Raw genomic sequence first — 57671 nt, 5'->3', positions numbered from 1 at the left:
TGCGACAACGGCCGCAAGCAATATTAAACGGAACAGACACTAAATCTCCTTTTTGAATAAATTCGACATCACTACCAACTTCTATCACTTCCCCTGTAATTTCATGACCAAGTACTAAACCACTCGGTGCAGTTGTCCGGCCCCTTACCATATGTTGATCACTACCACAAATATTAGTGGTTACCACTTTCACAATGACACCATGATTACACTTTCTGCCGACATTTAGAGGATTAACCCCAGGTCCATCTCGTAAAACCAGTTCCGGGTAACGAATATCCTGCACTTCTACATGTCCTTTTCCAACATAAACGACGCCACGATTTCCTGCCATTCAACCACTCCCTAATCATGAGTAAATGGTGCCTTCTTAGTAAGCGTTTTTATTCTAGCTATATTATACTATACAACGATTTGAATTCAAATAATTCAGTTTATTTATGTGCTGCGGATTTGGAGCGTGAGTCATAATTAGAACTTGTGAGATGTCCTTTGAGTCAACGTGTGATTGTATTGTTTGATTAGAAAGAGCGATATTCTTTAGGGGATAGCCCAACGACTTTTTTAAATGAGCGTGAGAAATAATTCGGATCTTTATACCCGACTTGATCACTAATTAGTTGTATAGAGTAGTCCGTTTCTTTTAATTGTTTTTTCGCAGCTTGAATGCGAATAGTGCTTAAGATTTTTTTGAAAGGTTTTTGTTTAGCGGAAAGTAAGCTACTTAAATAGTTTGGACTAATATCTAAATAGCTGGCTATGTCATCGAGTTTAAGGTTTTTATTTTGGTAATGATTTTCCAAATAGAAGATGGATCGCTCAATATAGTCAAATTCCCCATTTTGTTTGTGGGAATGTGCGTTTTGGGTCACTTTGATGCAAAATAATATCAATTCTTGGATAATGGTATAGAGAATAGGGCTATTTAAAATGATGCTAAACATTGTATGATATTCTCGTTCTATTTCATCTATTTTGGACAGTTTATAATTTTTTATAAAGCGTCTTATTTGAGCTAAAATGCTAGTCAATTTAATTCGAACAATTTCTGGTTCAGGATAAGTGTTCGAAGTTATTGTAAAAGATTGGTGCAGAAAATCCTTCAAACGATTAATATCTCCCTTTTCCAAACTAGTAATCCACATTCGTTGTTCGGCAGAAGTTAAAAAAGGATCAAAGGTAACAAATGTAGGCGTATCACTCGTTAGAAATACTTGTTTAAAGCCTTTATAAAATTTAAGTTGAAGCGCGTTTTTCGTTTGGTCATACACATGTTTAAGGTTGTCAACGGTTAAATAACAATCATGGATTGCGATATTAATAGAGAAATCAAATGCTTCCTCTCCCCATTGCAACATTTTATGTGCTTCATTTCTTATAGATTCCACATCGCTTGAATCGATTGGATAAGCAAGACAAACAACCATATGACTAAGCGGAAATAGTTCAGTTGAAAAAGGTAGTTTTAATTGATGTAACCATTGGTATAAAACCTTTATTTTATTTTTATCTTCAGGTTCTATCAGTAAAAAATAAGGTTTAACATTGTCTCCTAATTCTGCATCCATAAATAAAGAATGGTAAACTTCTTGGTTTCTATGTTCTGGGTGTATTTGCTGGAGGTGTTGTTTTTCTTGATGAGAAGCTTTCATCAATGCAGTTTGTAATAATTTAAGGTTAAAAGGTTTGACTAATAACGAGCTTGAATTTAGTTCTATGGCTTGTTGAGCTCGTTCAAATAGTGGCTCAGCAGTAATACTTATTAAACGTTTGCAATAGCGTTTAACATGAATAGAAAAGGATGATATATTTCTTTTCGTCAACATATCCAATTCAATGATTACCACGTCAGGTTGTTTGTCTTTTATCATTCTATTTGCTCGTTGAATGCTCGGCGCATAATAGATTTCGTTGAATCGCATTTGATTAGCCTTAATAAACCATTCAATGCCAGCTTTTTCTGTCTCATCTCGATCAATAATTAACATGTTCACCTATGTCCCAACCCTTCTTAACAATTTTATGACCTTATGGCGATAGTAAATAAATGCTATACATTAGAATAGAACAAAAGTTAAATGATTAAATAAATACTGTACTTTGTAAAATATTCTCTACCTTTAATTTATCAGAAAAAATATAATAATTACAATAATATAAAATTTCACACAAAAAAATGGGTGTAGGGAGGTTGATTATGAATAGTGTTAAGCAGCAATTGGAAAGTGAGCAAACGGGTCATTCTTTTGCGATGCTGAAATTTATTATTTTTAGTGGTTTAGGGATTATTTCATTTTTTGTCCCGATAACCATAAATGGAGAATCCTCTATATTACTCGATCACATTGTTTCCGTCATCAAAGGGATGAATCCACTCATTATTAATACGTATATCCTTTTGATTCTTTTCACGGGGGCGCTGTATCCGTTTATTAAAAAAACATGGAATGATAGTGCTGTACAAATTACGCTTTCATTTTTTAAAATAGCGGGTTTTTTGTTTGGATTCATGCTCATTTTTAAAACTGGTCCTGATTGGCTGTTCTATCCTGATTTAGGTCCTTTCCTTTTGGAGAAATTAATCATCCCAGTAGGTATACTAATTCCAATTGGCGCTATGTTTTTAGCATTATTAGTTAGTTATGGTTTTCTTGAATTTGTAGGTGTATTTATGCAATCTGTTATGAGGCCTTTATTTAGAACACCTGGACGTTCGGCAATTGATGCTGTTGCTTCGTTTGTAGGGAGTTATTCTATAGGTTTATTGGTGACTAATAGAGTATTTAACCAAGGAAAATATACGTATAGGGAAGCAACTATTATTGCGACTGGTTTTTCTACTGTATCCGTTACTTTTATGATTGTTATTGCAAATACGTTAAATTTAATGGAATATTGGAACTTGTATTTTTGGACCTCACTTATTGTTACGTTTTTTGTAACCGCTATCACTGTGAGGATTTGGCCTTTGAATAATATAGAGAACACATATTGCACAGGAGAAGGCGATCCAGAAGTTGTAATAAGGAATAATAAGTTGCATCATGCATGGAAAGAAGGGATGAAAGCAGCAGATGAATCCGCGCCTTTCTTTACAAATATTTTTTCTCATTTTCGAGAAGGACTCATCATGACTATGAATACACTTCCTTCTATTATGTCAGTGGGATTATTAGGTTTAGTGCTTGCATATTATACACCTTTATTTGATTGGATGGCTTATCTTTTTCTTCCGGTGACATGGTTGTTACAAGCGCCAGAAGCATTACTGACTGCCAAGGCGGCTGCTATATCTATTTCAGAGATTTTTCTTCCGTCTTTAATTGTAACAGAGGCTGATTTAGTTACTCGGTTTATTGTAGCGGTGCTATCGGTTTCTTCTATCATATTCTTTTCTGCTGTTGTACCTGTCATTTTGTCAACTGACATTCCTATATCAATATTCAAAATGGTGATTATTTGGTTTGAGAGAGTTTTCATTACCTTACTCATCATCATTCCAATTTCAATTTTACTATTTTAAGGGGGGAACAAGGATGAAACCTTTGGAAGGTGTTAGAGTTTTAGATTTCACACGCGTATTAGCTGGACCATTTAGTACAAAGATATTAGCTGATTTTGGAGCAGAAGTTATTAAAATAGAAAAAAGTGGTTTAGGTGATGATACTAGATCTTTCGGTCCATTTCAGAATGGATTAAGTGGCTATTTTGTATTTTTGAACAGCGGAAAAAAGAGCGTTGAATTAAATTTAAAGGATGAGAAATCCATTCAGCTTATTAAACAATTGGTAAAAGATGTGGATGTGGTAGTAGAGAATTTTAGACCAGGAGTAATGAAAAAGTTTGGGTTAGATTACATGACTTTAAAGAAAGAAAAAGAAGATTTAATTTATGCATCTATTTCCGGATTCGGCCAATCTGGCGTTTGGCATCAGAAACCGGCATATGATTTAATTGCTCAAGCTATTGGGGGAATAATGAGTATTAATGGGTATGAAGATACACCTCCAACTAGAGTAGGTTCTTCCTTAGGTGATACAAGTGCAGGTTTGTATTTAACAATTGGTATATTAACAGCTTTATTTCATCGCTCAAGAACCGGGGAAGGTCAACAAATTGATGTTGCGATGGCTGATACGATTTATTCCTTATTAGAAAGCAATATTATGCGCTATACAGTAGACGGTGAAACGCCTCATCGTATTGGGAATAGGCACCCAATAAGTGCTCCTCTTGACACGTATAAAGCAAAGAATGGTTATTTAGCTATAGCGATTGCTAATGATGCCTTATTTAATAAATTCGCTCAAGTTATGAATAGAGAGGATTTAATAGAAGATAGCCGTTTTTATACCGACTTTGAAAGGGCGTTCAATCAAAAGGCATTAAAGCTTGAAATTGAAAACTGGCTAAAAAATTATTCGAAAGAACAGGCTGCCTTGATATTAGACAATGAAGGTATTCCGTGTGCTGAAATTTATAATATCAAAGAAATCTCAGAAAGTAATTATATTAAAGAACGGAATATGCTAGTACAAGTTGACCAGCAACAATATGGAGAGTTTACGATACCCGGAAACCCTATTAAGCTATCATCCTTAAAAGATAAAAATAATAACGTAACACGAGCTCCAGCTTTAGGTGAGCATACAGAAGAGCTAATGGATCAATACATGAACCAAATGGTAGAAGGAGGAAGAGAGAGTTGAACTTTGATTACACAGATGAGCAAGAAAGCATTCGTAAGATGGTAAAGAATTATGCAAAAGAAGTCTTAGCTCCACGTGCAAAGCAATTAGATGAAAACAATGAATTCCCTACCGAACATGTTCAATCGATGGGGGAATTAGGGTTATTAGGAATTGCTTATCCGGAAAGTGTTGGCGGAGTAGGAGCGGATTCCGTTACCGAAGCCATAGCCGTTGAAGAAATTACTTATGGTTGTGCGGCTACAGGCTCTATTTTGACCGCTCATTATTTAGGAATCGATGGATTATTTCTTGGTGGATCGGAAGAACAAAAACAAAAGTATTTAGTTCCTGGTTGTAATGGTGAGAAGCTATTTGCATTTGGTTTAACGGAGCCAGTAGGCGGGACAGATGTTGGTTCAATGAAGACAACAGCAGTCAGAGATGGAGATTATTATGTATTAAATGGGATGAAACATTTTATTACAAATGGTAGGTATGCAGATACCATTGTAGTTTATGCCAAAACAAATACGTCTCAAGGGAATAAAGGTATAAGTGCTTTCATAGTCGAGAATGGAACAGATGGGCTTTCTTTCGGTGCTGGTGACGATAAAATGGGAATTAGAGGAGCAAGAACGGATGAAGTTATTTTTGAAGACTGCTACGTTCCTGTTGAAAATCGTATCGGTGAAGAAGGAGATGGCTTTAAATTAGCCATGCAAGTTGTGGATAGAGGAAGGATTGGTATCGCTGCAATGGCAGTTGGATTATCTCAAGCCGCTTTAGACGCAGCTGTTCAGTATGCTAATGAGAGGTCTACATTTGGGAAACCAATAGCACAATATCAAGGATTACAATGGATGTTAGCTGAGATGAAGGCTGAATTAGAAGTATCACGTATCTATACGTACTATGCCGCTTTTTTAAAAGACAAAGGTAAAAGAATTTCTCAAGAAGCGGCGATAGCAAAGCTTATGACATCTGAAGCTAGTCAACGTATTGTGCATAAAGCTGTTCAAATACATGGTGGATTCGGATATATGAAAGAGTTTCCTGTTGAAAGGTTTTATCGTGATCAACGTATTTTGGAAATTTTTGAAGGAACGTCCCAAATTCAGAAAATCGTTATTGCAAGTCATTTATTGAACTAGATGTTCGGAATTTTGTGATGCTTAAAATAAAAGGAGGAGTTTGAAAATGAAAACAAATCAACGTATTAAAGCGCCAACAGGTACAACATTGACATGCAAAGGTTGGCAACAAGAAGCAGCGATGAGAATGCTAATGAACAATTTAGATCCCCAAGTAGCGGAGAATCCAGATGAACTTATTGTGTACGGCGGTATAGGAAAAGCAGCACGCAACTGGGAATCTTATCATAAAATCATTGAAACGTTAAAAAATCTAGAAAATGACGAAACGTTAATCGTCCAATCAGGTAAGCCGGTAGCAGTTTTTAGAACGCATGAGCAGGCGCCAAGAGTATTGATTGCTAATTCCAATATTGTTCCTGCTTGGGCGAACTGGGATCACTTTTACGAGTTAGAAAGAGAAGGGTTGATGATGTATGGTCAAATGACGGCGGGCAGCTGGATTTACATCGGGGCTCAAGGGATTTTACAAGGGACGTATTTAAGTTTTGTGGAAGCTGGTAAAAAGGTGTTTGGTACACCAGATTTAGCGGGAAGATTTATTTTAACAGGCGGTATGGGTGGAATGAGTGGCGCTCAACCGTTAGCTGGCAAAATGGCTGGAGCAGTAACGCTTGTCGTGGAAGTAGACCGAAATCGAATTCAGAGGAAGATAAAAGAAGGATATTGCGATTTCATGTGCGAAAGCTTAGAGGAAGCACTTGCGTTAGTTCAAAAGTATGTGGATAAACGAGAAGCTGTTTCTATTGGTCTTGTGGGGAATTGTGCAGATGTGTATCCAGCAATCTATGACAAGGGAATAATTCCAGACCTCGTAACGGATCAAACGAGCGCTCATGATCCTGTTAATGGGTACGTGCCGCATGGTATGCCTTTCGAACAAGCGCTACAGCTGAGAAAGCAGGATCCGAAAGTGTATGAACAAAAAGCGAAAGCATCTATGGCGGAGCATGTGCAAGCGATGTTGAATTTCCAGGCGCAAGGTGCGGAAGTGTTTGACTATGGAAACAACATTCGCGCTTATGCGAAGGAAATGGGCGTAAGCAATGCTTTTGATTTCCCAGGCTTTGTCCCTGCTTATATTCGGCCGTTATTCTGTGAAGGAAAAGGACCGTTCCGTTGGGCTGCATTATCTGGTGATCCAGAAGACATTTATAAGACAGATGAATTAGTGAAGCGTATGTTTGCAGAGGATGAATCTTTATTGAACTGGATTGATATGGCGCAGGAACATGTGAAGTGGCAAGGACTTCCTTCTCGCATTTGCTGGCTAGGTTATGGGGATCGACATCGCTTTGCGTTACAAGTAAACAAAATGGTCGCATCAGGAGAAATAAAAGCGCCGATTGTATTTGGACGAGATCATTTAGATTCTGGCTCTGTTGCGTCACCAAACCGTGAAACAGAAGGGATGAAAGATGGAAGTGATGCGGTTTCTGATTGGCCTATTTTAAATGCTTTAGTGAATGTCGCTGGTGGAGCGAGTTGGGTTAGTGTTCACCATGGTGGTGGTGTTGGTATGGGGTATTCTCAGCATGCAGGTCAAGTTATTGTGGCAGACGGAACGGAACAAGCGGCAGAGAAAATCAACAGAGTGCTTATAACGGACCCTGGCATGGGTGTAGCTCGTCACGTAGATGCTGGCTATGACAAAGCTATCGAAGCAGCTAAAAAGCATGATATCCATATTCCGATGATTGACTAAACAAAAACCAATAATCGAAAAAATAACCAAACATCCACGGTATTCAATGAACTCGTGGATGTTTGAACGAAAGGGAGTAGATGAAATATGGTACAACGTATGTTTATTTCCAATGCAGCACAGTTAGTTACGATGGCTGGACATACAGCGCCAGCTACAAAAGAAGCCATGTCTATATTGAACGTGATTGAAAACGGTGCTGTTTGGATAGAGGATGGTATCATTGTGGAAGTAGGTACAGACGAAGGGCTTAGAGAAACTTACAAAGATCAAATAGAACATGCGACGGTTATCGATGCCACTGGCAAAACGGTTACACCTGGACTTATTGATCCTCATACCCATTTAGTGCATGCTGGTACGAGAGAGAACGAATATGCGATGCGCTTGCAAGGGCGTACGTATATGGACATTATGGAGGCTGGAGGAGGTATTCACGCGACCACACGCGCTACTCAGCAAGCGACGCACGAAGCATTATATGACCAATCGCTACAACGTTTACATACGTTTTTACTTCACGGTGTTACGACTGTCGAAGCGAAAAGTGGCTATGGATTAACGCTGGAACATGAGCTAAAACAGTTAGAGGTCGCAAAGCAATTACAAGAAGACCATCCGATTGATATCGTATCGACATTTATGGGAGCTCACGCTGTTCCGTTTGAGGATAAAGATAATCCTGAAGCTTTCGTCGATCGAGTTATACATGAAATGCTTCCTGAAGTTGCCGAGAAGAAACTAGCAACGTTTAATGATGTTTTTTGTGAACGTGGCGTTTTTACACCGGAGCAATCGAAGCGTATTTTAGAAGCAGGTAAACAATACGGACTTACGCCGAAAATTCATGCCGATGAAATTGAACCTTATGCAGGAGCAGAGTTAGCGGCAGAGGTAGGAGCGATATCGGCGGATCATTTGTTGAAAGCTTCTGATAAAGGAATACAGGCAATGTCCGAAGCGGGAGTAATGGGTGTATTACTACCTGGAACAGCCTTCTTCTTAATGGCAGAGTATGCACAAGCTAGAAAAATGATTGATGCTGGCGTGGCGATTGCGTTATCGACGGATGCTAATCCAGGATCATCACCAACGATTTCATTACCATTTATTATGAATTTAGGGTGTTTGAACATGAAGATGACCCCTGAAGAAGTGTTAACTGCTACAACGCTCAATGCTGCTTATGCTATTGGAGTTGCTGATAAGGTAGGTAGTTTAGAGCCAGGGAAGCAAGGAGATATAACTATCTTTGATGTGCCGAACTACCTTACATTGTCATATCAATATGGAATGAATCACGTAGATACTGTTGTGAAGGCAGGACAGCAAGTAGTGATAGGTGGCCAATTGCAATGACGACTTACCCTTATCCGATGCTGGAGCGTCCTAGTATGATTTGGACGAAACAAACAGAGAAAACGACTGATTTGAAAGTGCATGAATGGATTGAAACGATAGGAGAAGGCACACCTAATTGGTCTTTATATGATGCTACTATTTTAGGTGTTCCTCTTTCTAAGTCGTCAATTAGTACGTCTGCAGCGAGCGATAATCCTAATGCGATGCGTCTAGCTTGGAAATCGTTTGGTACGTATAATTTAGATGAAGAAATTGATTTAGCACGACTACAAATACTAGACTTAGGCGATGTGAAGCAGCACGTTACAGATATTGCTTATTCACATGACAGAATTAAAGAAGCCATGACAGCCATGCAACAGCATCATTCCCGTGCAATTCCGATTACTTTAGGTGGAGATCATTCCATCACGGCGATGCTTGTTAAAGGATGGAAAGATGCACATCCGGAAGAAACGATAGGAATATTACAGTTTGATACTCACTTTGACTTGCGGGATTTACAACAATTTGGTCCGGCAAATGGTACACCGATTCGAAATGTTATCGAAAGTGGTACGGTTGCTGGGCATCATGTTCATAATATTGGTTTACATGGGTACTTTAACAGCAAATCGTTGAAGGATTATGCCGATGAAGTGGGGGTACATTATACAACGATGAAGCAAGCGAGAAGACAAGGAATGCAATCTGTTGTCGAACATGCTTTATCCCAATTACAAGACCAAGTAGATACGATTTACTTGACGGTGGATATGGATGTATTGGATATCGTTCATGGGCCTGGGACACCAGCTGCTTCACCTGGAGGGATGTATGCAGAAGAGTTGTTTGAAGCTGTACAAATTGCTGGTGAACACCCGAAAGTAAAAGCGATGGATATTGTTTGTCTTGATCCACGTAAAGACGTAGGGGATATTACAGTAAAGCATGCTGTACATGTGATGTTATCGTTCCTAACAGGGTATTACAAACGCATGTACCATTCTTCTTTATAAGAAAAAAGGGCACAATTGTATTGCGATACATTGTGCCTTTTCGTTATGCTTAAAGATAATAAAAGGAATATAAAAGAGGAAGTAGGAGTCGTATAGTTAGAAAGGGGGAATAGGATGGTTAATGACTGGAGAAGGGTGATAGAATGTTTGAATCAAGTAGTGGTTGAGTCAAATCCAAATAATGAACCAGTTACCATTTACGGTGCTGTGGAAGGGTTGCGCTGTATCGGTGTTGGGACAGATGCTGCGGTATTTCAATCTCCATATGCGCTTGATTATGCCTTTAAGGTATATGCAACAGATAGACAAGAGAAAGCATCCATCGAAGCATCTATTTATGCACAACTAGGAGCATCACGCTACTTTCCGAAATGCTATGCTGACTATGAGACTTTTCTTGTTTTAAGTTATGAACACGGAATGACGTTATTTGATTGTATATTACAAGGTGTTTCTATTCCGAAGCAAGTGATGGAAGATGTCGAACATGCACGTGCTCACGTACGAGAGCAAGGGTTAAATCCCCGCGATATTCATTTGAAAAACATTTTGCTGCAAGATGGTAGGGCAAAAATTATTGATGTGTCTGAATATGGTTTGTCAGGAAATGATTATCGATGGGAACATATAAAAAAAGCATACGACGAACATTACCATTTGATTGCTGGAAGACCTGTGCCATTTTGGATAATGGAAACGGTGCGAAAGTGGTACAACAATCGTAATAAACGTTTTTCTTCATTTGAAGACTTTATAGAAAGTGTACTGAAGTTCACATCGTATAAAAAGGATAAAGAGGAGTAAAAGAATAATAAATTTTCGTAAATTAGAGGATGTATAATAATAAAATGTTTAAAGTTAGAGTTTATTTTACATATAGTATTTTCTTTATTTTATTTTTTGGAACTATTATTGCTTTGATTTCTGAATTTATAGTATTTAGAATTATTAAGGTAATTGGGGTATGACATTATTCTTTTATTACCTGCTTGGTTTTATATTTATTGTTTTCGTTGGTGGTGATGTGGATTTATTTTTAAGTGATTTTTCGGTATTTATATCATTGTACAGTTTGTTAGTGGTTGTAGCTGTAATAGTGATTTTTGTTTATTGGTTGATTAACATTGCTATATTTAGAAATCGAATGGTAAAAAAATAAAAAACGTTGAAAACTCTATGGGGATCAAATGGTAATGAATAGTCCAATCTTTATTTTGTGCTTGAAGATTGTTCTGTGAACATCACTGTATGGAAGCATAGATTCATGTCATCGTGCTTGGTATATGACAAATGCAGGTGGAACAGGTACAATATACATAACTGAATGATCATTCATTATTGGAGGTCTTATATGATTAATACAAAAGATACAATCCACCAATTAACCGTTCCAACCCCGTTTGGAGTAGGAGATGTACATGTATATGTATTAAAAGGTGACGTGTTAACGCTTATAGATGCTGGTATTAAGACGGAAGAGGCATGGCAAGCGCTTGAATGTGGATTAAAAGGAATTGGTTACAAAACAGGTGATATTGAGCAAGTTGTTTTAACCCACCACCACCCTGATCACATCGGGCTTGTCGATCGTTTTTTGAATATTCAAGGTGTTTATGGTCATGAAGATAATCGTCCTTGGTTACAACATGATGTAGTCTTTTTAGAGCAACTTCGTTCGTTTTTTCATGGTTTATATGCATCCTTTGGTGTTAGCGAAGATTTCCGTGCTTTTTTTAAACATTTACGTGATCCCTTTAAGTATGTAGCAAAGGGAACGTTAACAGCGGCACTACAAGAAGGGGATTCGTTACCGGGGCATATGGATTGGAAGGTTTTAGAAACCCCTGGTCATGCGGAGAGTCATTTATCTTTCTTTAGAGAACAGGATGGGACGATGTTGTCAGGTGATCATTTGCTTTATTACATTTCTTCTAATCCTTTGTTAGAACCACCACGAAATGCAGATGATGCCCGTCCTCAACCGTTAGTAACCTATCGTAAAACAATGGAAAAGTGCTTGCGCTATCCAATCCACAAAGTACTACCTGGGCATGGACCGGTGTTTTCAGATGCTCACAACCTCATCAAGACTAGATTAGAAAAGCAAGAGCAGCGCGCAGAAAAAGTGTATCAGATGCTAGAAGAGAAGCCACTTAGTCCTTTTGAAGTGTGCCAACGTTTATTTCCGAAACATATTGAAAAAGAATTTGGTCTTACGATATCAGAAACTGTCGGGCAATTAGACTATTTACAATCCATAGACAAAGTTGAAATAGAAATACGTCAAGGTGTTCTTTATTATTCCACAAAGTAGTTAGGTGATGAAGGTTTGCAAAAAAGGATAGCAGGAAAGAAAGTAGTTATAACAGGTGCATCCAGTGGGATAGGAGCGCGTATCGCTTGGCACGTTGCCGAGGCAGGCGGCGTCCCTATTTTACTTGCTCGAAGACGAGAGAAATTAGCAGAAATCGCAAATGCCCTTACGGGAGAAAGTTACGTATATGCTTGTGATATAGCGGATGTACAAGCCATTCAAGAGACATTTCGCATCATTATACAGGAGCATGGTACGATTGACGCTCTTATTAATAATGCTGGCTTTGGTATGTTTGAAACGGTATACGACATGGACATGAAACATTTTCGAGCAATGTTTGATGTAAATGTACTCGGCTTGATCCAATGTGTAAAGGAAGTCCTGCCGAGCATGATGGAGCGAAGAGAAGGACATATCGTTCACATCGCTAGTCAAGCTGGAAAAATGGCAACTCCGAAAAGCGCGGGCTACGCATCTACGAAACACGCAGTGCTTGGCTTTACGAATGCCTTACGGATGGAATTGAAGCCTCACCATGTACACGTCACTGCTGTAAACCTCGGCCCAGTGCGGACGAATTTTTTTGACACGGCTGATCCTCAAGGTACATATCAGCAATCTGTTGAACGATATATGCTTGACCCAGATAAGGTGGCCGAGCGTGTCGTAAAGCATTTATTCACTTCTAAGCGCGAAATAAACATGCCAGGTTGGATGGAGTTAGGTGCGAAAGTGTATCAACTCATGCCAGGTGTAATGGAGAAAGTATTAGGGAAACAATTTGCTCGAAAGTAAGGAATAGTACCCTTTCCACTGTGAGAGGGTACTTTTTGTATACATAAATGGAAACAATCCCCTCTTGATAAATGGGGGAATAAGGAACATAATAAATAAAGAACACTTGTTCGTTTTTGTGGAGGTGGAAGAAATAGTGGCGAATCCGGTAATTGATTATCGCTCCTTTCCTAATCGAAATATATTATGTGTCGATATGAAAAGTTTTTATGCAAGTTGTGCAGCAATCGTGAAGGGGCTAGATCCGCTTACAAGCCACATTGCTGTTGTCGCGGATTTAAATAGGCCTGGAAGCGTCGTGCTAGCAGCATCACCGGCCATGAAAAAAGATTTTGGGGTGCGCACAGGAAGTAGATTATTTGAAATACCAGAAGACCCTCGTATTCATCTCGTGTCGGCGCAAATGAACATGTACTTGCAAGTTTCTGTCGAGCTTACGAGGCTTTTTCATCGCTACGTGCCGAAAGAGGCGATTCATACGTATAGTGTCGATGAAAGCTTTCTAGATGTTACAGGAACAGAGAAACTATGGGGAAGTGCTGAAGCGGTTGCTCATCATATCCAGCAAGAAATGTTAGAGACGTTTCACCTTCCTTGTGCAATTGGAATTGGTCCGAATATGCTTTTAGCTAAGCTGTGTCTTGATTTAGAGGCTAAGAAGAAAGGAATCGCAACGTGGACGTATGCGGATGTGCCTACTAAGTTATGGCCTGTTGCTCCATTAAGGGAAATGTGGGGGATCGGTTCACAACTTGAGAAGCGTTTGAATCGATTAGGTATTACTAATGTGGGACAGCTTGCCCAGTTTTCGTTAAAGCAACTAGAGAAATTGTTTGGTGTTATGGGTAATCAACTGTATTACCATGCTAACGGCGTAGATTTATCCGAATTAGGTGCGCCGATTATGCAAGGGCAAATTAGCTTTGGTAAGAGCCAAATTTTAATGCGAGATTACCACAATCCAGAAGAAGTGCGTTATGTCGTATTAGAAATGTGTGAAGAGGTGGCCAAACGAGCACGCTCGCACAAAAAGGCAGGTCGTACGATTCATTTCGGCTTAAGTTACAGTAAAGGAGAAGGGGGCGGTGGCTTCTATCGTTCGAAATCGGTTGAAGTGCCGACGAATATTACAACGGAAATATATGATGTATGTATGCAGTTGATGGATACGTTTTATCGTCAGCAAACCGTGCGCAAAGTGACGATAGCGTTATCAAATATAACAGAGGACGAAGGGATGCAGCTCAGTTTATTTGAACCAAATCGTGATAAAAAGCGCGAACTTGGCTACGTTATGGACCATATTCGGCATAAATATGGAAGTGATGCACTATTACGAGCCGTTTCTTATACAGAAGCAGGGACAGCTCTTCATCGCAGTAAACTAGTTGGTGGACATTATGCGGAATAAATGTGGTAAAATGATTTCATTATGACGATGACTAGGAGAGAGAACATGGATAAGATACTAGACCATATCGGTGTGGCAGTACGCGATTTACAAGGAAGTATTGACTTTTATGAGCGAGTATTAGGGGCAACACTGGTGGATCGCTATCGTAGTGAGGCAGAAGGGGTGGAAAGCGAAATTGCAATTATGGATATACAAGGAGCACGGACAGAATTGCTCGCACCAACGAATAATACAACTTCACCCATCGCAAGATTCTTGAAACAAAAAGGGAAAGGGGTACATCATGTTGCGTATCAAGTGGACGATTTAGATGAAGCATTGGCGCAGTTAGAGCGACAAGGTGTTCGCACGTTACCTCACACACTCCGTACAAATAAACACGGCAGAAGATTAATTTATTTAAACCCGGCCGATACAGAAGGAACGATTATAGAATATTGCGATTATCCCAATTCGATTGGAAGGGAGTAACGAACATGAAATTGCACATTACCAATGAAGCGAAGCAACAATTACAAGCGATACAACCAGAAAATCTTCCATTACTAAGATTATATTATGATACAGATGGTTGTGGTTGTGGAGTAAACGGGATAAATACAATCCACTTTACGAATCATCATACAGCTTCAGATGAAGAAGTGGAGAATGATACGTACCAAGTTTTCATAGATAGTGAACAGAAGGTGTTTTTTGAACCGAGCATGACATTAGCTTGGAATGGGAAGTTATTTCAATTAAAGAGCAATCAAGGAATGTTAAATGCATCGATATCCTCGAGTGCAATAAAAAAAGGAGGAGAAATGGTTGAATAAAGGAAAGGAACGAGAGAACGGAACGCTAAAGGACTGGTTGCAGGATGACGTAGTAAAGCAACTACAAGCGAAGAAGTCTGCTCTAAAGCAGCAAGAAAAAGAACGCGAAGAAGCACAAGAGCGACGCCAGGCTGAAAAAAGAAAGCGAAGAGAAGCGAATAAGAGCTTTGAAGAGCTATTAAATGATAGCGATTTGGATTGGAAGTCGTTTAAAAAGTGAATGTGCGAGGATGAGGAAGAAATTGCTATAGTTTTACTCGCTCCTTTTTGGGAAATATGATACAATGAAAATGCATTTAAACTAAATAAAAGCGACCACAGTGGCAGCTGCGGTCGCCCTTTGAGTCCGTGTTCTCTTCATAAAGAGGATCGGCCCATCATACAAGCGATAGACCTCTCCTTAAGCGTTAACAAGTGTAAGGGAGGTCTATTTTTTGTTGGTGAACTCTGAAATTAATTTCACAACTAAACCGAGCAAACCAACCAAAAAGCTTCCAAACGAAAATAAAATCACAAACATTTGGTAAGCGTCCAGAGGCATCACCCCCTTTCATAGGGGATTAGCCGACCACCCTTTACGACTTATGAACACGTCTCACTATGTAGTATACCAGAAAATGGACTGCTTCGCTTTAAAGAAATAGTACGTATCCTCATATTATGAACGGTGCTGTTGATAAACAATCGGACGTGTTTCTTGCTGGAGCTGCGTATGCATGGTACTAGAAATTTGCGCTGCATCTAATAGAGCTAGATTGCTTTTTAATTGTTCTACAGAGCTTGCGCCAAAAATGGCTGATGCAACGGCAGGGTGCTCGAGTACATATTGCAGTGCAATCGCTTGTAAGGAATGGTGTGTTGATACGTGTTTTTGTAAATTCTCTATCATGTGTACGATTTCTTCATAAGTGTAGGAAAGGTATCCATTAGCTGCTTTATTTTTTGCTTGTTGCAAGCCATTTTCACTTAGCATGCCTTTCGCTAACGGTCCGCGAGCTAGTACACTAATGTGGTGTTGATGTAATAAGTCTAGTATTTCTTCTTCAGGACGGCGGTCGAATAAGCTATATTGCATCATGACGCTAACGATATTTGATTTATTTACGTATTCTCGTATAACATTTGGACGAATAGAAGAGATGCCGTAGTAACGGATTACTCCTTCTTGCACAAGTTCTTCAAACGCTTCAATAGTTTCTTCAATCGGATCGTCTATCGTTCCACCGTGCAACTGATATAAATCAATGTAATCGGTTTGGAGGCGACGTAAGCTCTCTTTCACCCCAGCTTTAATATGTGCCTTTGAAGGGTCCCAAAACCACTCCTCTTTCTCGCGATTAACATGATTGCCTACTTTTGTGCCTAACACAACTCGATCTCGTTTCCCTTTCAACGCTTTACCAACGATCTCCTCATTTAAGCCAAATTGATATAAGTCAGCTGTATCGATATAATTAATCCCTGCATCTAAAGCGCGATCAATAATTTCTGTCGCTTGTTGTTCATTGGTGCCTAATGTCATACAACCTAGTCCTATTTCAGAAATAAATAAGTCGGATGTACCTAATCGACGTTTATTCAACTGCTTCATCCTTTCCTTTTGAGATACTTACTATTGTAAAGCTCATGTAGCAAACTCTCAAATATTAGTGTCCTTGTGATACAATGAACGTCAGAACAATTAAGAAGGAGCTGGAATCAAGTGGATAAATTTGCAGAGAAAACGTTACATACCGAACGCATTTTTCAAGGGAAAGTGATTTCTTTACAAGTAGATGATGTACAATTACCAGATGGAAATACGTCAAAGCGGGAAATTGTGAAGCATCCTGGCGCAGTAGCTATCATTCCAATCACTGAAGATGGCAAAATGGTGTTAGTAGAGCAGTACCGTAAAGCGCTTGAGCGGAGTCTTATTGAAATTCCTGCTGGTAAATTAGAAAGTGGAGAAGAGCCTAGAACAACTGCTTTTCGAGAATTGGAAGAAGAAACAGGATATACGACGAATGACTTACAATACATTACATCGTTTGCAACGTCACCTGGTTTTGCTGATGAAGTAATCCATTTATATGTAGCTAAAAACATTACAGTAGTAGAAAACAAACGTGCAGGTGATGACGATGAATTTGTTGAGTTAGTAGAGGTAACACTTGCTGAGGCAGAGCAATTAGAGCAGGATAACCGAATTTGGGATGCGAAAACAGCTTATGCCATCATGTATGCAAGGTGGAAAGGAATTGTGAAATAACATGCAGACATATTATATCGACCTACATATTCATATTGGGCGCACGATGTACGGGGCACCAGTGAAGATTACTGCCTCTGATCGATTGACGTTAACGAACATTATGGAAGAAGCTTCTGAGCGGAAAGGGCTCGATATAATAGGGATTATTGATTGTCAAGTACCAGAAGTACAAGCAGAAATCCACCATTTAATTGAAAGAGAAGAAGCGGTAGAACTTATGCAAGGTGGGATTCGATATAAAAATACGACGCTGCTACTAGGTGCTGAAATCGAACTATATGATGATTGCTGTCAAGGTCCCCTGCATGTGCTTTGCTATTTACCAACTTTAGCAAAGATGGAACAATTTACGGTGTGGCTTTCTCGTCATGTCACGAACATAACGTTAAGCACGCAACGTTTTTACGGAGAGGCTACCTTATTGCAACACAAAGTACATACACTAGGTGGCCTCTTTGTTCCTGCCCATATCTTCACGCCGTTCAAAAGTTTATACGGAAAAGGGGTGAAGCAGTCCTTATCAGAAGTACTTGATCCAGCACGAATAGATGCTGTGGAACTTGGCCTTAGTGCAGACACCGTTATGGCAAATGAACTGGAAGAGTTGCAAAGTTATACATTTTTATCGAATTCTGATGCCCATTCTTTACCGAAAATAGCGCGGGAATATCAACAAATGGCGTTACAAGCCCCAACTTTTCAAGAGGTAAAGTGGGCATTACGTCAACAATATAATCGAAAAGTGGTAGCGAATTACGGGATGAACCCGCTGCTCGGCAAATACTATCAAACGACATGTCGCCATTGTTTACAACCTATGTACGCGACAGAAGTGTGTTCCTATTGTATGTCTAGTGATTCGGTGAAGGGAGTAGCCCAGCGAATAGAAGAGCTCACGAACCATACCCACTTATCGCAATCTCATCACCCGCCTTACATTTATCAAGTGCCTTTAGAATTTATACCGAAGATAGGACCAAAAACGTTGAATGCTTTAATCCAGCATGTTGGTACGGAAATGGACGTTCTTCATCATGCTAGTCAAGCTACACTAGAGGAAGTAGTTTCGACAACCATTGCTCAATGTATTATAGCTAATAGAAATGGCAAATTAAGTATTGAAGCAGGAGGCGGAGGACGCTATGGTCGTTTGAATATGTAGCAAATTTCTTTCACTGTGCAAAGTTCTATTTACGATATATCCTTCATAGATTTGTATTACTAGAAAGAAGAATAGAAATGGAGGATATATATGTATGGAAAAGGGTATGCGCTATCACAGCATGTAAAAGAAAATGCTAGTATATATGTGTTCGTCAGCTTATTATTTTTCATTGGCATTATGTTTGGTGCGATCATCGTCAATAGTATGAACTTTATCCAAAAAGAAGATTTATTTTTTTATTTAGATCAATTTTTTCAACAAATGCTCGATGATTCGGCTGCAAGTTCCAAAAGTTTGCTTAGAAGTAGTTTCTTTTACCATTTGAAATATTTATTGTTTATTTTCTTATTAGGGCTATCGATTATTGGTATGCCTGTTATATGGGTATTGATTTTTATGAAAGGGGTTATGGTCGGCTTTTCCGTTGGGTTTCTTGTTAATCAAATGGGATGGTACGGATTGTTAGCTGCAGCAGCTTCCATCGCACCACAAAATCTCATTATTATTCCAGTTTACATTGTAGCGGGTAGTCTAGGCATGATATTCTCATTTGGTTTAATTCAAAAGCTTATTGCAAAGAGAAGTAGGCAGCCTTTACTGCCTCCATTTATTCAATATAGCGTTTTATTTCTCTTTTTGCTTGCAGTTGTAAGTGTTGCAGCCATTTTAGAATCGTATGTATCACCAATTGCATTAAAAGCAGTAATTCAACTGGCTTACAATTAAATAATTATTATAAAATAATAAAAGGATAGATTGTAATAATTTTAATTTGACACTGGTTCCGGCTCTGCTTATAATAAAGAGTGGATATACGAGGGAGGGACCATATATGGAACAACGGATAGAGAAGATAAAGAAACAGCTCCATTCCCAGAGCTATAAGTTAACACCGCAGCGTGAAGCGACGTTACGTGTGTTACTTGAAAATGAAGAGGACCATCTAAGTGCAGAAGACGTTTACCTCCTCGTAAAAGAAAAAGCTCCGGAGATTGGTCTAGCAACTGTTTATCGTACATTGGAATTATTATCAGAATTAAAAGTAGTGGATAAAATCAACTTTGGTGACGGAGTATCTCGTTACGACCTTCGAAAAGAAGGGGCAGAGCATTTTCATCACCATTTAGTGTGTGTTGAATGTGGGTCAGTTGAAGAAATTGAAGAAGATTTATTAACGGAAGTAGAAAGTAGAGTGGAGTCAGAATGGGGATTCCAAGTGAAAGATCACCGACTGACGTTTCATGGTGTGTGTAGAAAGTGTCAAGTAGAAACCGTGCCAAACACGAAAGCATAGCATGAAGAGAAAGCCTTTTTCCTAATTGTGTGGGGAAAGGTTTTTTTGTATTGAATGAATTTGTTGTATATCATAACGCAAATAATGCTACAGCTATTTACAAAAAGGTAGAAATCGGTTACGTTATTGTTGTGAAACACTTTGGCTTAATAATAATTAATATAGAAACTTCTCTCCTTTACGTATAATTCAATGGAAAGTTGGCATATCTTGTACTAACAAGCATTTGTACGTTGTAACATAAAGGAGATATGCTGATGAATCGCCTTGCTTATGTATTAAAAGATATCGTAAAGGTATTCATTATTTTTGTCGGTTGTACATTACTATTCTACTTCGGTTTACGTATGATGAATGAAGAATATAATGAGATGCACCGATATGATGAACCACAAGGAGATGCGGTGAAAGTGTTTCAGGTAGAGGACGAGCGGTTCATTGATCGTCTATCAATTTTTTTTCGGTTAGGGGAGTAACTGCTCATGCAACATGAACTAAATGATTTCTTGCATTATTTACGAGTCGAAAGAGGAGTATCTAAGAACACCCTTTCCTCTTATGAAAGAGATTTGAAGAAGTACGTGCACTTTTTACAAGAAGCTAGTCAGCTTCAAGAAGTGAAAGAAATTGCCCGGATGCACATCATGCAATATTTGCACCATCTAAATGATTTAGATCGTTCTTCTGCAACGGTTGCTAGAACATTATCATCTATTCGCTCCTTTCATCAGTTTTTAGTGCGTGAACGGTTAACAGAGCACGATGCTTCTTTACATATTGAAACGCCGAAAAAAGAACGAAAACTACCTAAAGTATTGTCTTTACAAGAAGTAGATACGTTACTGACGATTCCAGCGAAGGATGCGTTATCTACACGAAATAAAGCGATGCTAGAAATGTTATATGCAACAGGATTACGTGTGACGGAATTGATGACGCTGAAAGTAAGTGACTTGCATTTGACAATGGGCTTTGTGCGTTGTCTTGGAAAAGGGTCAAAAGAACGCATTGTACCACTTGGGAAAATGGCTCAGCAGTCAGTGGAAAACTATTTAACTTCTGCTCGCCCAGCTTTAGTGAAACAGAAGAAAACGGAAAATCTGTTTGTGAATCATCATGGAAACCCGTTGTCGCGTCAAGGTTTTTGGAAGATTCTGAAAGCGGTTGCGACAGAGGTGGGAATTCAAAAAGAAATAACGCCACACACGCTTCGACATTCGTTTGCTACTCATTTGTTAGAAAATGGTGCGGATTTACGAGCCGTTCAAGAAATGTTAGGTCATGCAGACATATCTACGACACAAATCTATACACATGTTTCCAAAGCTAGATTAAAAGATATATATAGCTCATATCATCCTCGAGCTTAATTTTTGCTTATAGAGGTCTGACATCATACGACTTTTCGTTAAATGTTGCATAAAGGCAAATGAATCAGGGAATGTAACAAATATAGGAGGGACTGCAAATGGAACAACCATTTAAACGAGTATTTTTAATTGTATTAGATTCAGTAGGTATAGGTGAAGCGCCAGATGCTGAGCAGTTTAATGACAAGGGAGCAGATACGCTTGGTCATATTGCTGAGCATATGGATGGATTAAAGATGCCGAATATGGCTGCTTTAGGTCTGAGTAATATTCGTGAGATTAAAGGAATTACCAAAGCTGCAACACCTAAAGCGCACTATACGAAGATGCAGGAAATGTCGAATGGAAAAGACACGATGACTGGTCATTGGGAAATTATGGGACTTTACATTGAAACACCTTTCCGTACATTTGCTGAGTTTCCAAAAGAGTTAATTGCTGAAATCGAGCGAAGATCCGGAAGAAAGGTTATCGGGAATAAGCCGGCGTCAGGTACAGCCATTCTTGATGAATTAGGTCCAGAACATATGGAGACAGGTCATTTAATTGTCTATACATCTGCTGATTCTGTATTGCAGATTGCGGCACACGAAGACGTTGTGCCCTTAGATGAGCTGTATGAAATATGTGAGATGGCTCGTGAATTAACGAAAGATGAAAAATATATGATTGGACGCGTTATTGCTCGACCGTTTATTGGAGAGCCTGGCAACTTCGAACGTACCGCAAATCGTCATGATTATGCGTTAAAACCTTTTGGACGTACCGTAATGAATCATTTGCAAGATGATAACTACGATGTTATTGCTCTAGGGAAAATTTCAGACATTTACGATGGCGAAGGGGTAACAGAAGCGATACGTACGAAGAGCAACATGGATGGTATGGATCAACTGGTCGCATCGATGGATAAAGAGTTTACAGGGCTTAACTTCTTGAATTTAGTTGATTTTGATGCGAAATATGGACATCGACGTAATCCTCAAGGATATGGAGAAGCGTTAGAAGCATTTGATCAACGTTTACCAGAAGTGTTAAATAAATTGCAAGACGATGATTTACTAATCATTACAGCAGATCACGGTAATGATCCAGTGCATCATGGGACAGATCATACACGTGAATATGTGCCACTAATTGTGCATCATAAGCACGTGACAGAAGGTAAAGCACTATCGGTTCGTGAAACGTTTGCTGATATTGGTGCTACTGTTGCAGAGAATTTCAATACGACAATGCCACAATACGGAACTAGTTTCTTAAAAGATATTCAATAAGGAGAGGGAAAACGGTATGAACTTAGCGCAAATCAAAGAAGCAGCACAATTTATTCAAAGTAAAATTAATAAAAATCCAGAAACTGGTATGATACTTGGGTCAGGCCTCGGGGTATTGGCTGATGAAATTAAAGACGCAGTCACGATTCCGTATGGGGAAATACCATATTTTCCACAATCAACGGTAGCGGGTCATAAAGGACAACTCGTTGTTGGGACGTTAGAAGGAAAGCAAGTAATCGCAATGCAAGGCCGTTTTCATTATTATGAAGGATATGCGATGACTCACGTTACGTTTCCTGTACGCGTAATGAAGCAATTAGGAGTAGATACACTTTTCGTAACCAATGCGGCAGGTGGCATTAATGAATCTTTTCAAGCGGGAGATTTAATGATTATTACGGATCACATTAACAACATGGGAGACAATCCTTTAATTGGAGCGAATGATGAAGAATTAGGACCGCGCTTTCCGGATATGTCGAAACCTTATCATCCTACATTAATCGAACATGCGAAACAATGTGCAGCTCGTTTAGGCATAAATGTACAACAAGGGATTTATGTAGGAAATACAGGCCCTTCATATGAAACGCCTGCAGAAGTTCGTATGTTGCGCACTTTAGGAGGGGATGCGGTTGGTATGTCCACTGTTCCTGAAGTAATTGTTGCAAATCATGCAGGTATGAAAGTGCTAGGCATTTCTTGCATATCAAACATGGCAGCAGGTATGCTAGATCAGCCGTTAACTCACGATGAAGTAATGGAAACAACGCAGCAAGTGAAACAAGATTTTCTCAAGTTCGTAAAAGAAACACTGCATACATTATAATAACGATTGAATAGAGGGGGAAAGAACATGAGAATGTATGATATTATCGAAAAAAAACGTGATGGAGAAGTGTTGACCAAAGCGGAGATTGATTTCTTTATTGAAGGCTATACAAACGGAGATATTCCTGATTATCAAGCAAGCGCACTTGCAATGGCGATTTTCTTCCAAGATATGAATGATGAAGAACGTGCCAACATGACAATGGCTATGGTAAATAGTGGAGATACAATTGACTTGTCTCCAATTGAAGGTGTAAAAGTAGACAAACATTCAACAGGAGGAGTTGGAGATACGACTACGTTAATCTTAGGCTCTCTAGTCGCTTCTCTCGGTGTGCCAGTTGCTAAAATGAGTGGTCGTGGTTTAGGACATACAGGTGGAACGATTGATAAGCTAGAAGCAGTTCCTGGTTTCCATGTTGAAATCGATAAAGACCAATTTATTAAGCTTGTAAATACGAATAAGTTATCTGTAATCGGTCAAACAGGCAACTTAACACCAGCTGATAAGAAATTATATGGCTTGCGAGATGTTACAGCAACTGTCAACTCTATCCCGCTTATTGCGAGCTCTATTATGAGCAAGAAAATTGCTGCAGGAGCAGATGCAATTGTACTTGATGTAAAAACAGGTGCGGGTGCTTTTATGAAGAGCCTAGAAGATTCCAAAGCATTAGCAGAAGCGATGGTTCGAATCGGGAATCATGTTGGAAGAAACACGATGGCTGTTATTTCTGATATGAGCCAGCCGCTCGGACGTGCAATAGGTAACGCTCTTGAAGTAGAAGAAGCCATTGAAACGTTAAAAGGGAACGGTCCTGAGGATTTAACGGAGCTATGTTTAACGCTGGGCAGTCAAATGGTTGTATTAGCTAGTAAAGCGGCAACGTTAGATGAAGCGCGCCAGCAGTTAGAAGCGAATATGAAAAATGGCAAAGCGTTGGAGAATTTTGCAGCCTTCCTTCAGTCTCAAGGGGGCGATGCGCGTGTAGTAGAAGATGTAACGATTATGCCTCAAGCAGCTTACAAAATCGACCTACCTGCCAAAACATCTGGTTATGTTAGCGGTATAGTAGCCGATGAAATAGGTACAGCAGCCATGTTATTAGGAGCAGGTCGAGCAACGAAAGAGTCCGAAATTGATTTAGCGGTAGGACTGTACTTGAATAAGAAAATCGGCGATTATGTAGAAGCGGGGGAATCTCTACTTACGATTTATGCTAATCAAGAAGATGTGGAAGCAGTAAAAGAAAAATTATACAGAAATATAACGATATCAAATCACAAAGTAGATGCACCTACATTGATTCATGATATGGTAACAGACAAGTAAAAATCATAATGAAGAAAGGCGCCTAAAGGGCGTCTTTTTTTTATGAACAATTTTACTACTTTAGTTATAAAAAAAACCATTATGGAAAAAATAACTATCATAAAGAATGGAGGGACAACAATGAAAACGTTTGGTGTCTTCGTAACAATAGTATGCATCATGCTCACATCGTTAGTATCACCAACTTTTGCAGCAGAGGAAAAAAAGAATGAATTAGTAAAGAATGGGAAATCGGCCATTTTACTTGAACGTGATACAGGCTCTGTATTGTATGAAAAAAACGCGGATGAAAAGCTGCCTCCAGCAAGTATGACGAAGATTATGACGCTTATTCTTATTATGGAAGCGTTAGACAAAGGAACGCTTACGTTAGAAGAGAAAGTTCGCGCAAGTGAAAATGCTGCTTCTATGGGAGGTTCACAAATTTTTCTCGAAGCAGGGGAAGAAATGACTGTGGAAGAACTACTTAAAGGTGTCGCCATTGCTTCGGGGAACGATGCTTCAGTTGCATTAGCCGAGCGAATTGCTGGCAGTGAAGAGGCGTTCGTGGAAGAAATGAATAAAAAGAGCGAACAATTAGGGTTAACAAATACAAAATTCCAAAACACAACAGGATTACCAGCTGAAGATCATTATAGTACAGCAGAAGATATGGCAATTATGGCAAAAGAGCTGTTAAAGTATGAACATGTTACGAACTATACGAGCATTTATGAAGATTATTTAAGAAAAGGAACAGAAGATGAATTTTGGTTAGTAAATACGAATAAGTTAGTGAAATTTTATCCTGGTGTAGATGGCTTAAAGACTGGCTATACGAAAGAAGCTCAATATTGTTTAACGGCAACAGCGAATAAAGATGATATGAGGGTTATTGCTGTCGTAATGGGGGCAGAATCACCGAAGAAGCGAAATGAGAGTATAATGGCCATGTTAGATTATGCGTATAACACCTATGAAACAGAATCTCTTTATAAGCGCCATGAAGTCGTTGATCAATGGCATAATATACGAGCGAAACAACAACATATGGACGTTGTAACGAATGAATCTGTTTCTATATTGAAGAGAAAAGGCGAACAAGTAGAAGATGTTCAATCGGAGCTCATGTATAATGATAATGTCAAGCTTCCTTTAAAGAAAGGTCAAGAAATAGGTGTTTTAAAGGTGACAAGTAAAGGGGAAGAACTATCTGAAGCGACGCTAACGTTAAAAAAAGATGTCGAGGAAGCAGGAATATGGACGTTATGGAAACGTTCCATGAAAGAGTTAGTGAAAGGTGCTTCTTAACATTTATCGAATCGACACTAGTTTTGTCAAGAGGCAGGAGATTCGCTTTCAAAGGGAGAAACACTCCTTAATCTATTTATGAGGAGGGGGAAACATTGAGTCTTTCCGTGCAATTTGAAAGAAAACAACACGTATTATTAGTTCGACTTGCTGGTGAATTGGATCATCATGAAGCGGAACATTTACGAAATGAATGGCAATCCATCATGATAAAACAAAATGTTCAGCACGTCATCTTAAATCTTGAAGCTTTAAGTTTTATGGATAGCTCTGGCCTTGGTGTCATTTTAGGAAGATATAAGGAAGTAAAACAAAGTGGTGGCGAAATGGTTGTATGTTCCATTTCACCTGCCGTCAAGCGATTATTTGAGATGTCAGGTTTATTTAAAATCGTACGATTGGAAGAAAATGAAGCCTATGCTTTAGAAACACTGGGGGTGGCCTCTTAATGTCTAAAAATGAGATGCACTTACAATTTTCGGCAAAGAGTGAAAATGAATCGTTTGCTCGAGTAACGGTTGCCGCCTTCGTTACTCAATTAGATCCAACAATGGACGAACTAACTGAAATAAAAACCGTCGTTTCTGAGGCGGTTACGAATGCGGTGATTCATGGGTATGAAGGTTGTCATGAAGGGCTCATACATATGACATGTGTCCTTTGTGATGGAACGGTTGAATTATTGATTTGGGATGACGGCATTGGTATAGATAATATTGAAGAGGCAAAACAGCCTTTATACACATCGAAGCCTGAATTAGAACGGTCAGGTATGGGCTTTACTATAATGGAGAATTTCATGGATGAAGTGGATATCACGTCTGTTCCAGGGCAAGGGACGACTGTGAAAGTGAAAAAGCATTTAACCAAAAGCAAAACCTTATGTAATTAAGGGGATGTAGAATATGGATGTTGAATTGAAACAAACTGCAAAGCAAGTACAATTATCAGATGAAGAGGTCAAAGCATATATTGCCCTTAGTCAGCAAGGTGACCAAGAAGCACGAGATTTATTAGTAGAAAGAAATATGCGTCTTGTATGGTCTGTTGTTCAACGTTTTTTGAACCGTGGTTATGAACCAGATGATCTTTTTCAAATAGGATGCATTGGTCTGTTAAAGTCTGTTGATAAGTTTGATCTTTCTTTTGATGTAAAGTTTTCTACCTATGCAGTACCAATGATTATTGGGGAAATTCAACGATTTATTCGTGATGATGGTAGTGTGAAAGTAAGTCGTAGTTTGAAAGAGGCAGGTAACAAGATTCGTAAGAAGAAGGATGAGCTGTCGAAGAAACTAGGACGATCTCCTACCGTGCAGGAAATTGCTCAAGACTTAAACCTAAGTGCAGAAGAGGTTGTACACGCTCAAGAAGCTGCTAAGACACCACATTCCATTCATGAGACGGTCTATGAAAATGATGGTGATCCCATTACATTGTTAGACCAAATGGCAGATACGGATACGAGATGGTTTGATAAAATGGCGCTGCAAGATATTGTACGCTCGTTAGATGAACGAGAGCGATTAATCGTGTACATGCGTTATTACAAAGACCAAACGCAATCCGAAGTAGCAGATCGACTCGGTATTTCACAAGTACAAGTATCGAGATTAGAAAAGAAAATATTACAATATATGAAGGAACAAATGCTTGAATAATTTGCATGGAAGACTTTTCTACTAGTTAGTAGGAAAGTCTTTTTTTTTTGTTCACCTACAAATGATATAGAGTGCATGATATTTCATTACATAACTCATACTAATCGTAAACTTCTTTCTATAGAAAAGGAGGAGGATAATGAGTGTTATGGTGTATATCCGTTTGAAACAGAAGATACAATCGCAGCGAAATCAAACCATTTATCTGCGTGATATCGCTTATATAGAGGCACCTAAGGAATGCAAACAGGAACTAGAACAAGTCCCTTTATACACTGTGCGTGAATCAGATCGCAATATTGTGATAGTGGATATCTTTCGCGTTATATATGTGTTGAGACAGCATTATGCACAATTAGAAATACAACCACTCGGCCCAGAGCAAACAATTGTTACGATACCTAACTTGAAACAATCCCCCTCCTATATTGCTGTTGGCGTGATATGGATATTGTTGTTTATTGGTGCCGCTATGGCCATTATGAATTTTCATTATGACGTCAGTATGGAGGAAGTGCAGCAACGAGTACATTATTTATTGACAGGGGAGAAAGTAGAACACCCCTTATGGTTTCAAATCCCCTATTCATTAGGTTTAGGTGTTGGGATGATGTTATTTTTTAATCATTTTTTTAAAAAGAGAATTAATGAGGAGCCAAGCCCGTTAGAAATTGAAATGTACAAGTACCAGCTAGATTTAGATGAATACGTTGTGTATCACGAAAATGAAGTAAGCAAGGAATCGATGCATCATGATTCTTCTATTCCTTGAAGCGTGTATCGGATTGGCTTCTGGGTTGGCTGTTGGTGCGGGATTTGTAGCATTTCTAACTGTGTTAGGAATCATACCGAGATTAACGCAACTAAGTAAATCTGTTAAGTATGTAAGGGCTTATGAATGGAGCGTTGTCATTGGTGTCATTATCGGGACGTGTTTGTCGTTTATGGATCAAGTTTTTTCTATGCCAAACATGATGTCACTTATTTGGGGAAGCTTTCATGGTGTATTTATTGGTATGCTTGCCGCTGCCTTAACGGAAGTAATCAATGTATTCCCACTCCTTACGAGAAGAGTTGGAATGGAAAAGTATTTAATATGGTTTTTTATGGCGATAGTGTTAGGAAAAATCGGAGGATCATTGTTTCAATGGATACTATTTGAGCGTTAAATGAGGTGACCAAATGAAGGATAAATTTAATCAACAGAACTATGACCAAACCGTTAAAGAATATCAACCAAAGCCAAATGTGCTCTGGAATTGTATAAAGGCATTTATCGTTGGGGGAAGTATTTGTTTGCTCGGACAGTTTTTAACGGAATTTTATATGAATGTATTGGATATGACAGAAAGCCAAGCTGCTAATCCGACGATTACAACGCTGATTTTTTTGTCTGCATTGTTAACGGGGATAGGTGTATACGATCGAATTGGTCAATTTGCAGGGGCAGGTTCAGCCGTGCCAATTACAGGGTTCGCCAACTCCATTACGAGCGCTGCGTTGGAGCATAAAAGCGAAGGCTTAGTGTTAGGAGTTGCGACAAATTTATTTAAACTTGCTGGATCTGTCATCGTCTTCGGAGTGGTTTCTGCCTATGTTGTTGGCCTTATACGTTATACGATCCAATCATTTCTTTAGGAGGAATAAAGATGAGGAAACGAGGTAAACAAACGTGGTACTATGAACATTCTATTTACTTAAATGCAAGTGCTACCGTAGTAGGTCCAAAAGAAGCACAAGGTCCACTTGCTGCTACATTTGATAAAACGTACGACAAATTGCATTGTGAAGAAAACAATTGGGAACTAGCGGAACGTAGATTAATGAAGAATAGTATAGATATTTGTTTAAATAAAGGAAATAAAACAAAAGAACAAGTTGATTTGTTATTGGCTGGTGATTTATTGAACCAAAATGTTACGTCTAATTACGTTGCTCGCTCTTTATCTATTCCTTTTCTTTGCATGTTCGGCGCATGCTCTACATCAATGGAAACGTTAGCAATTGGGAGTGCACTTGTTGATGCCGGCTTTGCCGATCACATTATCGCGGCAACGAGTAGTCATAATGCAACAGCAGAGCGGCAATTCCGTTACCCTACAGAATATGGCGGACAAAAACCAGACACAGCTACTTGTACAGCAACAGGGGGAGGAGCTGGTCTTGTATCTAAAGAAAAATCAGTTATTCGAATAGAATGTGCTACGATCGGCAAAGTAATGGATTATGGGACGAAAGATCCGTTTGATATGGGATCTGCAATGGCACCCGCTGCGTACGATACGATTAAAACACATTTTGAAGATACAGGGCGAAACCCAGCTTATTATGACTTAATTGTAACTGGAGACTTGTCTAGTGTTGGTAGCCCTATTTTGAAAGACATGTTGAAAGAAGATGGGTACAATATGGAAAAAGTGCATAACGATTGTGGGTTGATGTTGTATAACAGTGATCAAAAAGTATTTGCAGGTGGGAGTGGGTGCGCCTCTTCTGCCCTAGTGACATACGGGCACATTGTTCAAGCATTGCAAGAAGGGAGATACAACAAAGTTTTCATTGTTGCTACTGGTGCATTAATGAATCCTATTATGATACAGCAAAAAGAAAGCATACCTTCTATCGCTCATGGAGTTGTGCTGATGCGTGAGGAGGGTGTTTCATAATGGATTTTGTTTGGGCTTTTGTTGTTGGGGGAGGTATTTGCGTCATTGGCCAAGTATTGTTGGATGTTTTTCGATTAACACCCGCTCATGTTATGTCGTCGTTCGTCGTAGCTGGAGCTATATTAGATGGGTTTAATATTTATGATAAGTTAATTGATTTTGCAGGCGCAGGAGCAACAGTGCCAATTACAAGTTTTGGACATTCGTTATTACATGGTGCGATGGAACAAGCGCAAGAAAATGGAATATTAGGCATTGCTATGGGTATTTTTCATCTTACTTCTGTTGGAATTTCCTCTGCTATTTTATTCGGTTTTCTTGTGGCAGTTTTCTTTAAACCGAAGGGATAGAAAAATATGAGCAAAAAGAAAGTGATTATCATTACAGATGGGGATGAGTATGCCAGAAAGGTTATTCAACATGTATCGTCGGAAATAGGAGGCACTTGTTTAGCGGAACTTGCTACCAACCCGACAACAGCTACGATTCATCAATTTACTGCGGCAATCAATAGTGCGAAGGAAGAACCGATATATGTGTTGCTAGATGATGCAGGTATTCCTGGTATAGGAGCAGGGGAAACGATTTTAATGCATTTAGCACAAAATTCTTCAGTCGACATTATTGGGGCGGTAGCGGTAGCCTCACATACGAAATATCAAGAGTGGACACGTTTTGACTTTGCCATTAATGGCGATGGAGAATTAATCCCTAATGGAGTAGATAAGGAAGGAATACCAGAGTTCGAATTTGGCCGAATTAGTGGGGACACGGTTTACTGTTTAGATCAATTACACATACCGACCATCGTTGCAATCGGGGATATTGGTAAAATGCGCGGGAAAGATGATGTGAAACACGGTTCTCCTATTACCCGTAAGGCTATTGAATTAATATTAGAAAGAGGGGATGGTTGAATGAGGACCCAGTCGGATACTTTTGTTTCACCGGATATTAAAGAAAATACCGATTATATGAAAAATAAAGTAGGTGTCGATGTTTCCTTTGATCTTGGCTATCGGACGATTAAAATATTCGACCGTAAAGTGGACCTTTATTATTTAACAGGATTGTGTGATACGCAATTTGTTATGGAACTAATGAAAATGCTTGTACAAATTAACGATGTAGAACGTCACCAAAAATCAAAATTACCAGAAATAGTAGAGAATAGATTGATTCACCAACAAGTAACTAAAGTGAAATCAATGGGGGATGCAATTACACAAATGCTCTCGGGTCTTATGGTTATCTTTATTGATCATTACGATGAGGCGTTTATTGTCGATGTACGTAACTATCCTGGGAGAACACCACAAGAGCCTGATACAGAGAAGGTTGTTCGGGGAAGTCGTGATGGCTATACAGAGAATATTATTGAAAACACGGCTTTAACAAGAAGGAGAGTTCGTGATGAACGGTTACGCCATGAGATTTTTCAAGTAGGCGAGAGGTCGAAAACAGACATATGCATCTCCTACTTGAAAGATGTTGCTAACCCTGATTTGATTGACTTAATTAAGCAGGAAATTAAAAATATTAATGTGGATGGCATTTCAATGTCCGATAAGACAATTGAAGAATACTTAGTGAAACAAGGGCATAACCCATTTCCACTAGTTCGATATACGGAACGACCAGATGTAGCATCTGCTCATTTGTTTGAAGGGCATGTACTTATCATGGTCGATACGAGCCCGAGTCTGATTATTACACCAACGACTTTTTTTCATCATGTACAGCATGCCGAGGAGTATCGTCAAACGCCAATGGTCGGTTCATTTATACGGTGGATAAGGTATTTAGGCATTTTTGCTTCCCTTTTTTTGTTACCTCTTTGGATGTTATTTGTTATGGATCCTTCTTTACTCCCTACTAACTTGCAATTCATAGGTCCGCAAGATGAGAGCAACATTCCGGTACTTATTCAAATTGTGCTAGCAGATATAGGGATTGAGTTTTTGCGTATTGCAGCCATACATACGCCGACACCTTTATCAACAGCTATGGGCTTAATTGCGGCGGTTTTAATTGGAGAAATCGCCATCAATGTTGGCCTATTTATTCCTGAAGTCATTTTATACGTTGCGGTGGCAGCTATTGGATCCTTTTCCACTCCAAGTTATGAATTAAGTGTAGCAAACAAAATAACACGCTTAAGTCTTGTTATACTGACTGGGATATTTGGAATTAAAGGGTTTATGATTGGTTGCACGCTATACGTATTATTATTAACGCGAACGAATTCATTAAGTACGCCCTATTTTTGGCCATTAATTCCATTTAATTGGAGTGCGCTCATGCAAATTTTGTTTCGAGTTTCTGTTCCATTATCGAAAAAAAGACCAAGTATTGTCCATCCTCGTAATGATTATCGCCAATAATCATCATGTCAACGATGCGAGTAGGTAGTATAGGCTACCTGCTTTTTATTTGTACGTCAAAAGAATAGATGGTGAAAATATACATTAGACCACAGGAGAAAAGATGTATTATAATAGTTACTATTGTGAAGTATTAGAATATTTTTGATTGTTGTGCACAATGAGGGGGAGCTTAAGTGGAAATAAACGATCAAGGTCATTTAGTTATTGGTGGTGTAGATGCGGTACAATTAGCGAAAGATTACGGAACACCGTTATTTGTTTATGATGTCGAGCATATAAGACGTAATGCACGCAGTTTCGTGCAAACCTTTCAACAGTTAGGTGTGAAAGCTCAAGTCGCTTATGCATCAAAAGCATTTTCGTCTATTGCTATATTGCAAATTATTAAGGAAGAAGGCTTAAGCTTGGATGTCGTTTCTCAAGGAGAATTACATACTGCTCTTCAAGCAGAGTTTCCGGCAGAGAGAATTCATTTACATGGAAATAATAAAAGTAAAGCAGAATTGGAAATGGCTATAATGGAACAAATTGGTTGTATTGTAGTGGATAACTTTTGGGAAATAGAACTGTTGAAGGAATTGCTAAATAAGCATAATCGAGAGATGGACGTATTAATTCGAGTTACTCCAGGTATAGAAGCTCATACCCATGATTATATATTAACGGGTCAAGAAGATTCCAAATTTGGTTTTGACTTATGGAATGGTCAAGCTGAACAAGCATTGCATAAACTGATGGATAGTGAGCGTATTCACGTTAAAGGATTGCATTGCCACATTGGATCGCAAATTTTTGAAACGACAGGTTTTGTGATGGCGGTACGTAAATTGTTTGAGGCATTAGCAGATTGGAAAAAACGACATGGGTTTGCCGCTGAAATTGTCAACTTAGGTGGTGGATTTGGAATTCAATATACAGATGATGACCAGCCTTTACCGTTAGCTTTATATGTTGAACAGCTTGTGCAAGAAGTGAAGGAGCAAATGGCTTATTACTCTTTGCCTTTACCGGAAATATGGATAGAACCAGGTCGTGCCATAGTCGGAGATGCCGGGGCGACGTTATATACAGTTGGTGCGATAAAGGAAATACCAGGAGTGCGTACCTACGTATCGGTAGATGGCGGCATGACAGACAATTTACGCCCAGCGTTATATCAAGCTAAGTATCAAGCAGATGTAGTAAACAAAATGTATGATACAAAAAATCAAACAGTTTCGATTGCGGGGAAGTGCTGTGAGTCAGGAGATATGTTAATATGGGATGTGGACGTTCCTTCATTACAAAGTGGAGATATTATCATAACCTACAGTACAGGTGCATATGGCTACTCGATGAGCAATCATTATAACCGCTTTCCAAAAGCAGCCGTTGTGTTTGTGGAAAACGGGCATCATCAACTCGTTGTTAAACGGGAAATGTATCAAGATTTAACGCGATTAGATTTGCCGTATGAACGTCCGTAGATAAAGAGGAGGAAGAAAGATGAAAAAAGGTACAATTGAATTTGGTAACGGAGAGAAGCTAGTTTTCGAACTATTTGAAGATGCAGCTCCAGGAACAGTGGAGAACTTTGAAAAGCTTGCGAATTCTAATTTTTACAATGGATTAACGTTTCACCGAGTGATTCCTGATTTTGTTATACAAGGTGGATGTCCAGTAGGGAATGGTACTGGTGGTCCAGGATATACGATAAAATGTGAAACTGAAGGAAATCCTCATAAACATCAAAAAGGTGCGTTATCGATGGCTCACGCTGGTAAAGATACAGGCGGAAGTCAATTCTTTGTCGTACTTGCTCCACAACCTCACCTTGATGGTCGTCATACTGTTTTCGGACAAGTTATAGAAGGATTAGATATTATTGACCGTGTACGCATGGGTGATGTGATGGAGAAAGTTACAGTTGTAGAGGAGTAGGTCTATCGGACTTACTCTTTTTTTTATGGTGACATACATAGATTCCGTTTATTTAATATAGTATGATGTAACTTAGCATTAGGGTTAATTCAATTTGATTACATAAAAGGTGGATAGTATGGAACTTGTGTTGGTACTTATATTTGTGATAGCACCTATTAGTCTGTTAAGTCATGAACTAGGCCATGCTATCGTTGCCTATCAATTACGTGCGCACCACATCTCATTGCAGCTTGGCGTCGGACCACTTATTTATCAAAAAAAAGGTACCACCACCGATATAATGATTCGTCTTCTATACTTCGTTGGGGCAATGGCGATTTATGAACGAAATCGTCCTTTTTCGAGAAAGGAACAAGCATTCATTTCATTGGGTGGACCGTTAGCAAATGGTATTCTTGCTTTTCTATGTATCTGTTTAGTCTATTGGGTGGAAATGGACGGATTGTATCTGTTTAGTGGATTTAATTTATGGATAGCAATTATAAATCTCCTCCCATTTAAGTGGAAGGAACGGGAATCCGATGGCTATGTAGTTGTGAAAGCGTTGTATTATTTGTTTGTACGTCCGAGGGGATAAAGAGTCAAACTACCTTGCTCCTCGGAAGGACTTGCAAAATGAATGAATGTCGTTATAATAAGGTAGGAGTGATGAGGTTGAAAAAGAAAAATGCGATTCTCTTAAGTGTACTTTTAGCCATTAGCATGGTATGGGGAGTTACTTATTGGATACTGTTTGTCATTGAATGATAGAACGAAATCACGTATAATACTTATTGAATTGGAACATTTTTCAATGGTTTGGACGTTTTTAGTTGCACTAGTAGTGAATCCTGAACATATATTACAGATGAAGACAGCATTCTTCTCGATAGAAATGAAATCGGGAAGTTATTTTCATAGTGAGGGGTAAATATGTTAATTCGATATAAAAAAAGTTTCGAAAAGATTGCAATGGGGCTTTTGTCTTTTATGCCGGAAGAAAAAGATGTCAAGAAACTCATTCAGACCATTAAAGAATATGAAACAAATAAAGAGTGGCACTTGTATTTATGGAAAGAATCAGAGGACATCATTGGTGCGATTGGGATTCGTATTGATGATCAACGATTAGCGGTGATTCAACACATTTCTGTAAATCCTTCGCACCGTAATAGCGGCATCGGCAAGAAAATGGTAGAAGAGATTAAGCAACAGTTACAACCTAAATTCGATATATGTTCTGATGCGAAAACTGAATCATTTATAGAACGTTGTGATGCTTAAATGAAAGCCAGCTCCGCTATTGGAACTGGCTTTATTCGTTAGGATATTTAATGAATGAAAAAAAGCTGTTAATAACCTCTTTGTGCTAGTCTGATTTGAAGCTGACGTTTGCGTTCTGCAATGACATCAGACCGATCTCTCCACATGTGCCGGTCAATAATAGCTGGATTATTCATTGGACTTGCATCTCCATACGTGCAGTGTAGTTGGCTGCACCTTGCGTGAACGATATCAAGTAACCGTTGATCTTTAATAGGCAGGTTGACACTCTCATATGGAGCGTCATTCTCGATATGATCAATTAATGTGCGAATGAATGAAAGCATTTGTTGTTTGTTAAAACCGTATAAAGGTAATTCGGCTTTGTGTTTCCGTAGTATGTTGTGTGCTTTGTGTGCGGTTCGTTTAGCGCCTTCTTTATTACAGCGCCGGTAATGATACATCGAAACAGCCAATTGTATGAAACCAACCAAGATAGATTGGCGATCTAATGGGATGGATTGTTTCCATTTTTCCTCTAATATTTCATGGCATTCAAAGTAATCTCGTGTACCATGAAAGTGAGCGAGAAAGTCGATATATGCTTGGTCATACATAAAAAAACGACTCCTTCATGTAATTTATGTCCTATCGTTATCTATTGGTATTTAACGATTACGTACAGCTAGTGTAACACAATCTGCTCTTATCATTCATGAAGAAGTGCTCTATTATACATATATACACGTTAAGCTAGAAATCGCTTAACGTGTATGAATCATTCTAGTATAACCAACTAGCACCTACAATAATTAGCAAAATAAATAATACGACAATTAACGCGAATCCGCCACCATAACCATATCCACTCATGATGAATTTCCTCCTTTTTCCTATTAACAGATAAATGTATATTAGGGAACATTTATCGTACGGTATACCATATGTGAGATATGAAAAATGTGTATAGGCAATTCCATTAGATTTATGATATTTTTGTACGGGAACAGCTTTATAGATTGGTGTATCCACGTTCAAATGGAAGAAAGTAATGAGAAAGTAGAAAGGATTTACGTATGAACCTAAGCTATACAGTAAAGCTAGATGCTTTTGAAGGTCCCTTAGATTTATTACTTCATTTAATCAATCGGTATGAAATTGATATATACGATATACCGGTTGCAACCATAACAGAACAATACATGGCTTATATTCATACCATGCAGCAATTAGAATTAAATGTTGCAAGTGAATATTTAGTAATGGCAGCAACGTTGATTGCGATAAAAAGTCAAATGTTACTGCCAAATCAAGAGCCTGAGCTCGAAGAAGAGTATGCAGAACATATGGAAGAGGATCCTCGTGATGAATTAATGAGACGCTTAATTGAATATCGCAAATACAAAGAAGCGGCACATGAATTACAAGAAAGAGAAATGAGCGCAAATCAAATCTTTACAAGACCTCCACAAAATTTCGAAAAATATCAAGGGGAAAATGCTTCGGTAGCGAACGATGGAGAAGTAACCATTTATGATATGATAAGTGCCATGCAAAAATTGCTCCAAAAGAAGAAATGGCAAAAACCACTTGAAACAAAAGTGCAGCGACAAGAAATACCGATTCAATCTCGGATGGAGGAAGTGATGACACACATTAATGAGCATCCATCCGGAGTAGATTTCTTTGCGTTATTTCCGGTTCCCACCCGGCGTCATATCGTTGTAACTTTTATAGCGATACTGGAGCTTATGAAGAATCGTTCGATAATGGTAGAACAGAAAGAGCAATTTGAAACATTTACGGTGTATAAGATGGAGGAATAATATGGAGATCAGTCAATATAAAGCCATTGCTGAAGGATTACTGTTTGCTTCAGGAGATGAAGGCATGACAATGAAACAACTAGCAGAAGTAATGGAAGTTGAAGTGCAGACGGTGGAGCTCATTCTTGAAGAACTGAAATTTGATATGGATCATACTTCTCGAGGATTAGCTTTAATGCAATCAAAATCGTTTTATCATTTGACGACTAAACCAGAACATGCGGTATACTTTCAGAGGTTGGTTGATTCTCCTCACAGTTCAAGACTTTCACAAGCAGGATTAGAAACTTTGGCGATTATTGCCTATCAACAACCGATTACGAGGACGGAAATAGAAGAAATTAGAGGAGTAAAAAGTGATGGACCAGTACACACTTTAATGCAACGTGGTTTAATAGAAGAACGAGGAAGAAAAGATGGAGTGGGCAGACCAATTTTATACGGAACAACGAAGGATTTTCTCACGTACTTCGGATTAACCTCGATTGAAGAATTACCCCCATTGCCCGAAGGTTTAGAAGATAGTGATATAGAAGAAGACGCTGATTTATTTTTTGGCACGTTAACGAATCATCAAACATTGGATGAAGAATAAATATACGTAAAGCTCAGACCAATCAAATGGCATCTGAGTTTTTTTTGCGTGTAGAACAACGCACCCCCCTTGGGCTAAAGACATAAAATAGGGCGAGGTGATGGTATGGATAAAGAACAAAAAAAGTATTTACAGTCATTGTTGATATGGGCGAAAGAAGTCGAGGAGAAAGTGGCTTCTACCCATATGTCCGAGCAGAATGAACAAAAATGGCGGGAGCAGATGAAGAAATGGAAGCGAAAGATAGAAATAGCAATGAATCAAGACAATGTGGCAGAAGTAGAAATACAACAGATTCAGGAGGAAGGGCAAAATCTGTTGTATACGCTTAAAGGTTATTATGACCAAGAGAGACAAGGGAAACGTGTTCCAATTGGAAAGCACCGTCTACCCCCTTTGCCTTATCCGTATGACGGTTTGGAACCTTATATTAGTAAAGAAATAATGCTTCTTCATCATGACGTGCACCATCAAGCATATGTTGATGGTTTAAATAAAGCGGAAAAAAAGTTAGCCCAATTGCGCTCAACAGCTAATCAGGAGCAGTTAAAGCATTGGTTGAGAGAACAATCGTTTCATGGTTCTGGTCATTTTTTGCATACGAATTTTTGGTTTAATATGAAGCCAAATGGTGGAGGAAAACCGAAAGGCGAGCTAATGAAACAAATAACTAAGGACTTCGGTAGTTATGAGCAATTTAAATACCAATTTACTGAAGCAGCGAAATCGGTTGAAGGAGACGGATGGGCTTTATTAGTATGGGAGTTAAGATCAGGTAGGTTAGCTATTCAAACAGCAGAAAAGCATCAATTGTTTGGTTTATGGGATGTGATTCCTTTACTTGTACTAGATGTATGGGAACACGCCTATTATTTGCAATACAAGACGAAACGAGGGGAATATGTGGAGAATTGGTGGAATGTCGTTAATTGGAGTGATGTGGAAAAAAAGTTTGATACAATTCGTCCGATTACATGGGCGAAATTTTGACGGTCTATGATGACTGTCTTTTTTTTGATTAGAAAACTATCATACGCCTGTCCTGTAAACATACATTAGTACAAAGCAGTACAAAGCGATGGGAATGGAGGATCTTTCTGTGAAACAAATCATTTCGTTTACGCTCATCCTTGCACTATTGATATATGTATATCCTCATAAAGAAAAAGTATATGCTAAACCGAGTGTTTCTGCACAAAATGCCGTACTAATGGAACAATCAACAGGAAGGGTATTGTTTGAGAAACAAGGGCATGAAAAAAAGAAAATAGCTAGTATAACAAAAGTAATGACTGCTATCATAGCAATCGAATCAGGGAAAATGAAGGAAGAAGTGACAATTTCCAGACGAGCTGTGTATGAAGAAGGGTCTTCAATTTATTTAGAGCAAGGGGAGAAAATGAAATTAAAGGATTTAGTGTACGGATTAATGCTTCGCTCAGGAAACGACGCTGCAACGGCTATTGCGGAACATGTTGGTGGAAGTGTGGAAGGGTTTGCAGTATTAATGAATGAGAAAGCTAGTTGGCTCGGCATGACGAACACTCATTTCACGAATCCTCATGGGCTAGATGAAGAGGAGCACTATTCTACAGCTTACGATATGGCATTGTTAACGCAATATGCGATGGAAAATGAGACGTTTAGAAAGATTTCAAAAACGACGTTGCATAAAGCAGATTCTCGAACGTACGCTTGGGGAAACAAAAATAAAATGCTAACGAAGTATTACGAGCATAGCACAGGTGGAAAAACAGGCTACACGAAAGTTGCAGGAAGAACGTTAATTAGTACAGCAAATAAAGAAGGGATGGAATTGATTGTTGTAACGTTAAATGCGCCCGATGATTGGAATGACCATCAATATTTATTTGAATGGGGTTATGACAACTACGATTTACGAAAATTGCAACAAGAAGGAAGAGTTCCAATGGACTTTTCGGAAAGTGGGGAAGCCTTAGGTTATATATGGGATGATGTCGTTTTCCCTCTAACAAATGAAGAAGCCAACTCCGTTCAAAAAACGACGCATATAGATAAGCCGGATCCTTTAGGAGTAGAGGCGAGTGTACTTGGGAAATTATCATTTAACGTAAATGGAGAAATATTAACAGAAGTGTCCATTATGGCAGACCCTAAACCAATTCGATCTCCCTTTTGGAAAACATCTCGAACGATATTTGAGCGTTTAATGGGTGGTTCTAATGGTTAATATCATTTGGGTGCTCATGGCCGTTATTGGCATTATATATGCGATGTTTTTTGGGACAATGGATGACGTGAATGAAGCAATCTTTCAAAGTGCTGATGATGCAGTGATGTTATCCATTAGTTTAGTAAGTGTACTTGTGTTCTGGTTAGGATTAATGAGAATAGCAGAGGAATCTGGATTATTGCTTGCTTTAACGAAATTATTTCGGCCAATTATTGCTAAACTCTTTCCTGACATTCCACGGGATCATCCAGCGATGGGGTATATTTTATCAAATATATCCGCCAATGTGTTCGGATTAGGTAATGCAGCAACACCGATGGGGATTAAAGCAATGGAAGAAATGAAAAAACTAGGTCAGTCTGATCAGGCTAGTCGTTCTATGATTACTTTTTTAGCAATTAACACATCTAGTATTACGCTTATCCCAACAACGGTTATTGCCATTCGCATGAAATACGATTCCATTACGCCAACCGAAATAGTCGGCACAACGATTATGGCAACGTTCATTTCTACTATAGGTGCAATTATGATTGATCGTTTGTTCTTTCATTTGCGTTCAAGGAGGAATAGTTAATGCCTATCATTGCTACTGTTAGCGTATGGATTATTCCGTGCATTATTCTAGTAGTATTCATTGTAGGGACGTGGAAACGAGTTCCTACATATGAAACATTTGTAGAAGGCGGAAAAGAAGGGGGGAAGATGGCCTTTTCTCTTCTCCCTTTTTTATTAGGAATGATGGTGTCTATTGCGATTTTTCGTGCTTCGGGAGCGATGGATGCATTCGTTGAGTTTTTCAGTCCAATCCTTACCCTTGTTGGTATTCCAGCAGATATTGTCCCGTTAGCGCTCGTTCGGCCGATTTCTGGAACGGCAGCGATCGGAATGACGACAGAGTTAATTGCCTCACATGGACCGGATTCCTTTATTGGTCGCTTAGCTTCTACCATGCAAGGTAGTACGGATACAACACTATACATTATTACAGTGTATTTTGGGGCAGTTGGCATTAAACGAATGGGAGATGCGTTAAAAGTTGGACTATTGGCTGATTTTATTGGTATAATTGCCTCGATAGTTGTCGTGTCCATTGTATTCGGCAGTTAAAAGCGTTAACATATTCATGTTAACGCATTGTTTGTGTTTTTAAGAAGAATGGAGCATAGCGAAGGAAAGTATCCATTCATATAGAGAAGAAGGTGAAGATATAGATGTCAGACAAACTAGAAAGATTACAAAAAGTGATTGCTCAAAGCGGCATTACATCAAGAAGAAAAGCAGAACAATTAATTATGGAAGGAAACGTAAAAGTTAATGGGAAAGTGGTGACAGAGTTAGGGACGAAGGTCGGGCCGAATGCCGATATCGAAGTAAATGGTGTTCCTATTGAGAAGGAAGAGCCTGTTTATTATCTCGTTTATAAACCACGAGGTGTCATCTCTAGCGTAAGTGACGATAAAGGTAGACGTGTGATCACCGATTTATTACCTGAAGTAGAGAAACGGGTGTATCCTGTCGGTCGCCTCGATTATGATACATCAGGAATCATTTTAATGACGAATGATGGAGCATTTGCTCAAGAGTTAATGCACCCGAAATATGAAATTGATAAAGTGTATGTTGCTAAGGTGAAAGGGATACCTACTAAAGAAGAACTGTCCTCTTTAACGAAAGGAATAAAGGTAGAAGGTGACTATTTAAAGGCGGTGCGTCAACGAATTTTATCAACCGACCGCCAAAAAAACACCGCTATTATCCAATTAACATTACACGAAGGGAAAAATCGCCAAGTTCGTCGTATGTTTGAAGCTTTAGGGTATCCAGTAAACAAATTAAAGCGTGAACGATATGCGTTTTTAACGACACAAGGCATGCAGCCAGGTAGTTATCGTGAACTCACTCCCTACGAAGTAAAAAAGTTAAAGCAAGCAGCGAACATAAATGTTAACTAAATTTTCACAAGTTTTATTTTGTGTAAATGGTATAATATTGTGGGGGAGTGAATGGATATGGATAAAAAGAAGAAGAGGCTCATATTTCGAAGCGTGTTGCTTACCATAATGGTGCTTATGACTGTTTACGCTGTGTACACGAATCTAACAAGTGACAAGAAAGCAGTGTTACAAGTTGGAGATGAAGCGCCAAATTTTGAATTACCAACGATGAATATAAATAATAAAGAAACATTGAAGTTAGAGGATTATAAGGGACAAGGCGTGATGCTTAATTTTTGGGCAACATATTGTGGGCCTTGTAAAGAGGAAATGCCTTATATGCAACAATTATATCCTGCATATAAAGAAAAAGGAGTAGAAATCATCGCAATTAACCTAGATAAAAGTAAGTTAGTTGTAGAACAATTTTTAGATGAGTATGGCCTTACATTCCCAGTAGTGCAAGATACAACGAGTGAAGTGATGCAGCTATATGATGTCGGTGCATTACCTGCTTCCTATTTCGTTGGACCAGATGGAAAGATTGAGCATAAAATTATTGGTGCACTTACATTAGAGAACTTAGAAGGTTACTTGCAAGATATTACGCCTGAATCGTAAAGTTATAGACAGATTGTGGGGGGTTATGATGGGGAATAGAACATGTGAGTGTGGGCATGTGAATCCTAAGGGAACCGTGTTATGTGAATCTTGCGGAAAACCGATGGAAGGAAATCAACATATTGATGGCAATGAGCCAAATAAATTGTTGAATATGCGTTATGATGGAAGTGCAAGAAGGTCTAAAACGTATAACAAAACGTTTGTGGACAAGGTTTGGAACTTTTTCTCTTCTGTCAAAGTAGGAGTTTGGCTAATAGTACTAGTACTTGTCGCTTCTGCCATTGGTACGATTTACCCGCAAGAGATGAACAACCAATCACCTTTGCCTGCAGCACAATATTATGTTGAAGAGTATGGTATAACAGGGAAAATTTATTACCAATTAGGATTTCATGATTTATATGGCTCATGGTGGTATTTGCTATTAGTAGCGGGGTTAGCCATTTCATTAGTTATAGCCAGTTTGGATCGGGTTGTTCCGCTTTATCGTTCATTAAAGAAACAAAAACCGAAGCGTCATACAACGTTTATGCAACGTCAACGCTTATTTGGTAAAGCAGAACAAGCGACAGAGCAAGATAAAGAAGAGATGATTGCAAACTTAAAAAAGAAACGTTATAAGATTACTGAGCAAGAAGGGCATGTGTTAGCAGAAAAAGGACGCTTCTCGCGTTGGGGTCCTTACGTGAACCATATCGGTCTTATTATTTTCTTAATGGGGGTAATGTTGCGATCAGTCCCATTCATGTATATTGATGAGACGTTATGGGTACGTGAAGGAGAGACAGAACCAATTCCTGGTACTGATGGCCAATATTATATTGAGAACGTTGATTTTTTTGTGGAAACATATGATGAAAGCGATCCGAGATTCAAAGATGCCCTTGAACAAGAGGGAACCGTTGTATCGAATTATCAAACAGACGCCATTATATATGAGCGTACGGATGATGGGCTGCCTGGAGTAGAACCTGAATTAACCAAGATACAAGAAGGTGCTATCCAGGTGAATAATCCAATTAAAGTAGACGGTTTTGGATTGTATCAAACGACATATCAATTAAATGAATTCAAATCAATGTCGTTTAAAATACACGAGACAAATGATAAAGAGGAAAAAGCAATCGGTGGGGAATTTACCATTGATTTAATGAATCCGGAATCAGAATACATACTTGAAAATGGTATGCGAGTAGAAATAGTCAGTTACTTCCCTGAGTTTGATATGGAGGATGGGGAGCCAGTATCGGTGTCTAAATATCCAAAAAATCCAGCATTCGTCTTAAATGTGTATCCACCAGAGGACCCAAATAGCCCTGAAACGAGCTTCCTTGCTATAGGAGCGAATTTAGACCCAGAAGAAAATAATCAGTATAAGGTAAGTATCACGAATTTTGAAACGCGTGACGTAACAGGGTTAACGATTACGAAAGATCGAACATTATGGATTCTAGCTCTTGGAGGACTTATTTTCATGATTGGTGTTGTTCAAGGGATGTATTGGCCACATCGCCGTATATGGATTCAGCCAAAAGAACAAGGATTTTGGCTAGCAGCTCATACAAATAAAAACTGGTTCGGAATGAAAAAAGAAATCCAACAAGTGATAGAAGGCACAGACGTTCCAATGGTAAACGATCAAGTAGAGCAAGAACAGTAAAACAGCTTTTTACCGGATGGTGCTGCGTAAAGATGAACAAAACAGAAAACAATCATGTATGCTACGTAGCGCTTATCCTATTTTGTCTATATACAACCAAGTAGATGCACTGCACAAATGAGGGCATCTCTTGAAGGAGGGTAATTATGGATTTAGCTTCATTAAGTAGTAACTTACTTTATGCTGCCTTTGTTTTTTATTTTATTGCGACAATTTTTTTTGGGGCTTCAATTCGTACGAAGGGTAAAAGTGATAAACAAAGTCGTGCAGCTACGATTGCCATTACGATTACGATTATAGGTTTTGTTTTACAACTAGGGTACTTCATCACGAGGTGGATTGTGAGTAAGCATGCCCCGGTTAGTAATTTATTTGAATTTACAACCTTTTTCGGAATGATGTTAGTATTTGCGTTTATCATCATTTATTTTATTTATCGTTTAAACATATTAGGACTATTTACATTACCTGTAGCTATTATTATCATTGCGTATGCAAGTATGTTCCCTACAGAAGTCTCGCCGTTAATTCCAGCACTTCAAACGCATTGGTTATATATTCATGTAACAACTGCGGCAGCAGGAGAAGCGATTTTGGCTGTGAGTTTCGCGGCAGGGTTAATCTATTTAATAAAAATGATAGACCAATCATCTTTTTCCATTAAAAACTTCACATTAGAATTAGTCATTTATGCAATATATGCAACAATTGGATTTATTATGATTACACTGGCATTTCGTGCAACAGGTTATGAAGCAATGTTTGAAGTGCCAATGAAAGATGATCCAACTGTTTTAACGGAAGTGGAATATAATATGCCAGCTATATATGGACCAGCTGATGGAACTTTACTTACCGATGATGTAATGGAACCGATTTTCACTGTTCCGACGTGGATGGAAGGGGAAGATGCAGCACGTAAATTAAATACGTTAGTATGGTCAATGCTTACGGGGCTTGCTTTATACGGTATTACGCTGTTGATCTTACGTAAGAGAGTAGCAGCCGCCATTCAGCCTCTGTTGACGAAAGTCAATCCGGATTTAGTTGATGAAATTTCTTACCGATCCGTTGCAATTGGTTTCCCAGTCTTTACACTTGGAGCGCTTATCTTCGCTATGATTTGGGCGCAACAAGCATGGAACCGTTTTTGGGGTTGGGACCCGAAAGAAGTGTGGGCATTAGTCACGTGGTTATTCTATGCAGCATTTCTCCATCTTCGTTTATCAAAAGGATGGGAAGGCGAACGCTCTGCATGGTTAGCAGTTATCGGCTTTGTAATTATTATGTTCAACTTAATTGTCGTTAACCTCGTAATTGCTGGATTGCACTCTTATGCATAAACAAGGTTAACAGCTGGAAAAGGCTACAATTTTATAGATTGTAGCCTTTATTCACTAGAAATGTATGTATACACTGAAGGAGGCTATTACAATGAATGAACAATTAGACGGAAAAATATTGGTGGTCGATGATGAGGAAAGAATTCGTCGACTCGTAAAAATGTATTTAGAAAGAGAAAGCTTTGAAGTAGATGAAGCGGAAGATGGAGAAGAAGCGTTGGAATTAGCCTTAGAACAAGAATATGACGTGATTCTCTTAGATTTAATGCTTCCTGGAAAAGACGGTATAGAAGTTTGTAAAGAGTTAAGAGAAAAGAAAGCAACACCTGTTATTATGTTAACGGCTAAAGGGGAAGAAGCAAACCGTGTACAAGGCTTCGAAGTAGGTACCGATGATTATATCGTTAAGCCTTTTAGTCCTAGAGAAGTTGTATTACGTGTAAAGGCATTGTTACGTAGATCTTCTGCGACGAAATTTTTACAAACAGAAACAGCGACAAAAGATGTGTTAGTATTTGATCATTTAACAATCGAAAATGATGCCCATCGTGTCAAGGCTGATGGTGTCGATGTAAATTTAACACCTAAAGAATACGAACTGTTGCTATTTTTAGCTCAATCTCCTGATAAAGTATTTGATCGTGAACAATTGTTGAAAGAAGTTTGGCAGTATGAATTTTTTGGGGATTTGAGAACGGTGGATACACATGTCAAGCGTCTTCGTGAAAAATTAAGCAGAGTTTCTAAAGAAGCTTCGAAAATGATTGTCACTGTATGGGGAGTTGGCTACAAATTTGAGGTCGAGGGTGAATAATGTTTTGGCGAAGTTTAGTTGGTAAGCTTTGGTTTACCATTCTACTTCTTGTTTCGTTTGTTTTACTTATTTTAACTGTGTTGTTGCTCGAGTTTTTTGAGGACTATCATTTAGAACAAGCAGAACATGAGTTAATGGAGACTGCTAAAAAAGTAACGAGCATCGTTGAAGAGTTCGAAGGTGATCGAAATCTTATGTTATCCGTTGCGAATGAAGTGAAAGATCCATCCAGTAGAATGATTGTTTCTTTTGATCAAAAGGATTATTGGATTTCGGATAGTACAGATTCCTCGATTCCAGTTGTAGATATAGATTGGATTTACCGCGATAAACAATTACGAGCTGTTATAGAAGAAGGAGAGCAAGTGAAGAAAGAAGATGTCCTGCCTCCCTCACAAGCAAAGGTCATGATTGTTGGTTATCCGCTTGAAAACGAGACAGGTGCGGTTTATGTGTACCAGTCGTTGAAGTTTGTAGAACAAACAGCTGAAAAAACCGCAAACATTATTATGCTAGGAGCCGGAATCGCTATAGTGCTAACTACCATTTTTGCATTCTTTTTATCGACGCGAATTACTTCACCGTTGATTAAAATGAGAGAAGTAGCGATCGAATTAGCTAGAGGGGAATTTAATACAAAGGTACCAATCCTAACGCATGATGAAATTGGGGAGCTTGCTATGGCGTTTAACCGGATGGGAAGGCAGCTGAAATTCCATATCAATGCTTTAAACCAAGAAAAAGAACAGTTGTTTAGCATACTGAGTTCAATGGCTGATGGAGTGATTACGTTAAATCGCAAAGGCGAAATGCTTATTATGAACCCACCTGCTAAAGGTTTTGTCGATGCATGGTATTTTGAAAATGAAGTATCTGATAACGAATTACCGAAGCGTTTACCTGAACCACTTCAAGGTGTATTGCAGGAAGTAGTGACATTAGAGAAAGAAGTATTGAAGGAAATAACTGTACAAGGGAGAACTTGGGTTGTTCTCGTAACGCCTTTGTATGATAAATCGTACGTACGAGGTGCCGTTGCTGTATTACGTGATATGACAGAAGAGCGTAGGCTAGATAAGCTGAGGGAAGATTTTATTACGAACGTTTCCCATGAATTACGGACTCCTATTTCCATGTTACAAGGGTATAGTGAAGCGATTGTAGATGACATTGCAGAAACAACGGAAGAAAAAAATGAATTGGCGCAAATTATATATGATGAATCGTTAAGAATGGGACGGTTAGTAAATGAATTGTTAGATTTAGCCCATATGGAAGTTGGAAAAATACAGTTAAATAAAGAAGCGACTCCGTTAAAAGAATTTATTGATCGGGTTGTGCGGAAGTTTCATGGGATAGCTAAGGATTATGATGTTGAACTGGAAATCGATATGGGGAATATGGAAGAAGAAGTATGTGTGCATATAGACCCTGATCGTATGGAACAAGTGCTTACCAATTTAATCGACAACGCTATTCGTCATACACAAGAAGATACAAAAATAAAAGTATCTCTATCGCAAACAGAAACGAATGTAATGATTAATATTGAAGATCAAGGGTATGGCATTCCTGAAGAGGATCTCCCGTTTATTTTTGAACGTTTTTACAAAGCGGATAAATCTCGCCAACGTAAGCAACGTCATTCAGGTACAGGGATAGGCTTGTCCATTGCCAAGAATATTATAGAGGCTCATAGAGGAAGCATTACGGTATATAGTAAAGAAGGAGATGGGACAACATTTACCGTAATCATACCACTATTGTCATCAGATTGACGTATTTATCATGACTAAAGTAGTATTCATCCATATTAGATTGTGATATACTATCGATATAATAATTGAATAAAGATTTGGTGTTGGATGAACAACATAATAGGGAAACTGGTGAAAATCCAGTACTGTCCTCGCAACTGTAAGTGTGTACGAAAAGGATTCCACTGTGTGTATAACATGGGAAGGACCTAGAGTAGGAAGAAGCACAAGTCAGTAGACCTGCCAGATCTGTTCTTTTCCATGCTTCGAGGATTGAGCGCAAGAGATGATTAGAAACTACGATTCCATTCTTTTATAACGAATGGTTGTCTATTCTGTTTAGCTCTTACAGCCCTTTCCTAGTTTAAGTATAGGAAAGGGCTTTTTGACGTATGGTGTATCTTTGAAGAACGACATGATTCAGTTTTCTGGGCATGTTTTCTTAATAAATACTTAAAGGAAAAAGGGGTAATGAAAATGAAAAAATGGTTACAAATACTAGGGCTATCCTTTGTATTAATGTTAGGGCTTGCTGCTTGTGGACAAACAACTGAAGAAGATGCAGGTTCATCAGCGGAAAATACAGAACAAAGTGCTGAACAAAGTGAAGAAAGTGTACAAGTTGTCATCTCTAAAAATAAAGGTGAAGAAACGTTAACTGATAAGACTATTGAAATAGAAGAAGGTCAAACGGTGTATGACGTGATGGCCAATCATTTCGATATTGAAGATAACAACGGGTTTATTACTTCTATCGACGGTGTAGTTGCGAAAGAAGAGGAAAAACAAGCATGGATGTATTCTGTGAATGATGAGTCAGCAGAAGTGGGTGCAAAAGATTATGAATTAAAAGCAGGAGATAAAGTAACATTTGACTTACAAAAATGGGAATAAAGTTTATCAACTAACGCTAATTGCACTGTTAGCAGCTTTAGGAACAGTAGGTAGATTTGTATTTAACTTCGCACCTAATATACAACCCGTCACGGCTCTTATTATCATTTGCGGGTTGTGGTTAGGACCTGTTGCTGGAATTACACTTGCTGTTCTCTCTACTATACTTTCTAACATGTTGCTTGGTATGGGGATTTGGACGATAAGTCAAATCGTCGCTTGGGCAATGATTGGTTTATTAAGTGGCTTGCTTGGAAAGTATCGTGAAAAGCTACCATTATGGTTCATCGCCTTATTCGGTGCGTTTGCAGGTTACTTTTATGGGTTTATGTTATCGCTAGCATACGGAGCTGTTGGCAATCATTTTATCGCCTATTATATTGCGGGATTACCATTTGATACGAATCATGCACTTGGTAACGTTGTGTTTATTGTTGTGCTTTACCCAGTACTTTCTAAATTATTCCGAAGATTCAAATATCAACATCCATTTATGACAGAAGCTTCCTCCGAAAGGGAACGAAATAAATCATATGTAAAGAAGTCTCACACAGAATAATACTGATGTGAGGCTTCTTTTATTTGCAACGCTTTAAGTTCGTCGACATTTGCAGTAAAATATATCTATTCGATTATATACCTTATGAATGTAATTGAGCATAAGTTGTAACCTTTTACATACATGAGACGACAATAGGAATGAACGGGAGGTTAATGGATGAAGGCGGTTTTTCAAGAACTGTACGAAAAGTACCATCAAGATGTCTATCAGTTTATCTATTTCATGGTGAAAAACCGAGAACAAACTGAAGATCTCGTTCAAGAAGTTTATATTAAAATAATGAAATCCTATCATAACTTTAAAGGAGAGAGTAGTGAGAAAACATGGATTTTCTCTATTGCTCGCCACGTAACTATTGATCACTTTCGAAAACAGAAACGAAAGAGAGATAAACTATTGGAGTTCTTTGATTGGGGAGATAAGTGGGAATCGATTCAAGATGATGCACCCCTTCCTGATGAAATTGCAGAGCAAAAAGAATCCATTCAAACAATGTACCGATGTCTCGATCAATGTACCGTGGACCAAAGAAGTGTACTCATCTTACGTTTCATTCAATCTATGTCGCTTAAAGAAACGGCTGAAATTTTGAATATGACAGTTAGTAAAGTCAAAACGACCCAACATAGAGGATTAAAAGTATTAAAACGTTTGATGGAACAACAACAGGGGGGAGAAAGCCATGAAGAAGCATAACCAATATGAAAAACAAATGCTACAGCATCTCCTAACGCAAATGCCTACGATAGAAGATACACAATCGAAAGAGTCATTGTATCATTCCGTTATTAACCGCATGAAAGAGGAACCATTAGAAAAAAAGGTTACATGGAAATCGAGTAAATTATTTTCTCGACCTGTTGTCATGGTCACTTCGATTTTAATATTTATGTTGATTAGTTTCCCTCTCGTGTGGCAGCAAATGTCAAAAAGTGATGTCGTGCAAATGGTTCGTTACTCTTCTCCTCTGTTAAAAGAAGAGGACCTTATTGTAGATAGTCACTTTCAAAATGAAGTGTCAACCGATTTAGCTACATTGCAAAAACAATATCCGATTGCCGAACAGGAAGGAACGGAAACCAATGAAAGATTCGATAAGGTGCATGCTTCTCAACCATCTTTAACGACGACAGTTCGTGAAGGACAGCAACAAGCAACAGTAGGAGTTCCAACGAAAGAGGGAGATGCTATTGTGCCTATTTCTTTTGTTGTATCCAACCAATTGGCCACGATAGATGAAATGTATCATTATATTGCCGAATCCATAGAAACGGAAAAGTTAGGACTTGGTGCATATTTGCTTCGTGATGTGTCATTTACGAGGGAAGAAGGATCAAACCGTATTGTCGCTCGTTTTCCTGAGCAGTTCTTACTACCGAAAGGAGTCGAGCAAGAACAAAACCTTTTAGAATCATTACAGGTTATGTCCCAAACGTCTAATGTGGATACGATACAATTGCAACAAGGTGATACGCCTGGGGTGTTGTTTCCACATAAAGGAATGGTGTATGCACTCGATTTGAACCGGATGCATAAACGGGCGTATGAATTATATCAAGGCGAACGCTTCTTTTTAGTCCCTCTTCCTTTAGAAGAAGATACAACTATAGAAGAGGCGATAGATGAAATGTATCAATCATACGGGGATTCGAAGGCGCCTCTTATCCCTGAAGATGTTCAGTTTTCATCAATTCAGTCTGTCAATGAGAACACGTTAGCGTTTACGTTTCAAGCTGAGAGTTCTATTACCGATTCATTTGAATATATAGCTATGATTGAGGGTATTATGATGACAGCAAAGTCTTTTCAGTATGAATACGTTAAGTTTTACAAATCACCTGTTGTAACAATCGGACCGTACAATATGGAAGAGCTAATAGCGATTCCAACAAGTATTAATCCAATATCGGTACCTGAAATGGGAGAAAGATAATAAAAAGGTGCTTAGCGATATGCTAAGCACCTTTAGTACATTCATTATTTGTTGTTTTCTTCATAGCGCTTTAGGCAATCGTCGATTAATTTGTTCGCAGCTTCTACGCCTTCCCAATCGCCAATTTCTGTCTTTTTCCCTTGTAGGTCTTTGTATGTTTTGAAGAAGTGAGAGATTTCTTCTAATTTATGTTGTGGAACATCCTCAAGTGTATAGACATCCTTGAAGCGCGGGTCTTCTGTTGGAACTGCTAAAAGCTTCTGATCTTCTTCCCCGTCGTCAATCATGTTAAGAAATCCGATCACACGGGACTCGATGACGCAACCTGGGAAAGTAGGGTTTGTCGCAAGTACTAGTGCATCTAATGGATCTTCATCAAGTGCTAATGTATCATCGATATAGCCATATTCTGCTGGGTAGAATTGAGAAGAATATAAAACGCGGTCTAATTTGAATACACCTTTTTCTTTGTCGAATTCATATTTGTTCTGACTTCCTGTAGGTATTTCAATAAATACGTCAATAATTTTGTTTTCAGCCATTATATTTCCTCCTTGGAATACGTTAATTTATGTAGTTGTTTCGATTTCATATTATATCAATATTTAAGTAGGAAGGAAAGTGAGATTCATGTTAAAATGTTGATAGAAACAAACTTAGGAATGGTGACTATGGACAAATATTCGATTACAACAATGCTAACTCGTAAAATAAAGCTTGTACGCATAGAATACGGCTATACACAAGAACGAATGGCGGAAGTGCTTGGCATATCGAAAAAAACGCTCGTGCAGCTTGAAAAAGAGCGTTGTGTAGCAAGCTGGCCGGCAGTAGTATCCTTATGTGTGTTATTTCGTGATAGTGACATTATTCGGCATTGTTTAGGTGGAGACCCTGTGGAATTGGTTGAAACGATTGCTCACCAATAGAAAGATTACAAACGAATGGAATGCAAGGAGCGTTATGGTGGAAAACAATTGATTCATTGCCGGATTATTGAGAAAACCAACTATCGTTATGATATATAATAGATGGAAGAGAAGCGTTGGTAAGTACAATAACATTGGTAACGAAAAGATCCCCACACCTTGTGTAGGGACGTTGAACAGCATCATATCTATTCGTGTTTTAGTGGATCACCGTCAAAGGCTTCATCAGCCACTTTAATGGAATCAGTTGGACAACCTTCGAATGCATCCTCCATATCTTCTTCCAATTCTTCTGGAATTTCTGCTGTTCCCTGGTTGTCGTCTAAGATTACAAAGGCGATACCTTCATCATCGTAGTCGTAAATGTCAGGTGCTGCTGCTCCACATGCACCACATGCAATACATGTCTCTTTATCCACAATTGTGTATTTTGCCATGTCTTATACCCTCCATAAGAAATTTAGACCTTCTATGTGATCTTCTCGAATATTAATGTAAGTTTGCTTGTTACAAACATAATCTACAGTCTTTATTGTAAAGCTACTTCCTCTACATTTCAATATAAAAACGTTAATACATACTACATCTGCTTATGATAGTTATGATTAGGGAGAGATTCAGTGATGTTTCCATTACTTCTATTACATAGTATTCAACAATTGCAAGAAGAGCGGACATTATCAGCTATCCATCACATATTTATTGGGAAAAAATCATCCCAAACATTTCAAGATATGCATGCGTACCAATTAGCTTCTTTCTATGGATGTTATCGCACGCTAAAACGTTCAACCATACAAGAGGAAGTAGAGCGACTAAAGCGAAATGGATACGTTTTTGAAAATGATGAAGGTCGCTTGCAAATCACTCAAGAAGGAGCTAGTTATACGCAGCGACATTGGCATCATTACCCTTTTGATTATTTTGGTGGAAAACCGTACCATTCGATTGACGAAGTGTTTTCAGCTCGTTTATTATTGTTTATCCAAACGGCTTCCAATATTGCAAAAGGTCAACGTCAATTTATACCAATTGAGGATAATCGCCATGTGTTACAGTGGGTGAAAAGCTTCTATGCTACTCATCAACACGATTTAACGAACGTACTAAATACGTTGTCTGATGAACTATACCGTATTTTGTGTTCATTTCCAACGGAGTATGCAGAAATCATCGTGTTAAGAATGACAGGGTTTCACCGCTACGGCTTAAGTAAAGAACAGCTTGCTACGAAATATGGATTAACGATTCACGACATATCTTTGCTCTTAACTGCTTTAAATCATTACCTGCTTTCGAACGTTGTAAAGCAGTCTACTACTTATCCGATGTTATATCAGTTTTGTCGTGATGGTGTCCGTGATATTCCATTGACGAAATCGGGACGTCAAACGAGGTATTGGTTACTTAAAGGATATTCGATTGATCAAATCACCAACATAAGACATTTAAAACGTAGCACTATTGAAGATCACTTAATTGAAATCGCACTAGCGGATCCTACGTTTTCCATTAGCCGGTTCATACCAGAGGAAGCAGTGAAGCATATTTCCCAAACGGCTAATCAATTAAAGACGAATAAACTAAAAAAAATACGTGAATCGCTTGATGAGGACTACTCTTATTTTCAAATTAGATTAGTGTTAGCGTCTTTAACAAAGGGGAACTTGAAATGAAGGGATGGAATTTAGAACAAACGCTTCAGCACTACTTTGGTTTTACGTCATTTCGAGAAGGGCAAAAGGAAATTATAGAAGACATTCTTCAAGGAAACGATGTGTTAGGGATTTTGCCAACAGGTACGGGTAAGTCGATGTGTTATCAATTACCTGCGATGATGTTAGATGGAAGCGTATTAATTATTTCCCCGCTTATCTCTTTAATGATGGATCAAGTAAAACAATTGAAGCAAGTTGGCTTTAAACGGGTTATTGCAATTAATAGCTTCCTAGATCCACAGCAAAAGCGAGAAGTGTATCGTCATTTAGGTTCGTACAAACTTATTTTTTGTTCACCTGAAATGCTTCAAAACCGTCGATTTTTTGACGAAATAAATAGTAAGGTAAACGTTTCTTTATTCGTCGTAGATGAAGCGCATTGTATATCGCAATGGGGACATGAATTTCGGACAGATTATTTGAAATTGAGTGAAACGCTTCATCAATTAGGTGACCCTCCAGTGTTAGCGCTAAGTGCTACTGCTCCGAATCGAGTGCAAGAAGACATCATCACACAGCTAGGAAAGCGCTCCATTCGTAAACATATATACCCAATGGACCGAGAGAATATTGCTTTTTCGATTGAACATGTATCGAGCATGGAAGCAAAGCTAGAGCGCATGAAAGAAATCTTAACGAGTCATCCCGTGCCAACGATGATTTATTTCTCTAGCAGGCAATGGACAGAAAAGGCTTCATTTGAATTGTCGCAATCGTTACCTCATTTACGAATTGCCTTTTATCATGGTGGAATGGAACAAACGGAGCGAATTCTTATTCAACAGCAATTTATGAATAACCAATTAGACGTCATATGTTGTACAAGTGCATTTGGGATGGGAATCAACAAAGCAAATATCAGGTTAGTAATTCATGCTCATTTACCAGCACAATTCGAATCTTTCTTGCAAGAGGTTGGAAGGGCCGGTCGAGATGGAGAGCAAAGTGTGAGTATTACGTTTTACGCTCCAGGTGATAGTGAAATCCCTAGAAGTTTCATTGAATCGGAATTGCCTTCTGAAACTTTATTGAATCATTTTTTTGAGGTGTTAAAGAAGAAAAGTATTCAAGGGGAGTGGCTTCTAAATCGTGATGAACTTATTCAAGATAATTTGCAGTGCAATGAGATTCAATGGAGGTTTCTACTTTATCAATTAGAAAAGCATGGTATGATAAAAAATAAGAAAGTAGTGCTGTTTAACCAAGCGTTGTGGGATAGAACGCACTATTCTATAAAGGAATTTATTGAGAAGCGCAACACAATGAAACAACAGAAGTTAGTACGTTTGTTGAATTGGGTGCATGAAGAAGGTTGTCTACGAAAACGATTGTATCAAGATTTTCAAAGCAGCATAAAGGAGCCAGTTGGTTATTGTTGTGATGCGTGTGATTTTTCTTTACAATCATGGCAAGTTATACCTATAGCGCCAACAAAACAAGCGTGGAACTGGGAACAAGAACTAAGAAAGTTATTACTGCAAGGAGAATAACATGAAGAGGAGAAAACAAGAAGAACTGATTAAACAACTAACGGATCGTCAATTAGTGAATCAAGTGTATGTGACGCAGTTATTACTCTTTAGTATTGCCATCGTGCTTGCATTTCTAATGATTGATTCGTTTAATGAATGGGCAACGATTTGGATGTGGGACAGTTCTGTGATACTTCGATATGGAGTAATGGCTGGGCTTATCGTTTTCCTTATTGATGTAGTGCTAATGGCAACTCTCCCAGAGCAGTGGTACGATGATGGCGGCATTAATGTACGTGTCTTTCGTTCTATATCTGTGCTAGAAATTGCTGTGATAGCAGCTCTCGTGGCCATCGTAGAAGAACTGTTATTTAGAGGCATCATTCAAACGTCATTTGGTTATATTACAGCCAGTCTCGCTTTTGCAGTCCTTCACCTTCGATATTTAACGAAACCAGTTTTACTTTTATCGGTCTTGATGATTAGTTTTTATTTAGGCTGGATGTTTGAAATGACGCAGCTACTATGGGTAACAATTGTTGCTCACTTTATTATTGATTTTATGCTTGGGGTTATGATTAGGTTAAATATAATGAGGTGAACAATCATGTCTAAATCTTTACATGATGATCAGGCGCATCAATTAAGGCAAGTGATGCAAGAGGAAGAACTGTTAAAAGAGCTGGAGAAGGAAAGAGAGGAGCAAGATTATTTAAATTTGCCCCCTCGCAGTGAAGCCCATACAGATTCAAAAAGGCTATTCAAAAAAACTCCATTAATTTGGATTCGTATGCTTGTGACTATATTTCTATTGCTCATTGTATCGATACTCCTTTATACGTATTGGAATCAACCAAACGACAAACCGCCAACAATAGAGGACGAGTCGAAACACGAATTTATCATTGTAGGGGCGCAAACTTGTATATTGAATTTCTAAATCATATCATTTTAGATTGTGTACAGTTTAGACGAGGCAATTTTATAATTGCTTCGTTCAGCGGCATATCCGAACGAACACATTAATATTATTCTAGTTTTTGTGTGGAAAAAAGACGTTAACGACGCCTTATTGGAGTGTAATATGGCGACGCGGACGAGGATGGTTACGGGTCAATCCAGTGGAAAGTTCTCTGCTGAAGGGTAAATCAATTCCTCTTCCCTACAAGTCAATGAAAAGAAACACTCCTAGTACATGCCATTCACTAGGAGTGTTTCTTGTTAAAAATATAATTGTTTATCTCGTTCTTCCTTTAATATTTCAACTGCCTCACGGAAACGTTGAGAGTGGATAATTTCACGCTCTCTTAAATACTTTAAACCGTCATTTAAATCTGGATCGTCGGATAAATTAATGATCCATTGATATGTTGCACGAGCTTTTTCTTCAGCAGCAATATCTTCGTACAAATCTGCTATCGGGTCACCTTTTGTTTTGAAAAACATAA

The 57671-nt window shown here is 38.6% G+C and carries 67 protein-coding genes and 1 riboswitch (1 of these 68 running past the window's edge); of the genes, 58 read left to right on the top strand and 9 right to left on the bottom strand.

Going from position 1 to position 57671, the window contains the following annotated elements; all coding sequences use genetic code 11:
- On the bottom strand, positions 1-334 hold the 5' end (the start) of the coding sequence (gene fdhA / locus N784_RS11205; protein ID WP_036834979.1) for a formaldehyde dehydrogenase, glutathione-independent. Its footprint begins 884 nt before the window's first position; the window shows 334 of its 1218 coding nt (coding positions 1-334); its start codon is at positions 332-334; the stop codon falls past the left edge of the window.
- Positions 335-521: 187 nt separating this feature from the next.
- Complete coding sequence (locus N784_RS11200; RefSeq protein WP_232306014.1) at positions 522-1988, bottom strand: helix-turn-helix domain-containing protein; 1467 nt, start codon at positions 1986-1988, stop codon at positions 522-524.
- Positions 1989-2197: 209 nt separating this feature from the next.
- On the opposite strand from N784_RS11200, the gene N784_RS11195 reads away from it, so the two are divergent.
- The 13 genes from N784_RS11195 to N784_RS11130 all read left to right on the top strand — a co-directional run bounded on the left by N784_RS11195 (position 2198) and on the right by N784_RS11130 (position 15468).
- Entirely contained in the window at positions 2198-3523 is a 1326-nt protein-coding gene (locus N784_RS11195) for a YjiH family protein (protein WP_036834977.1), read from the top strand.
- Positions 3524-3536: 13 nt separating this feature from the next.
- Positions 3537-4709 (top strand): CaiB/BaiF CoA transferase family protein, encoded by a 1173-nt coding sequence (locus N784_RS11190; RefSeq protein ID WP_036834976.1) that lies wholly within the window; start codon positions 3537-3539, stop codon positions 4707-4709.
- Positions 4706-5842, top strand: a complete 1137-nt coding sequence (locus N784_RS11185; protein WP_036834975.1) for an acyl-CoA dehydrogenase family protein — start codon at positions 4706-4708, stop codon at positions 5840-5842. Before N784_RS11190 ends, N784_RS11185 begins: the two co-directional genes overlap by 4 nt.
- Before the next feature lie 46 nt (positions 5843-5888).
- Complete coding sequence (hutU, locus tag N784_RS11180) at positions 5889-7547, top strand: urocanate hydratase (RefSeq protein WP_036834974.1); 1659 nt, start codon at positions 5889-5891, stop codon at positions 7545-7547.
- An 87-nt stretch (positions 7548-7634) separates the two neighbouring features.
- Positions 7635-8906, top strand: coding sequence for an imidazolonepropionase (gene hutI / locus N784_RS11175; protein ID WP_036834973.1), 1272 nt, complete (start codon positions 7635-7637; stop codon positions 8904-8906).
- The gene (locus N784_RS11170; RefSeq protein WP_036834972.1) at positions 8903-9907 is read left to right on the top strand and encodes an agmatinase family protein; all 1005 of its coding nucleotides are present in this window, start codon (positions 8903-8905) and stop codon (positions 9905-9907) included. Before hutI ends, N784_RS11170 begins: the two co-directional genes overlap by 4 nt.
- Before the next feature lie 114 nt (positions 9908-10021).
- A complete protein-coding gene (locus N784_RS11165; RefSeq protein WP_036834971.1) occupies positions 10022-10711 on the top strand; it encodes a serine/threonine-protein kinase in 690 nt (229 codons plus the stop codon).
- A 547-nt stretch (positions 10712-11258) separates the two neighbouring features.
- Positions 11259-12221 carry an MBL fold metallo-hydrolase gene (locus N784_RS11155; RefSeq protein WP_036834969.1) on the top strand — a complete coding sequence of 321 codons (963 nt, stop codon included), beginning with the start codon at positions 11259-11261 and terminating at the stop codon, positions 12219-12221.
- 15 nt (positions 12222-12236) lie between these two features.
- A complete protein-coding gene (locus N784_RS11150) occupies positions 12237-13019 on the top strand; it encodes an SDR family NAD(P)-dependent oxidoreductase (protein ID WP_036834968.1) in 783 nt (260 codons plus the stop codon).
- A 196-nt stretch (positions 13020-13215) separates the two neighbouring features.
- Positions 13216-14430 (top strand): Y-family DNA polymerase, encoded by a 1215-nt coding sequence (locus N784_RS11145; RefSeq protein WP_052127276.1) that lies wholly within the window; start codon positions 13216-13218, stop codon positions 14428-14430.
- A gap of 45 nt (positions 14431-14475) precedes the next feature.
- On the top strand, positions 14476-14904 hold the full coding sequence (locus N784_RS11140) for a VOC family protein (protein ID WP_036834967.1): 429 nt from the start codon (positions 14476-14478) through the stop codon (positions 14902-14904).
- 5 nt (positions 14905-14909) lie between these two features.
- Positions 14910-15248, top strand: coding sequence for an iron-sulfur cluster biosynthesis family protein (locus N784_RS11135; protein ID WP_036834965.1), 339 nt, complete (start codon positions 14910-14912; stop codon positions 15246-15248).
- Positions 15241-15468 carry a YqkE family protein gene (locus N784_RS11130; RefSeq protein ID WP_036834963.1) on the top strand — a complete coding sequence of 76 codons (228 nt, stop codon included), beginning with the start codon at positions 15241-15243 and terminating at the stop codon, positions 15466-15468. Before N784_RS11135 ends, N784_RS11130 begins: the two co-directional genes overlap by 8 nt.
- A 207-nt stretch (positions 15469-15675) precedes the next feature.
- Here the strand turns inward: N784_RS11130 and N784_RS16935 are convergent, their stop codons facing one another.
- Together N784_RS16935 and N784_RS11125 are read right to left on the bottom strand one after the other, a co-directional pair.
- Positions 15676-15768 (bottom strand): putative holin-like toxin, encoded by a 93-nt coding sequence (locus N784_RS16935; protein ID WP_232306013.1) that lies wholly within the window; start codon positions 15766-15768, stop codon positions 15676-15678.
- A gap of 138 nt (positions 15769-15906) precedes the next feature.
- Complete coding sequence (locus tag N784_RS11125; RefSeq protein ID WP_036834962.1) at positions 15907-16830, bottom strand: aldo/keto reductase; 924 nt, start codon at positions 16828-16830, stop codon at positions 15907-15909.
- Between the two features lie 120 nt (positions 16831-16950).
- On the opposite strand from N784_RS11125, the gene N784_RS11120 reads away from it, so the two are divergent.
- The 24 genes from N784_RS11120 (at position 16951) to N784_RS11005 (ending at position 35965) form a co-directional block, all read left to right on the top strand.
- The gene (locus tag N784_RS11120) at positions 16951-17499 is read left to right on the top strand and encodes an NUDIX domain-containing protein (RefSeq protein ID WP_036834961.1); all 549 of its coding nucleotides are present in this window, start codon (positions 16951-16953) and stop codon (positions 17497-17499) included.
- Position 17500: 1 nt separating this feature from the next.
- Positions 17501-18664: an endonuclease Q family protein gene (locus N784_RS11115; protein ID WP_036834960.1), complete on the top strand. Its 1164-nt coding sequence runs from the start codon at positions 17501-17503 to the stop codon at positions 18662-18664.
- Positions 18665-18754: 90 nt separating this feature from the next.
- Positions 18755-19393, top strand: a complete 639-nt coding sequence (spoIIM, locus tag N784_RS11110; protein ID WP_036834959.1) for a stage II sporulation protein M — start codon at positions 18755-18757, stop codon at positions 19391-19393.
- 106 nt (positions 19394-19499) lie between these two features.
- Positions 19500-19961, top strand: a complete 462-nt coding sequence (gene fur, locus N784_RS11105; RefSeq protein ID WP_036834958.1) for a ferric iron uptake transcriptional regulator — start codon at positions 19500-19502, stop codon at positions 19959-19961.
- 257 nt (positions 19962-20218) lie between these two features.
- Complete coding sequence (locus N784_RS11100) at positions 20219-20437, top strand: YqzK family protein (RefSeq protein WP_036834957.1); 219 nt, start codon at positions 20219-20221, stop codon at positions 20435-20437.
- A 6-nt stretch (positions 20438-20443) separates the two neighbouring features.
- Complete coding sequence (xerD, locus tag N784_RS11095) at positions 20444-21331, top strand: site-specific tyrosine recombinase XerD (protein ID WP_036834956.1); 888 nt, start codon at positions 20444-20446, stop codon at positions 21329-21331.
- 98 nt (positions 21332-21429) lie between these two features.
- The gene (gene deoB, locus N784_RS11090; RefSeq protein ID WP_036834955.1) at positions 21430-22608 is read left to right on the top strand and encodes a phosphopentomutase; all 1179 of its coding nucleotides are present in this window, start codon (positions 21430-21432) and stop codon (positions 22606-22608) included.
- A gap of 16 nt (positions 22609-22624) precedes the next feature.
- Complete coding sequence (locus N784_RS11085; protein WP_036834954.1) at positions 22625-23440, top strand: purine-nucleoside phosphorylase; 816 nt, start codon at positions 22625-22627, stop codon at positions 23438-23440.
- A 27-nt stretch (positions 23441-23467) separates the two neighbouring features.
- Entirely contained in the window at positions 23468-24775 is a 1308-nt protein-coding gene (locus N784_RS11080) for a pyrimidine-nucleoside phosphorylase (RefSeq protein WP_036834953.1), read from the top strand.
- Positions 24776-24895: 120 nt separating this feature from the next.
- Positions 24896-26065: a D-alanyl-D-alanine carboxypeptidase family protein gene (locus N784_RS11075; protein WP_036834952.1), complete on the top strand. Its 1170-nt coding sequence runs from the start codon at positions 24896-24898 to the stop codon at positions 26063-26065.
- Between the two features lie 95 nt (positions 26066-26160).
- Positions 26161-26514 (top strand): anti-sigma F factor antagonist, encoded by a 354-nt coding sequence (spoIIAA, locus tag N784_RS11070; RefSeq protein WP_036834951.1) that lies wholly within the window; start codon positions 26161-26163, stop codon positions 26512-26514.
- The gene (spoIIAB, locus tag N784_RS11065) at positions 26514-26957 is read left to right on the top strand and encodes an anti-sigma F factor (protein ID WP_036834950.1); all 444 of its coding nucleotides are present in this window, start codon (positions 26514-26516) and stop codon (positions 26955-26957) included. The genes spoIIAA and spoIIAB overlap by 1 nt, the downstream gene beginning before the upstream one ends.
- A gap of 13 nt (positions 26958-26970) precedes the next feature.
- A complete protein-coding gene (gene sigF / locus N784_RS11060; protein ID WP_036834949.1) occupies positions 26971-27726 on the top strand; it encodes an RNA polymerase sporulation sigma factor SigF in 756 nt (251 codons plus the stop codon).
- A 139-nt stretch (positions 27727-27865) separates the two neighbouring features.
- Entirely contained in the window at positions 27866-28498 is a 633-nt protein-coding gene (locus tag N784_RS11055; RefSeq protein WP_036834948.1) for a stage V sporulation protein AA, read from the top strand.
- Complete coding sequence (locus N784_RS11050) at positions 28479-28895, top strand: stage V sporulation protein AB (protein ID WP_036834947.1); 417 nt, start codon at positions 28479-28481, stop codon at positions 28893-28895. Before N784_RS11055 ends, N784_RS11050 begins: the two co-directional genes overlap by 20 nt.
- Positions 28896-28908: 13 nt before the next feature.
- Positions 28909-29364, top strand: coding sequence for a stage V sporulation protein AC (spoVAC, locus tag N784_RS11045; protein WP_036834946.1), 456 nt, complete (start codon positions 28909-28911; stop codon positions 29362-29364).
- An 11-nt stretch (positions 29365-29375) separates the two neighbouring features.
- Positions 29376-30392 carry a stage V sporulation protein AD gene (spoVAD, locus tag N784_RS11040; RefSeq protein WP_036834945.1) on the top strand — a complete coding sequence of 339 codons (1017 nt, stop codon included), beginning with the start codon at positions 29376-29378 and terminating at the stop codon, positions 30390-30392.
- Positions 30392-30742 (top strand): stage V sporulation protein AE, encoded by a 351-nt coding sequence (gene spoVAE / locus N784_RS11035; protein ID WP_036834944.1) that lies wholly within the window; start codon positions 30392-30394, stop codon positions 30740-30742. The genes spoVAD and spoVAE overlap by 1 nt, the downstream gene beginning before the upstream one ends.
- Positions 30743-30748: 6 nt before the next feature.
- A complete protein-coding gene (locus tag N784_RS11030; protein WP_036834943.1) occupies positions 30749-31309 on the top strand; it encodes a stage V sporulation protein AE in 561 nt (186 codons plus the stop codon).
- Positions 31310-32776 (top strand): spore germination protein, encoded by a 1467-nt coding sequence (locus N784_RS11025; RefSeq protein WP_036834942.1) that lies wholly within the window; start codon positions 31310-31312, stop codon positions 32774-32776.
- A 176-nt stretch (positions 32777-32952) separates the two neighbouring features.
- Positions 32953-34245: a diaminopimelate decarboxylase gene (gene lysA, locus N784_RS11020; protein WP_036834941.1), complete on the top strand. Its 1293-nt coding sequence runs from the start codon at positions 32953-32955 to the stop codon at positions 34243-34245.
- 19 nt (positions 34246-34264) lie between these two features.
- Positions 34265-34699, top strand: coding sequence for a peptidylprolyl isomerase (locus N784_RS11015; RefSeq protein ID WP_036834940.1), 435 nt, complete (start codon positions 34265-34267; stop codon positions 34697-34699).
- A gap of 118 nt (positions 34700-34817) precedes the next feature.
- Positions 34818-35279 (top strand): M50 family metallopeptidase, encoded by a 462-nt coding sequence (locus tag N784_RS11010; protein ID WP_036834939.1) that lies wholly within the window; start codon positions 34818-34820, stop codon positions 35277-35279.
- A 335-nt stretch (positions 35280-35614) separates the two neighbouring features.
- Positions 35615-35965 carry a GNAT family N-acetyltransferase gene (locus N784_RS11005; protein WP_036834938.1) on the top strand — a complete coding sequence of 117 codons (351 nt, stop codon included), beginning with the start codon at positions 35615-35617 and terminating at the stop codon, positions 35963-35965.
- A 68-nt stretch (positions 35966-36033) separates the two neighbouring features.
- Here N784_RS11005 and N784_RS11000 read toward each other — a convergent pair whose 3' ends face one another.
- Together N784_RS11000 and N784_RS16335 are read right to left on the bottom strand one after the other, a co-directional pair.
- On the bottom strand, positions 36034-36561 hold the full coding sequence (locus tag N784_RS11000) for a DUF309 domain-containing protein (protein WP_036834937.1): 528 nt from the start codon (positions 36559-36561) through the stop codon (positions 36034-36036).
- A gap of 166 nt (positions 36562-36727) precedes the next feature.
- A complete protein-coding gene (locus N784_RS16335; protein ID WP_084103087.1) occupies positions 36728-36817 on the bottom strand; it encodes a YjcZ family sporulation protein in 90 nt (29 codons plus the stop codon).
- A gap of 203 nt (positions 36818-37020) precedes the next feature.
- On the opposite strand from N784_RS16335, the gene N784_RS10990 reads away from it, so the two are divergent.
- The 16 genes from N784_RS10990 to N784_RS10915 all read left to right on the top strand — a co-directional run bounded on the left by N784_RS10990 (position 37021) and on the right by N784_RS10915 (position 52104).
- Positions 37021-37770 (top strand): segregation/condensation protein A, encoded by a 750-nt coding sequence (locus tag N784_RS10990; RefSeq protein ID WP_036834935.1) that lies wholly within the window; start codon positions 37021-37023, stop codon positions 37768-37770.
- Between the two features lies 1 nt (position 37771).
- Entirely contained in the window at positions 37772-38365 is a 594-nt protein-coding gene (scpB, locus tag N784_RS10985) for an SMC-Scp complex subunit ScpB (RefSeq protein WP_036834933.1), read from the top strand.
- A 105-nt stretch (positions 38366-38470) separates the two neighbouring features.
- The gene (locus N784_RS10980) at positions 38471-39355 is read left to right on the top strand and encodes a superoxide dismutase (RefSeq protein WP_052127274.1); all 885 of its coding nucleotides are present in this window, start codon (positions 38471-38473) and stop codon (positions 39353-39355) included.
- A gap of 109 nt (positions 39356-39464) precedes the next feature.
- Positions 39465-40577: a D-alanyl-D-alanine carboxypeptidase family protein gene (locus tag N784_RS10975; RefSeq protein ID WP_156965238.1), complete on the top strand. Its 1113-nt coding sequence runs from the start codon at positions 39465-39467 to the stop codon at positions 40575-40577.
- Positions 40570-41157, top strand: a complete 588-nt coding sequence (locus N784_RS10970; RefSeq protein WP_036834931.1) for a nucleoside recognition domain-containing protein — start codon at positions 40570-40572, stop codon at positions 41155-41157. Before N784_RS10975 ends, N784_RS10970 begins: the two co-directional genes overlap by 8 nt.
- The gene (locus tag N784_RS10965; RefSeq protein ID WP_036834929.1) at positions 41157-41690 is read left to right on the top strand and encodes a spore maturation protein; all 534 of its coding nucleotides are present in this window, start codon (positions 41157-41159) and stop codon (positions 41688-41690) included. Before N784_RS10970 ends, N784_RS10965 begins: the two co-directional genes overlap by 1 nt.
- Before the next feature lie 104 nt (positions 41691-41794).
- Entirely contained in the window at positions 41795-42535 is a 741-nt protein-coding gene (locus tag N784_RS10960) for a pseudouridine synthase (protein ID WP_036834927.1), read from the top strand.
- A gap of 51 nt (positions 42536-42586) precedes the next feature.
- Positions 42587-43138 carry a thiol-disulfide oxidoreductase ResA gene (gene resA / locus N784_RS10955; protein WP_084600238.1) on the top strand — a complete coding sequence of 184 codons (552 nt, stop codon included), beginning with the start codon at positions 42587-42589 and terminating at the stop codon, positions 43136-43138.
- Between the two features lie 28 nt (positions 43139-43166).
- Positions 43167-44801 (top strand): cytochrome c biogenesis protein ResB, encoded by a 1635-nt coding sequence (resB, locus tag N784_RS10950; protein ID WP_036834924.1) that lies wholly within the window; start codon positions 43167-43169, stop codon positions 44799-44801.
- A 146-nt stretch (positions 44802-44947) separates the two neighbouring features.
- Positions 44948-46144 carry a c-type cytochrome biogenesis protein CcsB gene (gene ccsB / locus N784_RS10945; RefSeq protein ID WP_036834922.1) on the top strand — a complete coding sequence of 399 codons (1197 nt, stop codon included), beginning with the start codon at positions 44948-44950 and terminating at the stop codon, positions 46142-46144.
- Positions 46145-46235: 91 nt separating this feature from the next.
- Entirely contained in the window at positions 46236-46958 is a 723-nt protein-coding gene (locus N784_RS10940) for a response regulator transcription factor (protein ID WP_036834920.1), read from the top strand.
- On the top strand, positions 46958-48736 hold the full coding sequence (locus tag N784_RS10935; protein WP_036834919.1) for an ATP-binding protein: 1779 nt from the start codon (positions 46958-46960) through the stop codon (positions 48734-48736). The genes N784_RS10940 and N784_RS10935 overlap by 1 nt, the downstream gene beginning before the upstream one ends.
- Before the next feature lie 61 nt (positions 48737-48797).
- A riboswitch (cobalamin riboswitch) is annotated at positions 48798-48977 on the top strand.
- 215 nt (positions 48978-49192) lie between these two features.
- Positions 49193-49609, top strand: a complete 417-nt coding sequence (locus N784_RS10930) for a DUF4430 domain-containing protein (protein ID WP_036834917.1) — start codon at positions 49193-49195, stop codon at positions 49607-49609.
- Positions 49587-50168: an ECF transporter S component gene (locus N784_RS10925; protein ID WP_036834914.1), complete on the top strand. Its 582-nt coding sequence runs from the start codon at positions 49587-49589 to the stop codon at positions 50166-50168. The genes N784_RS10930 and N784_RS10925 overlap by 23 nt, the downstream gene beginning before the upstream one ends.
- Before the next feature lie 159 nt (positions 50169-50327).
- On the top strand, positions 50328-50867 hold the full coding sequence (gene sigX, locus N784_RS10920; RefSeq protein WP_036834911.1) for an RNA polymerase sigma factor SigX: 540 nt from the start codon (positions 50328-50330) through the stop codon (positions 50865-50867).
- Complete coding sequence (locus tag N784_RS10915; RefSeq protein WP_036834909.1) at positions 50854-52104, top strand: hypothetical protein; 1251 nt, start codon at positions 50854-50856, stop codon at positions 52102-52104. The genes sigX and N784_RS10915 overlap by 14 nt, the downstream gene beginning before the upstream one ends.
- Positions 52105-52148: 44 nt before the next feature.
- Here the strand turns inward: N784_RS10915 and N784_RS10910 are convergent, their stop codons facing one another.
- Positions 52149-52649: an inorganic diphosphatase gene (locus N784_RS10910; protein WP_156965236.1), complete on the bottom strand. Its 501-nt coding sequence runs from the start codon at positions 52647-52649 to the stop codon at positions 52149-52151.
- Positions 52650-52775: 126 nt separating this feature from the next.
- On the opposite strand from N784_RS10910, the gene N784_RS10905 reads away from it, so the two are divergent.
- A complete protein-coding gene (locus tag N784_RS10905; RefSeq protein ID WP_052127273.1) occupies positions 52776-53033 on the top strand; it encodes a helix-turn-helix transcriptional regulator in 258 nt (85 codons plus the stop codon).
- A gap of 188 nt (positions 53034-53221) precedes the next feature.
- On the opposite strand, the gene N784_RS10900 is transcribed toward N784_RS10905, so the two are convergent.
- Positions 53222-53470 (bottom strand): ferredoxin, encoded by a 249-nt coding sequence (locus tag N784_RS10900; RefSeq protein ID WP_036834905.1) that lies wholly within the window; start codon positions 53468-53470, stop codon positions 53222-53224.
- Between the two features lie 186 nt (positions 53471-53656).
- Here N784_RS10900 and N784_RS10895 point away from each other — a divergent pair, with 186 nt between their 5' ends.
- From N784_RS10895 to N784_RS10880, 4 genes are read left to right on the top strand one after another with little or no spacing between them, the layout of a single operon-like run.
- Positions 53657-54709, top strand: coding sequence for a helix-turn-helix domain-containing protein (locus N784_RS10895; protein ID WP_036834903.1), 1053 nt, complete (start codon positions 53657-53659; stop codon positions 54707-54709).
- On the top strand, positions 54706-56241 hold the full coding sequence (locus N784_RS10890) for a RecQ family ATP-dependent DNA helicase (protein ID WP_036834901.1): 1536 nt from the start codon (positions 54706-54708) through the stop codon (positions 56239-56241). Before N784_RS10895 ends, N784_RS10890 begins: the two co-directional genes overlap by 4 nt.
- 1 nt (position 56242) lies before the next feature.
- A complete protein-coding gene (locus N784_RS10885) occupies positions 56243-56824 on the top strand; it encodes a CPBP family intramembrane glutamic endopeptidase (protein WP_036834900.1) in 582 nt (193 codons plus the stop codon).
- A gap of 6 nt (positions 56825-56830) precedes the next feature.
- A complete protein-coding gene (locus tag N784_RS10880) occupies positions 56831-57163 on the top strand; it encodes a hypothetical protein (protein WP_036834898.1) in 333 nt (110 codons plus the stop codon).
- A 281-nt stretch (positions 57164-57444) separates the two neighbouring features.
- On the opposite strand, the gene N784_RS10875 is transcribed toward N784_RS10880, so the two are convergent.
- The coding region (locus N784_RS10875) for a manganese catalase family protein (RefSeq protein ID WP_036834895.1) at positions 57445-57671 on the bottom strand (227 nt) is incomplete at its 5' end.

The sequence above is a fragment of the Pontibacillus litoralis JSM 072002 genome (assembly GCF_000775615.1).
GTDB classification, from domain to species: Bacteria; Bacillota; Bacilli; order Bacillales; family BH030062; genus Pontibacillus; species Pontibacillus litoralis.
This window is presented reverse-complemented; position numbering and strand designations above follow the sequence as displayed.

Coding starts and splice junctions, on each gene's coding strand:
- N784_RS11015 (WP_036834940.1), top strand. CDS start 34,265: ATGAAAAAAGGTACAATTGAATTTGGTAACGGAGAGAAGCTAGTTTTC.
- N784_RS11000 (WP_036834937.1), bottom strand. CDS start 36,561: ATGTATGACCAAGCATATATCGACTTTCTCGCTCACTTTCATGGTACA.
- spoVAC (WP_036834946.1), top strand. CDS start 28,909: ATGAAGGATAAATTTAATCAACAGAACTATGACCAAACCGTTAAAGAA.
- xerD (WP_036834956.1), top strand. CDS start 20,444: ATGCAACATGAACTAAATGATTTCTTGCATTATTTACGAGTCGAAAGA.
- N784_RS11195 (WP_036834977.1), top strand. CDS start 2,198: ATGAATAGTGTTAAGCAGCAATTGGAAAGTGAGCAAACGGGTCATTCT.
- spoIIM (WP_036834959.1), top strand. CDS start 18,755: ATGTATGGAAAAGGGTATGCGCTATCACAGCATGTAAAAGAAAATGCT.
- spoVAD (WP_036834945.1), top strand. CDS start 29,376: ATGAGGAAACGAGGTAAACAAACGTGGTACTATGAACATTCTATTTAC.
- spoVAE (WP_036834944.1), top strand. CDS start 30,392: ATGGATTTTGTTTGGGCTTTTGTTGTTGGGGGAGGTATTTGCGTCATT.
- N784_RS10980 (WP_052127274.1), top strand. CDS start 38,471: ATGGATAAAGAACAAAAAAAGTATTTACAGTCATTGTTGATATGGGCG.
- N784_RS11170 (WP_036834972.1), top strand. CDS start 8,903: ATGACGACTTACCCTTATCCGATGCTGGAGCGTCCTAGTATGATTTGG.
- N784_RS11055 (WP_036834948.1), top strand. CDS start 27,866: ATGAGTGTTATGGTGTATATCCGTTTGAAACAGAAGATACAATCGCAG.
- N784_RS10930 (WP_036834917.1), top strand. CDS start 49,193: ATGAAAAAATGGTTACAAATACTAGGGCTATCCTTTGTATTAATGTTA.
- ccsB (WP_036834922.1), top strand. CDS start 44,948: ATGGATTTAGCTTCATTAAGTAGTAACTTACTTTATGCTGCCTTTGTT.
- hutU (WP_036834974.1), top strand. CDS start 5,889: ATGAAAACAAATCAACGTATTAAAGCGCCAACAGGTACAACATTGACA.
- N784_RS10900 (WP_036834905.1), bottom strand. CDS start 53,470: ATGGCAAAATACACAATTGTGGATAAAGAGACATGTATTGCATGTGGT.
- N784_RS11155 (WP_036834969.1), top strand. CDS start 11,259: ATGATTAATACAAAAGATACAATCCACCAATTAACCGTTCCAACCCCG.
- N784_RS10890 (WP_036834901.1), top strand. CDS start 54,706: ATGAAGGGATGGAATTTAGAACAAACGCTTCAGCACTACTTTGGTTTT.
- resB (WP_036834924.1), top strand. CDS start 43,167: ATGGGGAATAGAACATGTGAGTGTGGGCATGTGAATCCTAAGGGAACC.
- sigF (WP_036834949.1), top strand. CDS start 26,971: ATGGATGTTGAATTGAAACAAACTGCAAAGCAAGTACAATTATCAGAT.
- N784_RS11140 (WP_036834967.1), top strand. CDS start 14,476: ATGGATAAGATACTAGACCATATCGGTGTGGCAGTACGCGATTTACAA.
- N784_RS11010 (WP_036834939.1), top strand. CDS start 34,818: ATGGAACTTGTGTTGGTACTTATATTTGTGATAGCACCTATTAGTCTG.
- scpB (WP_036834933.1), top strand. CDS start 37,772: ATGGAGATCAGTCAATATAAAGCCATTGCTGAAGGATTACTGTTTGCT.
- N784_RS11200 (WP_232306014.1), bottom strand. CDS start 1,988: ATGTTAATTATTGATCGAGATGAGACAGAAAAAGCTGGCATTGAATGG.
- N784_RS11030 (WP_036834943.1), top strand. CDS start 30,749: ATGAGCAAAAAGAAAGTGATTATCATTACAGATGGGGATGAGTATGCC.
- N784_RS10935 (WP_036834919.1), top strand. CDS start 46,958: ATGTTTTGGCGAAGTTTAGTTGGTAAGCTTTGGTTTACCATTCTACTT.
- N784_RS10885 (WP_036834900.1), top strand. CDS start 56,243: ATGAAGAGGAGAAAACAAGAAGAACTGATTAAACAACTAACGGATCGT.
- N784_RS11025 (WP_036834942.1), top strand. CDS start 31,310: ATGAGGACCCAGTCGGATACTTTTGTTTCACCGGATATTAAAGAAAAT.
- N784_RS10905 (WP_052127273.1), top strand. CDS start 52,776: ATGGACAAATATTCGATTACAACAATGCTAACTCGTAAAATAAAGCTT.
- N784_RS11145 (WP_052127276.1), top strand. CDS start 13,216: ATGAAAAGTTTTTATGCAAGTTGTGCAGCAATCGTGAAGGGGCTAGAT.
- resA (WP_084600238.1), top strand. CDS start 42,587: ATGGATATGGATAAAAAGAAGAAGAGGCTCATATTTCGAAGCGTGTTG.
- N784_RS10880 (WP_036834898.1), top strand. CDS start 56,831: ATGTCTAAATCTTTACATGATGATCAGGCGCATCAATTAAGGCAAGTG.
- N784_RS11080 (WP_036834953.1), top strand. CDS start 23,468: ATGAGAATGTATGATATTATCGAAAAAAAACGTGATGGAGAAGTGTTG.
- sigX (WP_036834911.1), top strand. CDS start 50,328: ATGAAGGCGGTTTTTCAAGAACTGTACGAAAAGTACCATCAAGATGTC.
- N784_RS11005 (WP_036834938.1), top strand. CDS start 35,615: ATGTTAATTCGATATAAAAAAAGTTTCGAAAAGATTGCAATGGGGCTT.
- N784_RS11100 (WP_036834957.1), top strand. CDS start 20,219: ATGAATCGCCTTGCTTATGTATTAAAAGATATCGTAAAGGTATTCATT.
- N784_RS16335 (WP_084103087.1), bottom strand. CDS start 36,817: ATGAGTGGATATGGTTATGGTGGCGGATTCGCGTTAATTGTCGTATTA.
- spoIIAB (WP_036834950.1), top strand. CDS start 26,514: ATGTCTAAAAATGAGATGCACTTACAATTTTCGGCAAAGAGTGAAAAT.
- N784_RS10965 (WP_036834929.1), top strand. CDS start 41,157: ATGCCTATCATTGCTACTGTTAGCGTATGGATTATTCCGTGCATTATT.
- N784_RS11075 (WP_036834952.1), top strand. CDS start 24,896: ATGAAAACGTTTGGTGTCTTCGTAACAATAGTATGCATCATGCTCACA.
- N784_RS16935 (WP_232306013.1), bottom strand. CDS start 15,768: ATGTTTGTGATTTTATTTTCGTTTGGAAGCTTTTTGGTTGGTTTGCTC.
- N784_RS11085 (WP_036834954.1), top strand. CDS start 22,625: ATGAACTTAGCGCAAATCAAAGAAGCAGCACAATTTATTCAAAGTAAA.
- deoB (WP_036834955.1), top strand. CDS start 21,430: ATGGAACAACCATTTAAACGAGTATTTTTAATTGTATTAGATTCAGTA.
- N784_RS11165 (WP_036834971.1), top strand. CDS start 10,022: ATGGTTAATGACTGGAGAAGGGTGATAGAATGTTTGAATCAAGTAGTG.
- N784_RS11135 (WP_036834965.1), top strand. CDS start 14,910: ATGAAATTGCACATTACCAATGAAGCGAAGCAACAATTACAAGCGATA.
- N784_RS11190 (WP_036834976.1), top strand. CDS start 3,537: ATGAAACCTTTGGAAGGTGTTAGAGTTTTAGATTTCACACGCGTATTA.
- N784_RS10915 (WP_036834909.1), top strand. CDS start 50,854: ATGAAGAAGCATAACCAATATGAAAAACAAATGCTACAGCATCTCCTA.
- N784_RS10990 (WP_036834935.1), top strand. CDS start 37,021: ATGAACCTAAGCTATACAGTAAAGCTAGATGCTTTTGAAGGTCCCTTA.
- N784_RS10895 (WP_036834903.1), top strand. CDS start 53,657: ATGTTTCCATTACTTCTATTACATAGTATTCAACAATTGCAAGAAGAG.
- N784_RS11115 (WP_036834960.1), top strand. CDS start 17,501: ATGCAGACATATTATATCGACCTACATATTCATATTGGGCGCACGATG.
- hutI (WP_036834973.1), top strand. CDS start 7,635: ATGGTACAACGTATGTTTATTTCCAATGCAGCACAGTTAGTTACGATG.
- N784_RS10960 (WP_036834927.1), top strand. CDS start 41,795: ATGTCAGACAAACTAGAAAGATTACAAAAAGTGATTGCTCAAAGCGGC.
- N784_RS10970 (WP_036834931.1), top strand. CDS start 40,570: ATGGTTAATATCATTTGGGTGCTCATGGCCGTTATTGGCATTATATAT.
- N784_RS11050 (WP_036834947.1), top strand. CDS start 28,479: ATGATTCTTCTATTCCTTGAAGCGTGTATCGGATTGGCTTCTGGGTTG.
- N784_RS10940 (WP_036834920.1), top strand. CDS start 46,236: ATGAATGAACAATTAGACGGAAAAATATTGGTGGTCGATGATGAGGAA.
- fur (WP_036834958.1), top strand. CDS start 19,500: ATGGAACAACGGATAGAGAAGATAAAGAAACAGCTCCATTCCCAGAGC.